The sequence below is a fragment of the Rhodococcus sp. 05-2255-1e genome, assembly GCF_002259025.1.
Classification (GTDB): Bacteria; Actinomycetota; Actinomycetes; order Mycobacteriales; family Mycobacteriaceae; genus Rhodococcoides; species Rhodococcoides fascians.
The window spans coordinates 346,030-403,700 of sequence record NZ_NOZE01000023.1 but is presented as its reverse complement, the minus strand read 5'-3'; the positions used below and the strand labels follow the sequence as shown (position 1 = coordinate 403,700).

Sequence of the window (57,671 nt, the reverse complement as noted above, 5' to 3'; positions counted from 1 at the left end):
TCCCGGCAAGGCTCCGGCCAAGTTGCTCGAGGCGCGAGTCGGCCGTGGTGCAGTACTCGAGCAGGTCGTCAACGACGCTCTTCCCTCTCGCTACTCCGAGGCCGTGACCAACGAGAAGGTCAAGGTCATCGGCCAGCCCGAGATCGAGATCACCAAGATCGAAGACGGCACCGAGCTCACGTTCACCGCCGAGGTCGACGTGCGTCCCGAGATCGAGCTGCCGGATTACTCGACCATCAGCGTCGTTGTCGATCCGCTCGAGATCAAGGACGAAGCCGTCGACGAGCAGCTGCAGTCGCTCCGTCAGCGTTTCGGAACCCTCACCGGTGTCGATCGCCCGGTTCAGTCCGGCGACTTCGTGTCCATCGATCTCTCGGCCACGGTCGACGGCGAGAACGTCGAAGAGGCCACCGCGAGCGGACTGTCCCACGAGGTCGGCTCCGGTCAGCTCATCGAGGGCCTCGACGACGCGATCATCGGCGTCTCGGCCGGCGAGTCGAAGGAGTTCACCTCCACGCTCGTTGCCGGTGAGTACGCGGGCAAGGAAGCCGTCGTCACGGTCAAGGTCGTCTCCGTCAAGGAGCGCGAGCTGCCCGAGGCCGACGACGAGTTCGCCCAGCTCGCCAGCGAGTTCGACACGTTCGACGAGCTGCTCGCCGATCTGAAGACGCGCGTCGAGCGAGTCGCGAAGGTCGAGCAGGCCGGTCAGATTCGCGACAAGGTGCTCGAGACGCTACTCGAGACGCTCGAGATTCCGGCTCCCGAGGCCGTCGTCAAGGCCGAGGTCGATTCCCAGGTGCACGAGGCCATCCACGGCCTCGATCACAACGAGGAAGCGCTCGCCGAGTTGCTCGAGTCGCAGGGTTCGAGCCGCGAGGAGTTCGACAAGGACGTCAAGGAGGGTGCCGAGAAGTCGGTGCGCACCCAGCTCCTGCTCGACGCCATCGCCGAGGCAGAGAACACTCAGGTCGGCCAGGACGAGCTGACCGAGCGGATCATCTTCCAGGCCCAGCGCTACGGCATGCCGCCCGAGCAGTTCATCCAGCAGGTGCAGCAGGCCAACCAGCTCGGTGCCGTGTTCGCCGATGTCAAGCGCGGCAAGGCGCTTGCCTCGGTCGTCGAGCGCGTCACCGTGACCGACACCAACGGAGCCAGCGTCGACACCGCCGAGCTGTTCGGCAGCCCTGCCGATGCTCCCGACGAGGTCGAAGCAGCTGATTCTTCCGAGGGCGAACAAGAGAAGTAACGCTCACAGCGAACGACGGCGGTTCCGGGACTCCGGAGCCGCCGTCTTTCGTTAGTGTCTGTGTCAGGAACCAACGATTTGTTATGGAAAAGGCAGGTACCGTGACTGTTCAGAATCCGGCGGCTTCGCACGAGCAGAGTCCCGTCATGACTTCGGCCGCAGCAGGGCTGAATCTCAGCGACTCCGTGTACGAGCGTCTGCTTCAAAACCGCATCATTTTCCTCGGTACCCAGGTCGACGACGACATCGCCAACAAGTTGTGCGCGCAGATCCTGCTCCTGTCGGCCGAGGACCCCACCCGCGACATCTCGCTGTACATCAACTCGCCCGGTGGCTCGGTCACCGCAGGTATGGCGATCTTCGACACCATGGAATTCGCCGAGTGCGATATCGCCACCTACGGGATGGGCTTGGCTGCCTCGATGGGCCAGTTCCTGCTCTCGGCCGGTGCGAAGGGCAAGCGGTACGCCCTTCCGCACGCGCGCATCATGATGCATCAGCCTTCGGCCGGTATCGGCGGCAGCGCTTCGGACATCGCGATCATGGCCGAGCAGTTCGCGCACACCAAGCGTGAGATGGCCGAGCTCATCGCTCAGCACACCGGCCAGACCGTCGAGCAGATCACCGAGGATTCCGACCGTGACCGGTGGTTCACGGCACAGGCGGCCAAGGAATACGGGTTCGTGGATCACGTCGTCAGCCGCGCGCGGCAGGCCGGCGGAGTCGGCGAGTAATTCGGCCGCTACCGGCGACCCTCGATCACTCACATCTTGGAGAAACGATGACAAACCTGTTCGATCCCAACCAGTTGCCGTCCTCGCGGTACATCCTTCCGTCCTTCGTCGAGCACTCGAGCTACGGCGTCAAGGAGTCGAACCCGTACAACAAGCTGTTCGAGGAGCGCATCATCTTCCTCGGCGTCCAGGTCGACGATGCGTCTGCCAACGACGTCATGGCACAGCTGCTGGTCCTCGAGGGCCTCGACCCCGACCGTGACATCACGATGTACATCAACTCACCCGGTGGCTCGTTCACCTCGTTGATGGCCATCTACGACACGATGCAGTACGTCCGCGCCGACGTGGCGACAGTGTGCCTCGGCCAGGCGGCTTCGGCTGCCGCGGTACTGCTCGCCGCCGGCACCCCCGGCAAGCGCGCGGCTCTGCCGAACGCACGAGTGCTGATCCACCAGCCCTCGAGCGGCGGCATTCAGGGCCAGGTCTCGGACCTCGAGATCCAGGCCGCCGAGATCGAACGTATGCGTCGACTCATGGAGACCACCCTCGGCCGCCACACCGGCAAGGATCCCGACGTGATCCGCAAGGACACCGATCGCGACAAGATCCTCACCGCCGAGCAGGCCAAGGACTACGGCATCATCGACACCGTGTTCGAGTACCGCAAGCTCTCGGCTCAGAAGTAGCACGCAAGTACCACCGGTCGGATCGCCTCGCGGTCCGGCAGACGATCGGACGCCGGGCACGAGTGGACAACTCGGCCCGGCTGTCTCGATTCACGCCCCGAATGCCGTGATTGGTGAAAACGGGCGGCGAATCACCGGAAACAACCCGCCCATGTTCGGCGAACACGGGTAGCGTCGCATCCAAGAACTCGGTCGGAGCATCTCGAACTCGGCATGCCATCGATCGAGAAGTAGCCCGTCCTTCCGCGTATGCGGTCGGCCGGGTCGTACGCGGACAAGGAAGTAGGAACCTCCGAATGGCACGCATCGGTGACGGTGGCGATCTGCTGAAGTGCTCGTTCTGCGGCAAGAGCCAAAAGCAGGTCAAGAAGCTCATTGCAGGACCAGGGGTGTACATCTGCGACGAGTGCATCGACCTGTGCAACGAGATCATCGAGGAGGAGTTGGCCGAATCGAGCGAAGTCAAGCTCGACGACCTGCCCAAGCCTTCCGAGATCAAGGACTTTCTCGAGAACTACGTGATCGGCCAGGACGCTGCGAAGCGCACGTTGGCCGTCGCTGTCTACAACCACTACAAGCGCATTCAGGCCGGCGACAAGGCGCGCGATGTGCGCGGCGAATCCGTCGAGCTGGCCAAATCGAACATCTTGATGCTTGGTCCCACCGGGTGCGGCAAGACGTATCTGGCCCAGACCCTCGCCAAGATGCTCAACGTGCCGTTCGCGATCGCCGACGCCACCGCACTGACCGAAGCCGGGTACGTGGGTGAGGATGTCGAGAACATCCTGCTCAAGCTCATCCAGGCCGCGGACTACGACGTCAAGCGGGCCGAGACCGGCATCATCTACATCGACGAGGTCGACAAGATCGCTCGTAAGAGCGAGAACCCGTCGATCACCCGCGATGTCTCCGGTGAAGGCGTACAGCAGGCACTGCTGAAGATCCTGGAAGGTACCCAGGCCAGCGTCCCGCCGCAGGGCGGACGTAAGCATCCGCACCAGGAGTTCATCCAGATCGACACCACCAACGTGCTCTTCATCGTCGCCGGTGCTTTCGCCGGTCTGGAGAAGATCGTGTCCGATCGCGTCGGTAAGCGCGGTCTCGGCTTCGGAGCCGAGGTGCGTTCCAAGGCCGAGATCGACACGCAGGATCACTTCGCCGAGGTGATGCCCGAGGATCTGATCAAGTTCGGTTTGATCCCCGAGTTCATCGGTCGTCTCCCGATGATCGCGTCGGTGACCAACCTGGACAAGGAATCACTGGTCACCATCCTGTCCGAACCGAAGAACGCGTTGGTCAAGCAGTACCGTCGACTCTTCGACATGGACGGCGTCGAGCTCGAGTTCACGTCCGAGGCACTCGAGGCAATTGCCGATCAGGCGATCCTGCGTGGCACCGGTGCTCGTGGGTTGCGCGCGATCATGGAAGAAGTGCTGCTTCCGGTGATGTACGACATCCCGAGCCGGGACGACGTGGAGAAGGTCGTGGTCACGGCAGAGACGGTCAACGACAACGTCCTGCCGACCATCGTTCCGCGCAAGCCCGAACGCCCGGAGCGTCGCGACAAGTCGGCCTGACCAGCTCCGGCACGACACAGAACGAGCCCCGATCATCGAACGCGATGATCGGGGCTCGTTCTGTGTTGTGGAGGTTCTCGATCGAGGTTGTCAGCCGAGGACCGAGATGTGCGGGTGCAGGTCCGGGTCGACCGCGGCACACCGCTGCGCCACCAACGGGTCGTGGCCCGGCACGACATGCTCGGGGCTGTCGGCGAGTTCCTTGATCCGGTCGAACGCGCCGAACATGTCCGGCAGGCAGTGCAGAATCGCGAAGGGACTGTCGGATTCGATGTTCTCGTAGAAGTGACTCGCATCCGACGCCAGCACCAGGGTCCCGCGCTCGGTGTGCACGCTGACTACCTGCATGCCCGCGGTATGTCCGCCCACCGCATGCACCGAGAGTCCCGGTGCCAGTTCGCGGTCGCCGTCGACGATGTCGAGACGCGGACTTCCCGTGACGTGGTCGATGTCGGACCGCGAGTGCAACCAGCGTTCCTGCCCGACGCGGGTCGCCCACGGACCGTTCCAGTAGTCGAGCTCTTTCTGCTGGACGACGTAGCGGGCCGACGGCAGATCTGCGACGACTCCGGTGTGGTCGTAGTGCAGATGGGTCAGCACACATACGTCGATGTCACCGGGGGAGATTCCCAGCTCTCCGATGAGGTCCACGGGGGAGCCGACGTAGTTCAGTCCCTTCATCCGTGACGCCGTCGCCGGTGCGAGACCGGCGTCGACGAGGACGGTCTCGGTGTCCGACAGCGCGAGCCACACGTAGTACGCGGTGGGGTGCGGCTCGTGACCGCGCTCGTCCGCATAGTGGAAGTGCGTGCTGCGCAGAGATGTTCGGCTCGCATAGCGCACGGCGTACACACGCCATTCACCGCTGCGGTCCGGTCGCAGACCGTCGATCATCGCGGGTCAGTTCGACGTCGTACGAGCGACCGACTCGCGCCGAGTCGTTCGAGTGGATCGTCCGAGCTCGTCGGTGGGCGTGCGATAGGTCTCTTTGGACGTGGACACGATCGCAACGTTGACGGCGCAGAACACGGCGGTGACGATGGCGACCGGCAACCACGCACCGATCTCGGCCCCGGCGATGGCACCGGCAATGGTGGGCGCGAATCCTGCTATGGCGAAACCGATCTGGGTTCCCAGCGCAGTTCCGGTCAGACGTACCCGAGCCGGGAACATCTCGCCGTAGAACGAGGGCCAGACACCGCCAGTCGCGCTGTGGACGAAACCGAACATGACGATGCCGAAGACGAAGATGAGCGCGTAGTTTCCGACCGAGATGGACCAGAGGTATCCGAACATGAGGATTGCGCAACCGATCGATCCGAACAGGAACACCGGCTTGCGACCGACGCGATCGGACAGCGACCCGAAGAACGGGAGTGCGAACAGCGCGACGACGTTGGCGAGTACGCCGACCCACAGCATCGGAGTTCGTTCCAGGCCGACTGTGTTGACCGCGTACGACAGCGCATAGACGGTGAAAATCGTACTGACCGAGGCGATCACGGCGGCAAACATGACTCGAAGAACGGCGGGCCAGTGCTCGGACAGCAGTTCGGTCAGCGGGAGACGCTGCGGCTCGGCGGACGCCACCTCTTCCTCGAAGACGGGGGTCTCGTCGAGCGAGCGCCGGATCAGGAATGCGGCGACAACGACGAATGCGCTGAGGAAGAACGGGATTCGCCAGCCCCAGCTGAGCAACTGGTCCTCGGGGAGCATGGCGACCGGGAGAAAGACAGCGGTGGCAAGGATCTGACCGCCCTGGGTGCCGCTGAGGGTGAAGCTGGTGAAGAACGCCCGTCGGTGGTCGGGTGCGTGCTCGAGGGTCATGGAGTTGGCACCCGCCTGCTCACCGCCCGCAGAGAAGCCCTGGGCCAGGCGCAGCAGGACCAGGACTATCGGGGCCGCGAGGCCGATGGATTCGTACGAGGGAAGGACGCCGACTCCGAGAGTGGCGACTCCCATCAGCAGGACGGTGGCAACCATGACCTTCTTGCGGCCGTAACGGTCACCGATGTGACCGAGCACCAATGCGCCCAGTGGGCGGGCCAGGTAGCCGACCCCGAAAGTCGCCAGGGCCAACAACGTTCCGGTGGCGGGGTTGGAGCCGGGAAAGAACACGCGGCCGAAGACCAGCGCAGCGGCGGTGCCGTAGATGAAGAAGTCGTAGTACTCGAGGGCGCTGCCCACCCAGGCCGCGGTTGCGGCTTTACGCGGGTTGGCTCCGGGGCGCAGGGGCGGGTGACCGGACGTGAGGGGATCCATCGGTGTCGTCTCTTTTCGTGTGACGGGAAGCCGGGCGCACAGTTCGACATCCACGACCCGATCGGCCGCTAATGTACGAAATAGTTAACTCCGGGCGCTCCTAGATATTGAACGTGATCCATGCCACGTGTCAACCCCCGATGCGATGCGGGTCGCTCGATCTCGGTGTCAGGCGTCGGTGGAGGTGAGGAACGCGATGATCATGTCGCCGAGCATGGCCCGCAGTCGTGTGCGGTGCGCCGGGTCGGTGAGGTCGCGCCCGAACAGTGCCTCGAACGTGTATCGGTTGGACAGCCGGAACACGCAGAAGCTGCTGATCGCCATATGAATGTCCAACGCGTCGACATCGGTTCGAAAGAGCCCGTCGGCCTGCCCGCGCGCAAGAATGTCGGCCAACAGCTCGGCGGCCGGATTGCCGAGATTGCTCAGCGCCTCGGAGGTGCCGATATGTTCGCCGCGCAGAATGTTCTCGGTCGATACCAGCCGGATGAAGTCCGGGTTCTGCTCGTGATGGTCGAACGTGACCGATGCGATGGCGCGGATCGCCTCGACCGGACCGAGTCCTTCGACGTCCACGGCTCGTTCGCGCTCGCGGATGCGGAGGTAGGACCGCTCCAGAACGGCCTTGTACAGGCCTTCCTTGTCGGTGAAGTAGTAGTACAGCATCCGCTTGGTCGTGTGTGTTCGCTCGGCGATCTCGTCGATGCGTGCGCCGGCGAAGCCCTTGTCCGCAAACTCCTCCGTGGCTACCTCGAGGATGTTGTGTCGGGTCAGATCGCTGTTGCGCCGACGTTTGACGGCCGGTCCGCTGTCGTCGGAGGTGTCGGTTGTACGCGGAGCCATGGGTCGACTCTATCGCCGCGAATTGCGGAGAAAGGGTGTGTGCGTGCCGTCACCGTAGTACCGTCGAGCTAACTCACCAATTAGTACATTAAAGCTCGAGGAGATCGACATGCCGGAATCCCTGCTCTGCGGGCTGATCGGGACGGGTATCGGCAAATCGCTCACGCCCGCGATGCATGAGCGAGAGGGTGCCGAGCACGGTCTGACCTACCTCTATCGGATCATCGATCTCGATCGGCGCGGGCTGACCGTGGACGACCTACCGCGGCTGGTGGCCACGGCAGCCGACCTCGGATTTCGCGGCCTCAACATCACCCACCCGTGCAAGCAACGGGTTCTTCACTGCCTCGACGATCTCTCGGAGGATGCCGCGCGTCTGGGTGCCGTCAACACCGTTGTGTTCTCCGACGGGCGCGCGATCGGTCACAACACCGACTGGTCCGGGTTCGACCGAAATTTCGGACGTGGCTTACCGGGAGCCGATCTGAGTGATGTGGTGCAACTCGGAGCCGGGGGAGCAGGTGCGGCCGTGGCGTACTCAATGGCACGCCGGGGAGCCGCCAAGCTGACACTCGTCGATGCCGATCGTTCTCGGGCGCAGCAACTTCGAGACTCGCTGGCCTCGATGTTCCCCGAGCCCGAGATCTGCTCGACCGGCCTCGATCGGCTCGGCGACGTGCTGAGCACAGCGTCGGGGTTGGTGCACGCAACGCCGGTCGGAATGCTCGAGCACCCGGGATCTGCTGTGCCGCAGGAATTTCTGCGTCCGCAGATGTGGGTTTCGGAAGTCGTGTACAGGCCGGCCGAGACCGAATTGCTCATGCAGGCAGCGCGAGCGGGGTGCCGAACCCTGAGCGGCACCGGCATGGCCGTGTTCCAGGCAGCGGACGCCTTCGAGATATTCACCGGCCGAATTGCGAACGCAGATCGGATGATCGCGCACATGGGCACCCTCATCGACAGCGAAGAGCGCGTCGCTGCTGCTGGGGCCTCCGCATGACGGCCATTGCCACGTCGGTGGCCACTGTCTCGCTCAGTGGGTCTCTCGACGAGAAGATGCGCGCCATCGCCGAAGCCGGGTTCGACGGGTTCGAGGTGTTCGAGCCGGATCTGATCAGCTCACCGGACCTGCCTGCAGACATTGCGAAGAAGGCTGCAGATCTGGGACTGACCGTCGATCTCTACCAACCCTTCCGTGACGCCGACTCCGACGACCCGGACCAGTTCGCGCGCAACCTCGTTCGCGCCGAACGCAAATTCGACGTGATGGAACAGCTGGGATGCGACCTGCTGCTGGTCTGCTCGTCACCGTTGGCCGGCGCAGTGCGCGAGGACGACATGTTGATCGAACAGATGGCAACTCTCGCCGAGCGTGCACATCGCCGCGGACTGCGGCTGGCCTACGAAGCGCTCGCCTGGGGTAGCCACGTCGACACCTACCGTCATGCCTGGGACATCGTCCGGCAGGTCGACCACCCAGCGCTCGGGACCTGTCTCGACAGCTTTCACATCCTCTCCCGCGGCGACGACCCATCGGGCATCCGCGAGATACCCGGCGAGAAGATCTTCTTCGTGCAACTGGCCGACGCCCCGCACCTGGTGATGGACGTCCTGCAGTGGAGTCGCCATCACCGATGCTTCCCCGGTCAGGGGAACTTCGATCTGGCAACCTTCGGAGCCCACGTCGTGGCCTCGGGCTATACGGGCCCGTGGTCTCTCGAAATCTTCAACGACGTCTTCCGGCATTCCGACACCGGCCGAACGGCGTCGGACGCACACCGTTCGCTGCTCCACCTGCAGGAGCAGGTCCGCAGCGTCGACACCGTCGTGCCGAATCCCGATCTGTTCTCCCCGCCTCCGCCCGGCCCGATCGAGAACATCGTGTCCCTACGTATCGCCGCGGGCCCTGCCAAGGCCGCCCAGTTGGGCACCACCTTGCGTCACCTCGGCTTCGACCTCACCGCCGCGCACAGCGAACACGGACTGTCGCTGTTCACCCAGGGCCCACTCGCCGTCGCGGTCGACACGACCGTCGACACCCTGTGGACGGCACCGGGCGTCCCCGCCCACCTGCCCGCACTGGCCCAGATCGGGGTCCGCAGCGAGCGGCCCGACCTGTGGTTGACCAGAGCCCGCGCCCTGGGGGTCCCCGCCGCGACGGTCACCATGCCGGGCGTTGCCGACGCGACCGACGCGGTGGTGCGGCTCGCCGTAACCGGTGCAACCTCGCTCGACCTACGCACCCGAGACAGCGCCGGTGCCTGGCAGTCAGCATTCGACCTCGCTCCCAGAGTGCCTGTGCCGCAGGACAAGCCCCTGGTCTCGCACGTGGACCACATCGCCCTCGCGGTCCCGGCGGAAAGCTGGGACGGCGTGATGCTGTTGCTCCGCTCGGTGTTCGGCATGGTGCCCCGGGACGGTCAGGACGTCGTGGACGCGATCGGACTGGTGCGAAGCCAGGCCCTCACCCTGACGACCACCAACGGCACCATTCGCCTGTCGCTCAACATGGTTCCCGGTCGCCCATCCGATGCCGACCCCCTGCCCGCCGCCCGCCGCGGAGGCGTCGGACATGTGGCGTTCGGATGCGAGGACATCTACGCCGCGGCCGAGGCAATGACCGAACGCGGTCTCACGCCGTTGCGCATCTCGCCCAACTACTATCGCGACCTGAACGCACGGTTCGGCCTCGGTCCGGACACCCTCGACGCGATGCAGCGGCTCGGCATCCTGTACGACGCCGACTCCGCAGGCGGCGAGTTCTTCCACTTCTTCACCGGCACCGTGGGCGACGACCTCTTCTTCGAGGTGGTGCAGCGGGTAGGCGGGTACGAAGGCTACGGGGAGACCAACTCGGCTGTGCGCCTGGCTGCGCAACTACAGCAGTGAGTAGCGATCAGGACAGTCGCTCGAACACCGCGGCCAGGCCCTGTCCGCCGCCGATGCACATCGTTTCGAGTCCGTAGCGGACCTCTCGACGATCCATTTCACGGAGCAGGGTGGCAAGGATTCGGGCGCCGGTGGCCCCGACCGGGTGGCCGAGCGAAATGCCGGAACCGTGCGGGTTCAGCCGCGGGTCGTCCGACTCGATACCCCAGGACCGAGTCACGGCCAGCGCCTGGGCGGCGAAGGCTTCGTTGAGTTCGATGACGCCCATGTCGTCGAGAGTGAGCCCCAGGCGTCCGAGCGCTTTCTCACTGGCGGGCACCGGACCGATTCCCATGGTGCGCGGAGCGACTCCGGCAACGCCCCAGCTCGCGAGCCGCGCCAGTGGTCGAAGTCCCAGCGCCGCAGCCGTTTCGGGTGTCGTGACGATGGCGATCGCGGCACCGTCGTTCTGCCCGCTGGCATTGCCCGCGGTGACCGTCGACTCGGGATCGATCGATGCACGGATTGCCTTCAGCTTCGCCAACGACTCCACGGTCGTGTCGGCCCGTGGATGCTCGTCGGTCGAGACCAGAACCGGTTCCGACTTACGCTGGGGGACAGACACACCCACGATCTCCTCGGCGAACACGCCGCTGTTCTGCGCGGCGACCGCACGCCGATGCGACTGCACGGCCAGCGCGTCCTGATCGGCGCGGCTGATAGAGAACTCCTGGCGAAGATTCTCGGCGGTCTCGATCATGCCGCCGGGCACCGGAAAGTTCTTGCCACCCGCCGTCACTCGGGCCCGCGCAAGTCGGTCGGAGAGGGCGACCGCCTCGGCCTTGACGCCCCACCGCATGCCGGTCGCGTAGAACTCGGTCTGGCTCATACTTTCGACGCCGCCTGCCAGAACCAGGTCGTTGCCGCCGGACTGCACCTGCATGCACGCCTGCAGTACCGCTTGTAGGCCGGAGCCGCAGCGTCGGTCGACCTGCATGCCTGGCACATCGATGCCGAGATCGGCGTCGAGGGCCGCGATTCGACCGATGGCCGGTGCATCACCGTTCGGTGACGCCTGGCCCAGGATCACGTCGTCGATGTCCGCTCCGGAGATGCCCGTTCGCGCAACCAGTTCGGTGATGACCGTGGCCGCGAGGGCCTGGGCGGAAATGTCGCGGAACTGGCCACCGAAACGGCCGACGGGGGTACGCAGGGGCTCGCAGATCACGGCTTCAGGCATGGGTGTTTCCTCGCTTGTCGTTGGCTCCGGTACTCACCCGGAGCAGATCGGTCTCGATGGCGCGGGTGGCGTCGAGCAAGGCCGGGAGTAGTTCGGCGCGCACGGCGTCCGCAGAATGACGTGCAGCTTGAGTCGAGACGTTGGCTGCCGCGACAACCACGCCGGTGTTGTCGCGGATGGGTGCGGCGATCGAACGCAGTCCCTCTTCGAGTTCTTGGTCCACCAGGCAGAAGCCGTCGACCCGCACTCGTTCGAGTTCCCGCGCGAGCGAGGCCGCGGTCGTGATGGTCTTGCCCGTCAACGGCGTCAACCGCACTCGCTCCAGGTACGCATCCAGCTCGTCCTCGGGAAGACCGGCCAACAGCACCCGGCCCATCGAGGTCGCGAACGCCGGAAATCTGGTGCCGATGTTGATGCCGACGGTCATGATGCGGCTGACCGGAACCCGGGCGACGTACACCACATCGTCACCGTCGAGTATCGACACCGAGGACGATTCACGCACTCGTTCGGCGAGCGCCTCGAGATGGGGGCCCGAGACCTCGGGGAGCGAGAGACTCGACAGATAGCTGTACCCCAATTCGAGTACGCGCGGGGTGAGCCAGAACATCGAGCCGTCGGTACGCACGTATCCGAGTTCGACGAGCGTGAGCAGAAACCGTCGGGCGGTGGCGCGGGTCAGGTCGGTCGCTCGGGCCACGTCGGCCAGCGTTCGACGCGGATGCTCACCGTCGAAGGCTCTGATCACTGCCAAGCCGCGTCCGAGAGACTGGACGTAATCCGAGGACGGCGGTGTGTCCGCGGCACTCACGAGGTTTCGCTCTCGGTGATGGCGGCCTGAGCCAATGCGAAAGCGTTGTTGCTGTTCGGTACTCCCGCGTAGACCGCGGTGTGCAAGAACACCTCGGCGAGTTCGTCGGGTGCGATACCGGCACGCAACGCCGCTCGGATGTGCATGTCGAGTTCGTGGTGGTTACCCAGGGCCGTCAGAACGGCCAGAGTCAGCAGTCGGCGGGTGTGGTGGTCGAGTCCGGGACGAGCCCAGACGTCGCCCCATGCGGTTCGGGTGATGAAATCCTGGAACGGGGCCGTGAATTCGGTTCTCGATGCGATGCTGCGGTCGACGTGGGCGTCACCGAGCACACTGCGCCGTACTGCCATTCCGGTGTCGTGCGCCGCGGACCGTCCGGCGGAGTACGCATTCGCTCCGACGTGAGCGGCAATGGCCGCCGTGACGCGGCCTGCCTGTTCGACGTTCGCCAGATGTGCGGCCGGGTCGAGTGTCAGGAGCGTCGATCCTGCAACGCCGTCGGCGATGAAGCGCAGATCGTCCGGAGTGGTCGACGGATCCTGTCGGCCCGCGATCACGAGGGTGGGAGCGGCGATCCTGGCGAGGTCCGCGCGAGAATCCCACTCGGACAACGCCTCACAGCATGCCGCGTACCCCTCGTCGGAGGTCTCGGCGATCATGCGTCGACACCGTGCGACGAGATCGGTGTCGCGGGCGGCGAGTTCGGGCGTGAACCACCGTGCGAGTACAGCGTCCGCGAGTGCTGCTGTCCCCGAGGCGCGTACGGTCGCGGCACGGTCGATCCACTGAGCGGCTTCACCGAACTTGGCGGACGTGCACAGCAGAGACAGAGTGCGCACCCGCTCGGGGCGATGAATCGCAATCCATTGAGCGACGGCACCGCCGAGGGAGAGTCCGACCACGTGGACGCGTTCCAGAGCGAGTGAATCCAGCAGTGCAAGAACGTCACCGGCGAGATCGGCCACGGAATAGGGGCCGGGCGGTACCGGTGATCGACCATGTCCCCGTAGATCGACCGTCAACACGTGGACAGAAGCCGACAGTGCGCCCACCTGCGGGTCCCACATCGATCGGTCCGAGCCGAGCGAGCCGATCAGCACGACGGTATCCGCATCGGGGTGCGGCCCCTCGGTGCGGTGGTGAGCCAGAGTGACTGTCATCAGATGTCCTTCGAGTCCGTGGGGCGTTCGGTGTCCGGTGCACACGCAGCGAGGATGACGTCGACCAAGTCGGGTGCGTGACCCACATAGCCTGCTGGATTCAACATCTCGCGCACCGCCGCCGGCGTCAGGAAGGCGGTGATGGCGGGATCCGTGTCCAGTGGCGCACCTGCTGCGCATCGGTCGGTGACGATGTCGCGGGCGCGCTCGGTGTGCGGTGCCAGCGCGGCCGTGACCCGTTCGGCGAGTAGTGCACCACCCGTCGCTTCGAGGTTGCGCGCCATGGCATCTGGATGCACATGCAGACCCGTGAGGCTCGTCGCAATACGATGCGCACCGCCGCCGGTGAGTCGTAGCAGATCGGTGACGGTCTCCCATTCGGCGTGCCACGGGCCAGCGGCGCGCTGCTGCTCGTGGTCCATATTCGCCAGCACTGTCGCAACGGCTCCCGGCACCCGGCGGGCCGCAGCCCGCGCGGTGATGGCGGCGATCGGGTTGCGCTTGTGTGGCATCGCCGACGAACCCCCCGGCGCGTTCTCGGACACCTCGGCCAGTTCGGTGGCGGACATCGACACGATGTCCCCGGCGATCTTCGCAATGGAGCCCGCGGCAATACCCAACGCGCACGCCAGATCTGCGACGGTGACGCGGTCGGTGTGCCAGGGCGCAGTCTGTGGTGCCAGACCGAGGGCGTCCGCGAGCGCGGCGGCAATGGCCGGACCGTGCGGATGTACGGCGGCCATCGTTCCGGCGGCACCTCCGTATTGCACACAGCACGACCGCCGAACCGCAGCGAGACGGTGACTCGAACGATGCAGCGCCCCAGCCCAATTGGCGGCCACCAGCCCGAAAGTAGTGGGTAACGCCTGCTGGCCGAGGGTGCGCGCGACCATAGGAGTGGTTCGGTGCGCCAGCGCCAGGCCTCGCGCCGCGGTATGTGCATCACCGAGCGACGCCTCGACGACCGTGAGTGCGTCACGTGCGACGAGCATGGACGCGGTGTCCATGATGTCCTGGCTGGTCGCCCCGGGGTGCACTGCAGCAGCAGGAACTCCGCGCTCGGACACCGCGTTTCGCAGTACTTTCACCAGTGGTATCACCGGATTCCCACCGGCCGCTGCAGCCGCTCCGAGTGCCGTGATGTCCAGAGATTCACCCAGCTCTGCCGCGACCGCGGTGATGATGTCCGCATGCTTCGCGTCGACCACGCCGACAGAGGCAGCGGCCCGGGAGAGGGCTGCCTCGACGTCGAACATCGCCCGAACCCAGCCTCGGTCGCCGACGATCGGTGCGATGATCTCGCTGCCGAATGTCGGATCGAACAGTGCCCCTCTATCGGAAGCCATGGTCCTCTTTCACCGCATCGTCGATCAGTTCGGGAGCGTGCATCACAGCGCGAAGAACGGGGTCTCGTCTCCGTCCGGATCGGTGTTCTGTAACACGATATCGAGGTGGTAGCCGCCGTCCACTGTGGTGGCGACGAGTCGGGCTCGCTTGTCGGCGGGCAAGTCGGACAGCACCGGATCGATTTCGTTGGCCTCGGCCTCGTCCGGGAAGTACATCCGCGTGACGACCCGCTCGAGCATTCCGCGGGCAAAGATTCCGACGTCGATGTGGGGTGCTTCGACGAGGTCGTTCTCGGCGGGCAACGGCCCCGGTTTGATGGTCGTGATCGTCATCGTTCCCCGTGCATCGGCAAATGCTCGACCGAAGCCGCGGAAACCTGCGACACGTGGTGCCACGGCACCCCGTGGATCGTCCGGATGGTCGAAGCGACCGTCGGAGTCGGCCTGCCAGGTCTCGATCATGGCGTCGGACACCGGTTGACGAGCCCCGTCCACGAGGGTGAACGTCAGGGTGATCGCCTCGGCGGTGCCGGGAGGTACCACGTCCTGTCCGTCCGGCCACAGCAGACCGATGTGGACGTAGGGCCCGACCGTCTGAGAGGGCGTCTGACCGAACGGTGCGGTGGTGAAATCGGCACCGGTCACCACCGGGTACCGGGGAGCGAACTCGGGGTCAGTCATCGTGGTCGTCCTCCTCGAACGGGGTGGCGTTGCGTCCGCGCAGAACGATGTCGAACTTGAACCCGAGAGCCCAGTTCGGTTGTGTTGCTTCGTAATCGAAGGTGCTGATCATGCGAGCACGCGCGTCCTCGGGGGCTGCGTTGTAGATGGGATCCTGGAAGAACATGGGGTCGTCGGGGAAGTACATCTGCGTCACCAACCGCTGGGTGAATGCGTGACCGAACAGGGAGAAGTGAATGTGGGCAGGCCGCCATGCGTTGTGGTGGTTGCCCCAGGGGTACGCGCCCGGTTTGATCGTGGTGAACCGGTATCGGCCGTCGGCATCGGTGAGTACTCGGCCCACGCCGTCGAAATGCGGGTCGAGAGGTGCAGGCCAGCGATCACCCGAGTGTCGGTAACGCCCGCCCGCGTTGGCCTGCCATACCTCTACGAGGGTGTTCGGGATCGCTCTGCCGTCGCTGTCGAGCACTCGACCGTGCACGATGATGCGTTGACCCTGAGCTTCGCCACCTCGCGCGAGCGTCAGGTCGGCGTCGGAGTCGGTGACCCGTCCCTCGCCCAGAACCGGACCGGTGATCTCGGTCAATCGTTGGGGGAGAAGCGTCAACGGCTGCGCCGGATGCCGCAGGGCAGTGGTCCGGTACTCGGCGAAGTCGCGTGGTGCATGGACACCCGTCTGGTCCCGGTACTCGGGCGGGAGATGAAGCATCGACAGCTCCTGACGATCGTGGTGATCAAGCGCACTCGCCACCGTATACAGGTGTTCGCATGGTGGCAACCTGTTCACATAACGCACATTGTCGGGTACCGTCGCTGCCATGTTGGACAAAGTCGTGGCCAGTGCCACAGAAGCGGTAGCGGACATCCCCGACGGGTCGTCGATCGCCGTGGGCGGGTTCGGGTTGGTGGGAGTGCCGGAGATCCTGATCGCCGCGGTGCTCGAGCAGGGAGCTACCGACCTCGAAACCATCAGCAACAACTGCGGGACCGACGGCTTCGGTCTGGGAGTGCTGCTGGCGCAGCACCGCATTCGGCGCACGATCAGCTCGTACGTGGGATCCAACAAGGAATTCGCACGGCAGTACCTCGGCGGCGAACTGGAGGTGGAGCTGACCCCGCAGGGCACCCTCGCCGAGCGGCTGCGAGCCGGTGGTGCCGGTATTCCGGCGTTCTTCACCCCCGCGGGTGTCGGGACGCAGGTGGCCGACGGCGGTTTGCCGCTGCGCTACGACGGCAGCGGCGGCATCGCCGTGGCGAGTCCGCCGAAGGAGACCCGGGAGTTCGACGGGGTCACCTATGTGATGGAGCGCGGCATCGTCGCGGACTACGCCTTGGTCCACGCCTGGAAGGGCGACCGGCACGGAAACCTGGTGTTCCATGCCAGCGCACGGAACTTCAATCCACCCGCCGCCGCGTCGGGTCGGATCACCGTGGCGCAGGTCGAGCACCTGGTCGAGCCGGGGGAGATCGGTCCGGACGAGGTGCACACCCCGGGCATTCATGTGCAGCGGGTCGTGCATGTCGGCCCGGTCGAGGTCGGCATCGAGCAGAGGACGGTACGAGCATGAGCGAGAAGATGTCCCGCGAACAGATGGCCGCCCGGGTGGCGCAGGAGCTCGGCGACGGGCAGTACGTCAACCTCGGAATCGGCATGCCGACCCTGGTGCCCAACTACATTCCGACCGACGTCTCGGTGATTCTGCATTCCGAGAACGGCGTGCTCGGCGTCGGCCCCTATCCCACCGAGGACGAACTCGATCCCGAGATCATCAACGCGGGCAAGGAAACCATCACGGTGCTTCCCGGCTCGTCCTACTTCGACTCGTCGCAGTCGTTCGGAATGATCCGCGGCGGCCAGGTCGACGTCGCCGTGCTGGGTGCGATGCAGGTCAGCGCCACCGGCGACCTCGCGAACTGGATGATCCCCGGGCACATGGTCAAGGGGATGGGTGGTGCCATGGATCTGGTGCACGGTGCCCGTCGCGTGATCGTCATGATGGAGCACGTCTCCCGGAAGGGTGAACCGAAGATTCTGCAGTCCTGCACTCTGCCGCTGACCGGGAAGGGCTGCGTGCACAGGATCATCTCGGACATGGCGGTTCTGGACGTCACCGACGACGGACTGCGCCTCGTCGAGACCGCGCCGGGAATCTCGGTGGACGACGTCAGGAACGCCACCGCAGCCGAGCTACTCGTCGATGTTGCTAGGGAGTGGAGCCTGCGGAACGACTCAGGAGATACCGTCTGACACAAGGACGCGGTCGGCGCGGGAGTAGATGTTCATCGACCGGCCGCGGAGAAAGCCGATCACCGTCAGTCCTGATTCGGTCGCGAGATCGACCGCGAGAGACGACGGTGCGGACACCGCAGCAAGTATGGGGATCCCGGCCATCACGGCTTTCTGCGCCAGCTCGAACGAGGCGCGGCCACTGACCATCAATATCGTGCCGCGCAGCGGAACTCGATCGTGCTCGGTGGCCCAGCCGACGACCTTGTCCACCGCGTTGTGGCGTCCGACGTCCTCGCGGAGGACGAGCATGTCGCCGTCCGCAGTGAACAGCGCCGCAGCGTGCAAGCCGCCCGTGGTGTCGAAGACCTTCTGCGCTGCGCGCAGGGTGTCCGGTAGCCCGGCGAGGGTATCGGACGTCACCACGACGTCGTCGTCAGCAGGAGAATGCTTGGTGCGCAACCGAATTGCGTCGAGTGATCCCTTGCCGCAGACCCCGCACGACGAGGTCGTGTAGAAATTGCGTTCCACCCCGGTCTCGGGGGCTGCCACGCCCGGTGCCAGCGTGACGTCCAGGACGTTGTAGGTGTTCGCGCCCTCGTCGTCGACGCCGTCGCAGTACCGCGCCGCAGCGATATCGGCACGCGATGCAATGACGCCCTCGGTCAGCAGGAAACCGTGGGCCAGTTCGACGTCGTGGCCCGGCGTACGCATCGTGACGGCAAGGGCTCTGCCGTCGACGCGCAGTTCCATCGGTTCCTCCACCACCAAGGTGTCGGGACGGTCGACTCGGTGTTCGCCGCGTATTCGGACGACGGGTCTGCGAGCGGTGATCCGGCCCATCAGTGCCGACTCGATACGCGGCGACGTCGAAAGCTCATACCTCGATTGTGGACCCTCGTGTCATCGGTCCGACGACTCGGTTGCCATTGCCCGCACGAGCGACACCAATCGCGGGTGTTCGGCGAGGTCGTCGACCAGCACTGCCGAGCCGTCGGAGTCGGCGAGCGGGACCTTCCAGTTGCCGTACTGGGTCTCGTCCGTACCCGGTTGGTTCTGAATGCGATGCTCACCGACCGCGTCGACGAGAGCGACGCCGATCAGCAGTGACGGGCTGCGCTGGACCAGCCGGTGCAGCGCCTCGACGGTCTCGTGGTTGTCGGCATCGGCGGCGAGCAATCCGCGGGTGCGGGCCAGGTCCAGGACCGCCTCTCGCGCACGGGAATCCACTTCCTTTTCCGCATCGATGTCGCGCTCGAGCAGGCCGAGTCGGGACCGCAGTTCGATGTGCTCGCCTTCGAGGTATCCAGCGGTGGGAGGCAGGTCGTGCGTCGTCACCGACGTCAGGCACAGAGTCCGGTAGTCCTCGGGCGGGATGGGTCCGGAATCATCGGCCTCGAACCAGAGGATGGAGGTGCCGAAGATTCCGCGCTCGGTGAGGTATTCCTGCACCATCGGCTCGAACACCCCGAGGTCCTCGCCGACCACTACCGCACCCGCGCGCTCGGCTTCGAGGGCGAGGATGCCGATCAGCGCCTCGTGGTCGTATTCGACATACGTTCCCCCGCCGGCGTTCTCGGCCTCCTGTGGAATCCACCACAACCGGAACAGGCCCAGGATGTGGTCGACGCGGATGCCCCCGGCGTGACGCAGAATCGTGCGCAGCATGTCTCGGTACGGGACGTAGGCCATCTCGCGCAGTCGATCCGGATCCCAGGGCGGTTGATTCCAGTTCTGGCCCTGCTGGTTGAAGTTGTCCGGCGGCGCTCCCACGGTGACTCCGGACACCAGCACGTCGCCGAGCGTCCACGCATCGGCCCCGCCGCGGGCGACTCCCACCGCGAGGTCGTGCATGACGCCGATCTCCATCCCGGCGTCGAGCGCGGCCCGCTGGGCAGCGGCCAGTTGCTCGTCACAGATCCACTGCAGCCACATGTGAAAGTCGATGCGCCCGGCCAGCTTTGCGCGTTGTTCGAGGACGAAATCGGTGCGTGGGTGCGCTGCGCGATCGGTCCATGCGGGATCGTTCGGGCCGAACTTCTCCGCCAGCGCGCTCCACACCGCAAAATCCCGGAGCCCGGTGCCCTCGCGTTCGACGAACGCCCGGAACGCGGACTCGCGGGCCGGACTGCGCTCGACCTTGTGGACGCGTTCGAGGGCGCGGAGCTTGGCCTTGAACGTCGCGTCCCGGTTCAGCTTCTTGGTGCGAACGTTCGCCTTGTCGAATCGAGCCGCGGCATCCTGGATCTTGCCGAACTGCTTGGGCGAGAGCAGCGCCGTCTCTCGAATGTTCTCGACACGGATGTACAGCGGATTGAAGAAGCGTCGCGTGGTCGGTAGATACGGAGAGGCCTCCACGGGCGTCGTCGGCCGGTCGGCGTGCAGCGGATTGACCAGCAGATAGTCGAATCCATGCACGCGGCCGGCGATGTCGACCATGTCCTCGAGGTCGGCGAGATCACCGATGCCCCACGAACGCGTCGAGCGCACCGAGTACAGCTGTGCCAGGAGACCGGTGCGTTGCCTGTCGGCAAGTTCGGCATTGGGCGACAACGACTTCGGTGTGACCACGACGACCGTGTCCGAGGTTCGGACGGTGTTGTCCTCACCGATCGTCGTTGCAGTGAGGCTGTGCCATCCCAGCGGGGCATCGCCGGGCACCACGAACGTGGCACGTCCGATCAGCCGTCCGTCCACCTCGCGCGGATCGACCCAGACGTCGGCCTGCGGTACCTCGATGGCGTCGCCGTCCTCGGACACCATCGACACTTCCACCGGATTGCCGTGTGGCACATGCACCCACACCGTCGCCTCGGTGCCCTGGGTCGTGACGACCACAGGAGGAAGCAGGCGACGCCACGGTGCGTTCTCGATGTCCTCCAGTGCCCGATCGACATCCTCGGTGGTTTCGGTCGCGTAACCGCGTGCAGCCAATACCTGCCGCAGGGTCGCGTCGCTCACGTCGTGCTCGGTGTCGTCCCAGCCTCGGTACGACGTCGACGTACCGAGCCGCTGGGCGAGAGTTCGTAGGGCCTGCGAGTAATCCTCATCCGAATGTGCCACGGTGTCGATCGTGCCAGTTCGACGGGCGCACGTCACCCGCACCGGTCGGCCGTTCACCGCAGGTTCGTTCCGCGGTGTGTTCGGGGGCGACACCCGTGTACTGCGAGGGTTGAAAGCTTCCCCGCTGGGTAGTCTTGCTCGGCACACGAGAAACGAACTGCTTGGCGACGATGGGAAGTGCGGATGGCTGGGGTCAGCAAGATCGAAGAACTGGAGCGAGATTCCGGTGCACCGGTCGAGCTGAGGGTGCGCGCCGAAGCCGACCAATTGCCGGTGGTGCGGGCCGTCGCGGAGACTCTCGTGGTGCTCAGTGACTTCACTCTCGACGACATCGCCGACGTGAAACTCGTCGTAGACGAGGTGTGCTCCCAGCTCATCAAAGGTTCGGTCGCCGACGCGGAACTCTCGTGCAGGTTCTCCGTCAACGATGCCGGGATCCGAATCGTCGTGACGTCCACGCTGACTCCGACGTCGGTCCCGAAGCAGGACAGCTTCGGTTGGCACGTATTGCAAACTCTCGCAGACTCCATCGAACTCCGCGCCGACGACGCGATCGACGACGTTGCCGGCCGCACCGTCGCGATCGACGTGGTCAAGCGGAGGAGCAAGGTCTAGTGCCGGTGCCGCAGGAACGAAGCACACGGCGAGAGTCCGACGATTACAGCGACGTGGTCGCACTGATCCAGCAGATGCAGGCGCTGGACGAGAATTCACCGCAGCGTTCCGTGCTGCGTGACCGCATCATCACGCGCTGCCTTCCTCTCGCCGAACACATCGCGCGCCGATTCGGTGGGCGCGGTGAAGCGCACGAGGACCTCTTGCAGGTGTCCAGGCTGGGTCTGGTCAATGCAGTCGACCGGTTCGACATCGAGCGTGGGTCGGATTTCGTCTCGTTCGCCGTCCCCACCATCATGGGCGAAGCACGTCGCTACTTCCGCGACGCCGGCTGGTCGGTACGGGTACCGCGACGCATGAAAGAGCTGAACTCGATGATCTCGCAGGCGGTGGGATCGTTGTCGCAGAAGCTCGGTCGCGCCCCGACCGCGAGCGAAATCGCCGCCGAACTCGGGATCGACGTCAAGGAAGCATCACAGGCACTGCTTGCCCGCAGCGCGTATCAGACCGTGTCGGTCGATTCGGTGGTGAGCGAGGATCGCCTCCCGCTGATGGACACGCTCGGTGCCGACGACCCGGAACTCGAGAAGATGGAAAGCTACCTCGCTGTGCGGCCCGCACTGGAGAAGCTGCCCGAGCGCGAGCGTCGCATCGTGGTGCTCCGGTTCTTCGGGTCCATGACTCAGACGCAGATCGCCGAAAAGGTCGGAATTTCGCAGATGCACGTGTCGCGCATTCTGGCGCGCACGCTCGCTCAGTTGCGTGAGGATCTCGGCGAGGACTGAACCGGACACAGCCGACGCGGAACGATCTGTTGCCACTACTGTCGTTCGCATGAGTGTCTACGACAACATCGACGAGTACATCGCGGCCCGACGTGTCACGGGGTTGGCGGTGGATCGCAGTGGTTCTCGTGCGGTCGTTGTCGTTGCTGCTCTGAGTGATTCGCGCACCGAGTACCGAACGTCGCTGTGGGAGATCGACGTGGACGGACGTTCTCCGGCGCGGCGAATCACCCACGGCGAGCTGGGCGAAAGCGCGCCGGTGTTCACCGCGTCCGGGGATCTGATGTTCTCGCGCCGCTCCAGCGAGGAGGATCCGGCACAGTTGTGGATACTGCCCGCCGCCGGCGGGGAGGCCCACGTGGTCGAGACCCGGTCGGCGGGAATCGGTGACGTGCGAGCGGCTCGGTCCGTCGATCGGTTCGCCGGCTTCTCGCCGGTGTTCGGCTCGTCCACGACAGACGAGGACGACGACGGCCTGCGTACCGAGCGCAAGACGAACAAGGTGAATGCAATTCTGCACACCGGTGTGCCGGTGCGTTTCTGGGATCACGATCTCGGTCCCGCAACCCCGCATCTGTTCGCAGGCGAGACGGAAACCGACCTCGAGTCGGCACCACTGCGTGATCTGACGCGTGACGCGGCAGGCGCTCTGCAGGAAGCGGCCTTCGACATCAGCGCCGACGGCACTTTCGTCGTCTCCACGTGGTCGGTGCCCGGCCCGCTGGCAACCGTCCGCACGATACTGGTGCGCATCGACACCGGGACCGGAGAACGGACCACGATCGTCGACGACGCGGATGCCGATCTGGGTGCACCGGCCATCTCGCCCGACGGCCGTGCCGTCGCGTTCGTCCGTGAATCGATCTCGACTCCCGAACATGCGCCACGAATGACGTTGCAGCAGTACGATTTCGGTACGGACTCCGTCACCGATCTCGCTCCGGGCTGGGATCGATGGCCGATCGGTCCGGTCTGGCTGCCGGACGGGTCCGGCGTGTTGGTCACCGCGGACGACGACGGCCGGTCGCCGATCTTCGTGATCGAGGCGGGTGCGGAGCCGCGTCGTCTGACGCATACCGACGACGCGTACACCCACATCCATGTGTCGTCGGACGGCAATCGCGTAGTCGCTGTGGCCGCCTCGTATCTGGCCGCCCCGCACCCGGTCTCGATCGACCTGTCCGACGGCACCGTGGTCGACCTCGACGCCGGAATCGACAACGGCCCGCTGCCCGGCACGTTGACCGAGATCGAGACCGTCGTGGAGGACGGCAGTCGAGTCCGAGGATGGCTGGCGTTGCCGCACGGTGTGTCGGACGATTCGCCCGCGCCGCTGCTGCTGTGGGTGCACGGCGGCCCACTGGGTTCGTGGAACACGTGGTCCTGGCGGTGGAACCCATGGCTGATGGTGGCGCGAGGGTACGCGGTGCTGCTCCCGGATCCGGCGTTGTCCACCGGCTACGGCCAGAACTTCGTGCAGCGTGGTTGGGGCGCGTGGGGCAGTGCCCCGTTCACCGATCTGATGGCGTTGACCGATGTGGCGGTTGCCCGAACCGATATCGACGACACGCGCACCGCCGCAATGGGTGGCTCGTTCGGCGGGTACATGGCCAACTGGATCGCCGGGCACACCGACCGATTCGACGCCATCGTCACCCACGCCAGTCTGTGGGCACTCGATCAGTTCGGACCGACGACCGACGCACCGTGGTACTGGGCGCGGGAGATGTCCCCCGAGATGGCGGTGGAGAACTCTCCGCACCTGTTCGTCGCGGACATCTCGACGCCGATGCTGGTCATCCACGGTGACAAGGACTATCGCGTGCCGATCGGCGAGGGCCTACGGTTGTGGTACGAACTGCTCAGCGAATCGGGACTGCCCGCCGACGACGACGGTCAGACCGAGCACCGATTCCTGTACTTCCCCGGCGAGAACCACTGGATTCTGACGCCTCAACACGCCAAGGTCTGGTACGAGGTGGTACTGGCATTTCTGGCGGGGCATGTCCTGGGCGAGAGCGCGTCGATGCCACGAATACTGGGCCACTAGAATCGACCGGTGACCAGTTCAGCGCCAGAGACCCCAGACAACCCAGCCGACCGTTTGCCCAAGAGCTGGGACCCCAGCGAGGTAGAGGCCGAGCTGTACCGGGGTTGGGTGGATGCCGGTTATTTCGAGGCCGATGCCACCAGCGACAAGCCGCCGTACTCCATCGTGCTGCCGCCGCCCAACGTCACGGGCAGCCTGCACATGGGCCACGCCCTCGACCACACGTTGATGGACGCGCTGAGTCGGCGCAAGCGCATGCTCGGGTACGAGGTGCTGTGGCTCCCGGGAATGGACCACGCGGGCATCGCCACGCAGTCGGTGGTGGAGAAGCAGCTCGCCGCCGACGGAAAGACAAAGGAAGAGTTCGGTCGCGAACTGTTCATCGACAAGGTGTGGGATTGGAAGCGAGAGTCGGGCGGGACCATCGGCGGCCAGATGCGACGTATCGGCGACGGTGTCGACTGGAGCCGTGAGCGATTCACCATGGACGACGGCCTGTCCGAGGCCGTGCAGACCATGTTCAAGCGCATGTTCGACGACGGTCTGATCTACCGCGCCGAGCGGCTGGTCAACTGGTCGCCGGTGTTGCAGACGGCAATCTCCGACATCGAGGTGAAGTTCGAGGACGTCGAGGGTGAACTCGTCTCGCTGCGATACGGGTCGCTGGACGACTCCGAACCGCACGTCATCGTGGCCACCACTCGCGTGGAGACGATGCTCGGCGACACTGCTGTGGCGGTGCACCCCGACGACGAGCGCTACCGGGCTCTGGTGGGCACCACCCTCGAACATCCGTTCACCGGACGACGAATACCGATCATCGCCGACGACTACGTCGATCCCGAATTCGGTACCGGCGCAGTGAAAATCACTCCGGCGCACGACCCCAACGACTTCGAGATGGGCGTTCGGCACTCACTGCCGATGCCGTCGATCATGGACAAGGCCGGCCGCATCGCCGATACCGGAACGCAGTTCGACGGTATGGACCGATTCGAGGCGCGTGTCAAGGTCCGTGAGGCCCTGGCCGAGCAAGGCCGAGTGGTCGCCGAGAAGCGCCCGTACCTGCACAGCGTCGGACACTCCGAGCGCAGCGGTGAGCCGATCGAGCCGCGTCTGTCGCTGCAGTGGTGGGTCAAGGTCGACACCCTGGCCAAGGCGGCCGGTGACGCAGTTCGCAACGGCGACACCGTCATTCATCCCAAGAGTCAAGAGCCACGCTGGTTCGCCTGGGTCGACAACATGCACGATTGGTGCATCTCGCGTCAGCTGTGGTGGGGCCACCGAATTCCGATCTGGTACGGCCCCGACGGCGAGACGGTGTGCCTGGGACCGGGGGAGACCCCACCCGAGGGGTGGGAGCAGGACCCCGACGTCCTCGACACCTGGTTCTCTTCCGGCCTGTGGCCCTTCTCGACGATGGGCTGGCCGGAGGCCACTCCCGAACTGGAGAAGTTCTATCCGACCGGCGTACTCGTCACCGGCTACGACATTCTGTTCTTCTGGGTCGCCCGGATGATGATGTTCGGCACCTACGTCGGAGCCGACGACGCCATCACCGCAGGAAAGCAGGGCCCACAGGTTCCGTTCCGAGATGTCTTCCTGCACGGACTGATTCGCGATCAGTTCGGTAAGAAGATGTCCAAGTCTCGGGGCAACGGCATCGATCCGCTCGACTGGGTCGACCGCTTCGGCGCGGATGCACTGCGGTTCACGCTGGCCCGCGGTGCCAACCCGGGTGCCGACATGTCCGTCGGCGAGGATCATGCGCAATCCTCGCGCAACTTCGCCAACAAACTGTTCAACGCCACCAAGTTCGCCCTGATGAACGGCGCAGCGCCGGCCGAGCTGCCGTCGCGCGCCGCACTCACCGACGCCGACCGTTGGATCCTCGACCGGCTCGATCAGGTTCGAGCAGAGGTGGATTCGGCGTTCGATCGCTACGAGTTCAGCAAGGCGTGCGAGGCGCTCTACCACTTCACGTGGGACGAGGTCTGCGACTGGTACCTCGAAATTGCGAAGGTGCAGTTCGCCGACGAGAGCATCGCCGAATCCACCCGTGGAGTCCTGGGCAACGTTCTCGAAGCGGTGCTGCGCCTGCTGCACCCGGTCGTCCCGTTCGTGACCGAGACCCTGTGGAAGGTGCTGACCGGGGGCGAGTCCCTGGTGGTCGCCACGTGGCCGACCCCTGCCGCCGATCCGGTCGATCCTGTTGCTGCGCAACGCATCGAGGACATGCAGCGCCTCATCACCGAAATTCGTCGGTTCCGCAGCGATCAGGGGCTCAAGCCCTCGCAGAAGGTCGCCGCTCGCATCGTGGGAGTGGGCGACGCCGACCTGGAGGGCCAGATCTCGGCAGTGACCTCGCTGGCCCGGTTGACCGAGCCGGGTGCGGACTTCGCGGCGACGGCATCGGTGGAGGTGCGCACGAGCAAGGCCACCGTCGTCGTCGAGCTCGACACCTCGGGCACAGTCGATCTGGTCGCCGAACGCGCGCGACTGGTGAAGGATCTCGCTGCTGCGGAGAAGGAGTTGGCCCAGACGACCGGCAAACTGGGCAACGAGGCATTTCTGGCCAAGGCCCCGGATGCGGTGGTGGACAAGATCAGAACTCGTCAGACGATCGCTCGCGAAGAGATCGCGCGCATCGGCGCGCGCCTCGAATCGATGGGAAGCTAAGTGACCGAGCCGGACGACGCCCTGCCGTCACCACCACCGACCCCGGTCGACCTGGCCGAGCTCGCACTCGTCGAGGCCGAGCTCGACAAGCGTTGGCCAGAAACGAAGATCGAGCCGTCTACCGCCCGAATCTCGGCCCTGATGGACCTGCTCGGTTCCCCGCAGAAGGCGTATCCGTCGATCCACGTGGCCGGAACCAACGGCAAGACGTCCGTCACCCGCATGATCGATGCGTTGCTGACAGCTTTCCATCGGCGTACCGGCCGGACAACCAGCCCGCATCTGCAGATGGCCACCGAGCGGATCAGTATCGACGGCCGTCCGGTGTCCCCGCGCACCTACGTGGACACCTACAACGAGATCGCACCGTTCGTCGAGATGATCGATGCACAGTCCGAGGCCGCCGGTGGACCGCGGATGAGCAAGTTCGAGGTCGTCACCGCCATGGCGTTCGCGGCCTTCGCCGAGGCACCGGTCGAGGTCGCCGTCATCGAAACCGGGCTGGGCGGCCGCTGGGATGCCACCAACGTGGTCGACGGTGAGATCGCCGTCATCACCCCGATCGGTCTCGACCACGTCGAATTCCTCGGGGACGATCTGTCCACGATCGCGGGGGAGAAGGCCGGCATCATCAAGAAGGCACCGGAACTACTCGTGCCACGGGACACGGTGGCCATCCTAGCCAAGCAGGAACCCGAGGTGTCCGAGGTCCTGCTTCGTGCGGCGGTGCAGGCAGACGCTGCCGTGGCACGTGCCGGATCGGAGTTCACCGTTCTCGGTCGGCAGATAGCCGTGGGCGGACAACAGCTGGAGTTGCAGGGGCTGGGCGGTGTCTACACCGACATCTTCCTGCCGTTGCACGGAGAGCACCAGGCGCACAACGCCTCTCTCGCTCTCGCAGCAGTCGAGGCATTCTTCGGGGCGGGCCCGGACCGTCAACTCGACCAGGACACCGTGCGCGAAGCCTTTGCGACCGTGGTCAATCCCGGTCGTCTCGAGCGAGTGCGTAACGCGCCCACGGTGTTTCTCGATGCCGCGCACAACCCGCACGGGGCCGCTGCACTGGCGGCCGCCCTGACCGACGAATTCGACTTCCGCAAACTCGTCGGGGTCGTCAGTGTCATGGCGGACAAGGACGTCGGCGCGATCCTCGAAGCATTGGAACCGGTGTTCGACGACATCGTCGTCACCCACAACGGGTCCGGTCGAGCGATGGATGTCGACGCGTTGGCCGACATAGCCGTGGCCAAGTTCGGCGACGAGCGGGTCGTGGTGGCGTCGACGCTGCCCGATGCGCTCGAAACGGCAATCGGGTTGGCCGAAGAAGTGGCCGAGCCCGGCGAAGCCGTGTCCGGTGCCGGGGTCGTCGTCACCGGCTCGGTGGTGACCGTGGGCGCAGCGCGCACGTTGTTCGGAAAGGATCCCGCGTGAGCGAAGCAGAGTTTCGACCACCGACAACCGACCCGTGGAAGGGATTTCGCGGTGTGTCGGCGGGCACACTGGTACTGGAAGCGATCGTGACTCTGCTCGCTCTTCCGGTCGTGGCGACTCTCGGCGGCGGCGCAACGTGGTTCTCGACCACCTATATCGTGGCGCTCGCCGTGGTGATGATTCTGGCCGCGGGGAAACAGGGCGAACCCTGGGCGATGAAGCTCAACCTCGCGTTGCAGTTCTTCGTGATGGCCGGGGCGGTGTTCCATCTGTCCATCGGCGCCGTGGGTCTGATCTTCCTTGCCGTGTGGCTGTATCTGCTCTATCTGCGCCGGGACATCACCGAACGCATTCGACGCGGCATGCTGCCCGGGCAACGCGACTGACACCGGACCGGTCGGTTGGGGCCATGCGCCGCGCGACCGGGTGCCGGTGTCCATTACTGTCGTCGACGTGACCGATCGCACCCTAGTACTGATCAAGCCAGACGGAGTTGCCCGGCGTTACGTAGGAGAGATCCTCGGCCGCGTGGAGAAGAAGGGTCTGAGCATCGTCGCCCTCGAGCTCAAGACCGTCTCTCGCGACGTGGCCTCGGCTCACTACGCGGAGCACGAGAGCAAGCCGTTCTTCCCCGACCTTCTCGAGTTCATCACCTCCGGGCCCGTGGTGGCCGCGGTTCTCGAAGGCCCCCGTGCCATCGAAGCCTTCCGTCAGATCGCCGGCGGCACGGATCCGGTTGCCAAAGCAGTTCCCGGCACCATCCGAGGTGACCTGGCCCTCGACGGTCAGCAGAACCTGGTACACGGATCCGATTCGGTGGAATCCGCAGAGCGCGAGATCGCCCTGTGGTTCCCCGACTTGACCGCCTCCTAGAAGCCCGTCGCAGAGCCTTTCCGCAGTCACGCCGCACCCGCTCGAAGTCCGATCGGTGCGGCGTGGCTCGTACGGATCATCGCGTGTGGGATACTCGACGGAGATCGACCCCACAGCACTTGTACGTTCACACGCTCCACCTCTGTTCAGCTCCACCGAAGTTCGCTAGAGAAAAAGTGCTCGTGGGATCGATCGGATGACTGTCGTCGACCCGCTGCCCGTCATCGCAGAGTCGCGAACGAGAGACAGGCTCGTTCGCGTTCATGCTTGATGATCAGGCGCTCGGATCGCCGAGACACCACCATCCAGCCAGGCACTGCACACGCCGTCGTCGGCCACCGAGATTCACGAGGTGGCTCACACGATTTGTGGAGAGCGAGACCGAACAGCTGACGTCCAACCCGACGTGAGTACACAAGGATTGCCCTCGCGTGGCCGCGTCACACCCGATTTCGGATGAACGCGCCCGGGGGCCCGAGGAGACTACGTGGCCGATCAAAGCCCGCCCGAAGATGTACAGAGCACGAACGCAGGAAATCCGGAGGACACCGACGCGGTGTCGTCCGCGAAATCCGACGCGGTTTCCGTGCAACCCGACACCATCGAATTGCCGACCAGGCTGCGCGTGCATGCACTGGCGAAGATTCTGGGTGTGACCAGCAAGCAGTTGCTCGTCACTCTCGGTGAGCTCGGCATCGAAGCCCGCAGCGCGCAGTCGAGTCTGAGCCGAGACGTTGCCGAGTCGGTGCGCGATTCGGTGAACGGGCCGACCGCACCCGCCCCCGATGCCTCCGCAGCGGAGTCGCCGGCACCGGATGCGTCGACAGACCAGCAGCCCGAGCCCGCATCGGTAGAGGTGCCGGCCGAGACGGCTCCCTCGGTAGAGGTCCCCGCTGCCGAGGCAACGCTGTTCACCAGCGCGCCCACGGCCGAGCCCGAGGCCGCCCAACCCACGGCCACGACCTTTGCGACGCCGGTGTTCCTGCAGCCGGCAGCGGCAGAGCCCGCAGCAGAATCGGCGGATGCGCCGTCCGAGGCCCCCGCGCGGCGTCGACGTAGCCGCAAGGCCGCACCCAAGGACGAGGCACCGTCCGATAACAACGCTACGTCCGACAAGGCCACGGACGAGCCCGCCACCGGCGAGTCACCCGTCGCCGAGAACGTCTCTACTGTCGCCTCCGACACCGCCACGCAGGACACCGCTGTGTCCGGTGCTCCCGTGTCCGAGTCCGGTGCTTCGGATGCGTCCTCCGACGAGTCCGGGGCTTCCTCGGCAGCGGACGGCTCGGGCGACGACGACGACCAGTCTCAGCCCCGTCGCCGTCGGCGCGGTCGCCGCGGTCGTGGGCGTGGACGCGGAGAGCAGTCGTCCGACGACAACTCGACCGACGACAACTCGACCGACGAGGATTCGGACGACACCGACTCCGAGACGGACAGCAGCACGTCCGCCTCTTCGGCAGACGGCGAGTCCACCGGAGCGGACGAGTCCGACGATTCCGATGCCGACGAGACCTCCGGCGACGACCAGCCCTCGAGTTCGGGACGGCGTTCGCGTCGCTCGCGGTCACGCGGCCGCGGGTCCGATCGGCAGAACGCCACGACCGACGCCACCACCGACGGGTCGGACAAGCAGGGCGAGGACAGTGACGACGAGTCCGAGTCCGGCGCTCAGGACAACTTCGGCGACTCCGACAACGGTGATTCCGACAACGGCGATTCGGACGGAGACGGCTCGAGCCGTCGTCGTCGGCGCCGCCGCCGTCGTAAGACCGGAGCCGAGGCCGCGGCAGAAGCAGCTGCGTCGTCCGAGGACGACCCGCCCAACACCGTCGTGCACGAACGCGAGCCGCGCAACAAGAGCCGCGCAGCGCGCGACGAGGTGCAGGGCATCTCCGGTTCGACTCGGCTCGAGGCCAAGCGGCAGCGTCGCCGTGACGGCCGCGATGCCGGGCGACGTCGTCCGCCGATTCTGACCGAATCGGAATTCCTCGCTCGTCGTGAGTCGGTGGACCGCGTGATGGTCGTTCGCGAGAAGGCCACCCCGGACCATCCGTTGACCACGCAGGTCGCCGTGCTCGAAGACGGCGTTCTGGTGGAGCACTTCGTGACCAGTAGCGCCACCGCCTCGATGGTGGGCAACGTCTATCTCGGCCGCGTGCAGAACGTCCTGCCCAGTATGGAAGCAGCGTTCATCGACATCGGCCGTGGTCGTAACGGTGTGCTGTACGCAGGCGAGGTCAATTGGGACGCTGCCGGTCTCGGCGGAAGCGCGCGCAAGATCGAGCAGGCCCTCAAGCCGGGCGATCAGGTTCTGGTGCAGGTCAGCAAGGACCCGGTGGGACACAAGGGCGCTCGCTTGACGACTCAGCTGTCGTTGGCCGGACGCTTCCTCGTCTACGTTCCCGGTGGCAGTTCCACCGGCATCAGCCGCAAGCTGCCCGACACCGAGCGCAAGCGACTCAAGGAAATTCTGCGCGACATCGTTCCCCCCGAGGCCGGCGTAATCATCAGGACCGCAGCCGAGGGCGTCAGCGAGGAAGAACTCGCGCGTGACGTGACGCGGCTGCAGGCCCAGTGGGCCAGCATCGAAGAGCGGTCCGCGAACGCAGAAACGGGCAAGGGCGTGCAGCCGCAGACGCTGTACGAAGAGCCCGACATGCTGGTGAAGGTCATTCGCGACCTCTTCAACGAGGACTTCTCGAAGCTCGTCATCGAGGGTGACAAGGCGTGGACGACCACGTCGAACTACGTGGAGACCGTGGCTCCGGACATGATGGAGCGCCTGCAGCGCTACGAGGCCAACGGCAGCTCCGTGGACGTGTTCGCAGCTCACCGCATCGACGAACAGCTGGCCAAGGCCCTCGATCGTAAGGTGTGGTTGCCCTCGGGCGGCACGCTGGTGATCGATCGCACCGAGGCGATGACGGTCGTCGACGTCAACACCGGAAAGTTCACCGGCTCCGGCGGCAACCTGGAAGAGACCGTCACCCGCAACAACATCGAGGCGGCCGAGGAAGTCGTCCGCCAGATGCGTCTGCGCGACATCGGCGGCATGATCGTCGTCGACTTCATCGACATGGTGCTGGAATCGAACCGTGATCTGGTGCTCCGCCGCCTGACCGAGGCGTTGGGCCGTGACCGGACCCGTCATCAGGTGTCGGAGGTGACCTCGCTCGGTCTGGTGCAGATGACGCGCAAGAAGCTCGGCACGGGATTGGTCGAGGCCTTCTCCACCACGTGCGAGCACTGCCAGGGTCGCGGAATCATCGTGCATCCGTTCCCCATCGACGCCAAGCCGGACTCCGACGGTGGACGCCCGAGCTCGTCACGTTCGGACTCGAACGGTTCGGGCAACGGCAGCAGGCGTCGACGCGGCAAGGACGCCAAGTCCGACGGAAACGATCGGTCCGACAACACCGAGCGGTCGACGCCGAACGGACAGTCGGGCACGACGGACGGGACCGACCACCCGGTGGTCGACCCGTCGATCAAGCGGGCACACCCCGTGGCTCTGGCGATGGCAGCGCATCATGACGACGTGGTGGCCGATGTCAGCCCCGCGGAGGTCTCGCAGGCATCGTCCGGCTCCGCCGGTGACAGGGACGAGTCGGTCACCGTGGTCTCGGCCGAGGACGTGGCTGTCGCGGCAGCGGCGAACGAGGACGCGGACGCCGCGCAGGCAACCGTGGACAGCGCGCAGGCTCACGAGCCGGTGCCGGCTGCAGAATCCGTCGGCGACGGCGGTTCCGCGGATACCGGGGCGACGCAGTCCTCCGACGACACCCCCGCCCAGCCGGAGCCGGTGGTGGCCACCCCACGACGGGGCCGACGGGTGGCTCGGAAGGCCGCCGCGCCGACCAGTGCTGCGCCGGATGCCGGTGTGCTGATGGTGGTTTCGGCCACGGCAGACGCCGACGATGTTGCCGACGCAGGTTCGGTCGGCGGTGACACGGTGGCCGATTCAGCGCCGCTGACAGCGGCGGCGGAGCAGCCTGTCGAGCAGGTGGACGTGCCGACCGCACGTCCGCGCAGGAGACGGGCAGCGGCACGTCCGGCAGGCCCGCCGGTGGACATCGATGTGTAGGGGTCGAGGCGGTTTGACCCTGGCCGTCTCTCTGCCGTAACCTTGATAAGTCGCTCCCGGTGACACTGTCTTGTTGTGCCTAGCGGTCCTGCAAGTGGAAACAGTTCTCGAGTGGTTCGGATGCAGTTCGGTCCGGATCGGCCGAATGGGAGCAAGCAAACACGTTTTACCAGACCAGTCGCGGTGCCATGCGCAACGCGAGCAAGTTCGAAGAAGCAAGGGGTAGCCCTCCGATGGCAACGTACGCGATCGTCAAGACCGGCGGAAAGCAGTACAAGGTCGCTGTTGGTGACCTCGTCAAGGTCGAGAAGATCGAGGGAGCGCCCGGCACTGCTGTCTCGCTTGCTCCGGTCCTCGTCGTAGACGGATCCGACCTGACCACAGATGCAGACAAGCTGGCAAAGATCTCGGTCGCCAGTGAGATCGTCGAGCACACCAAGGGCCCGAAGATCCGCATCCACAAGTTCAAGAACAAGACCGGATACCACAAGCGTCAGGGACACAGGCAGAAGCTGACTGTCCTCAAGGTCACTGGCATCAAGTAACCAGGTCTCACCGGACCCGAGTTCTTTTCAGCTGATTCACCCCGAGGAGGGTATGCAACATGGCACATAAGAAGGGTGCATCAAGCTCCCGTAACGGTCGCGACTCGAACGCACAGCGCCTCGGCGTCAAGCGTTTCGGCGGCCAGACCGTCGGCGCAGGCGAGATCCTGGTCCGCCAGCGCGGCACGCACTTCCACCCCGGCGTCAACGTCGGCCGTGGCGGCGACGACACCCTGTTCGCACTCGCTCCCGGCGCAGTCGAATTCGGTGCCAAGCGCGGACGCAAGACCGTGAACATCGTTCCGGTCACTGTAGAGGCCTAGTCCTTCTGCAGCTCGCGCTCACGATGACCGGCACGGCAGGCAACTGCCCGGGTCGGACGTCCACCGCGCACGTTCACAGCTCCCGATAGGGGCGGACCAGGGTCACGAGACCGGTCCGCCCCTATCGCTTTTTTCACCCCGTTTTTCTTCCAGAAAGGATCGAAGACAGCTATGTCACGATTCATCGACCGCGTGGTGCTGCACGTCAGCGCCGGCAAAGGTGGCAACGGCTGCTCTTCGGTTCACCGCGAGAAGTTCAAGCCTCTCGGCGGCCCGGACGGCGGCAACGGCGGTCAGGGTGGCGGAGTCATCTTCGTCGTCGACAGCAACGTCCACACATTGCTCGACTTCCACTTCTCCAGTCATGCAAAGGCCGGCAACGGAACTCAGGGCATGGGCGGAAACCGTGAAGGGGCCAACGGAGAGGACCTGATTCTCAAGGTCCCCGACGGCACCGTCGTGCTCGACAAGAAGGGCAACGTCCTCGCCGACATGATCGGTGAAGGAACGCGTTTCGACGCCGCTCCCGGCGGGCGCGGCGGGCTAGGCAACGCAGCACTGGCGTCCAAGGCTCGTCGAGCGCCCGGTTTCGCTCTGCTCGGCGAAGAGGGGATCGAACGCGAGCTCGTCCTCGAACTCAAGTCCGTCGCCGACGTCGGCCTCGTCGGGTTTCCGTCGGCCGGTAAGTCCTCGCTGGTTTCGGTTCTCTCCGCAGCGAAGCCGAAGATCGCCGACTACCCGTTCACCACACTGGTGCCCAACCTCGGTGTCGTCTCCAGTGGAGACACCACGTTCACCGTCGCCGACGTCCCCGGACTGATCCCCGGCGCGAGTCAGGGCCGCGGTCTCGGACTGGACTTCCTGCGTCACCTCGAGCGATGCGCTGTGCTCGCACACGTAGTCGATTGCGCGACACTGGATCCGGGCCGTGACCCGATCTCCGACGTCGACGCTCTCGAAGCCGAGCTGGCGGCCTACAAGCCCGCCCTGTCCGGTGATGCCAGCCTCGGTGATCTCGCCGACCGGCCCCGCATCGTCGTACTGAACAAGGCAGACATTCCCGAGGGTGCCGAGCTCGCCGAGATGGTCACCGCGGAATTCGAGTCTCGCGGCTGGCCGGTGTTCACCATCTCCGCAGTGACGCGCGCCGGTCTCAAGCCTCTGACGTTCGCGTTGGCGAAGCTCGTCGAGGATTACCGCACAGCTCACCCGGCACCGGAGCCGCGGCGTCAGGTGCTGCGTCCCGTCGCACGAAACGACGACAGCTTCAAGGTCGTCAAGGATCCGGACATCCCGGACGGCTTCATCGTGCGCGGTACCCGTCCGGAACGGTGGGTGCGCCAGACGCAGTTCACCAATGACGAGGCCGTCGGCTACCTCGCGGACCGCCTCGCGCGGCTCGGCGTCGAGGATGCACTGATCAAGGCGGGCGCTCAGCCGGGCGCGTCGGTCACCATCGGCGACGTGTCCTTCGATTGGGAACCGCAGACCCCGGCCGGTGTCGAGATCACGATGACCGGTCGCGGCACCGATGCTCGACTCGATCAGGTCGAGCGCATCGGTGCCTCCGAGCGCAAGCACGCCCGTCAGGTTCGCCGCGGGCTCGATACCGAACAGGAGTAGACGAGGTGTCGGTGCGTGAATCCGATTCGCCCGCAGAGGCTCTCACCGATACCCGTCGTACGATCGCCGACGCCAAGCGCATCGTGGTCAAGATCGGATCCTCGGCGCTCACCAGCCTCGATGCCGGTCTCGATCTGGCTCGACTGGACCTGTTGGCCGACGCCATCGAGTCGCGGATGCGTAGCGGCACCGACGTGGTCGTCGTCTCGTCGGGCGCGATCGGTGCAGGCATGGCACCACTCGGCCTCACCAGACGCCCGCGTGACCTCGCAACGAAGCAGGCTGCGGCGAGCGTAGGGCAGCTTGCTCTGGTCAACGCCTGGAGTTCGTCGTTCCACCGGTACGGCCGCACGGTCGGGCAGGTGTTGCTGACCGCCGAGGACATCGCGCGGCGAACCAATCACCGTAATGCCCAGCGCACCTTGGATCGGCTACGGTCGCTCGGCGCAGTAGCGATCGTCAACGAGAACGACACCGTGGCCACCGCCGAGATTCGGTTCGGTGACAACGATCGGTTGGCGGCACTGGTGGCACACCTCGTCGGTGCCGACGCGCTGTTCCTGCTCTCGGATGTGGACGGGCTCTACGACGGTGACCCGCGTAAGGGTTCGGCCACGTTGATCCCCGAGGTGACCAGCCCGGAGGATCTGGACGGCGTCGTCGCCGGGTCCGGGGGAGCGCTCGGTACCGGCGGTATGGCCTCCAAACTCTCTGCTGCGCGCCTGGCGGCCGACGCCGGGGTTCCGGTGCTGCTGGCCGCGGCATCCGATGCTGCTCACGCTCTGACGACGTCCGCAGTGGGCACCGCCTTCGCGGCGCGCCCGACGCGGTTGTCGGCACGAAAGTTCTGGGTGCGGCATGCGGCCGACGCGGCAGGTGAGCTACACCTCGATGCCGGTGCCGTGCGAGCAGTCGTCGAGCGGCGCAGGTCGTTGTTGTCTGCGGGGATCACGGCCGTGTCCGGTTCTTTTCACGGCGGAGACGTCGTCTCTCTCGTCGATACCGACGGTGTACTGGTGGCCCGTGGGGTCGTCGCCTACGACTCCGGGGAGTTGTCCGGAATGCTCGGGCGGTCCACGGGGGAGTTGGCCGCGGAGCTACAGCGTCCGGTGGTTCACGCGGACGATCTCGTCCGCGCCTGATCGGACGCGTCGGCCAGCGCTGTCGCTGTTTCCGAACAGCCGGTATGCAGTGTGAGAGAGGCGAATTCGTCGCCACGGGTAGAACCCCGATTGACGATGACAACGGGCGTGCCGGTCTTGAACGCGTGTCTGACGAATCGCAGGCCCGACATCACGGTCAGCGAGGACCCCAGCACCAGCAGCGCGTCGCTGCGATCGACGAGGTCGAAGGCCTCGGCGACGCGCGGTTTGGGGACACTCTCGCCGAAATAGACGATGTCGGGTTTGAGTATGCCGGAACAGGATTCGCAATCGACCATCCGAAAATGCGCGGTGGACGAGATGATCGCGTCGGCATCGGGTGCGATCTCGACGCCCTCGGCCGGAGCAACGGATTCGACGAAGCCGGGGTTGGCTCGATCCAAGCGTCTGGCCAACTCGAACCTCGACACCAACCGCTCGCAGTTCAGGCAGCGCACGCGGGCGTAGACACCGTGGAGATCGATGACGTTGCGGCTGCCGGCCTTGGTGTGCAGCATATCGACGTTCTGGGTGATGATGCCGGTGACGACTCCTGCGCGTTCGAGACGGGTCAGGGCTCGGTGGCCGTCGTTGGGCACTGCCGCGTCCATGTGTCGCCAACCCACGTGATTACGCGCCCAGTAGTGCCTTCTGAACTCGGCATCACCGATGAACTGCTGAAAAGTCATCGGATTGCGCGGTGGTGACTTCGGACCCCGATAGTCCGGAATTCCGGAGTCGGTCGACATGCCGGCACCGGTGAGCACTGCAACAGTTCTTCCGTCCAGCATCGAGAGCAATTGCCGATACGTTTCCGCGGGCGCGGTCGGAGCATTCACCTCGTCCAGGATAGCGAAGAGTCGTGTCACGCATCGACCGACAACGACGACACCGGGCCCGCACCGACAATGCGTCGGTGCGGGCCCGGTGTTGTGACGAAATGCGTTACGCAGGTACCTCGACGAGGGGGTACACGCCGTTCTCGTCGTGCGTCTCGTTGCCGACGACCGGCGGGTTGAACACACACAACATGCGCATTGTCGTGCGCGGCTCCACGGTGTGACGCTCGTGCCCGTTGAGCAGGTACATCGACCCCGGTCCGAGCTCGTACGTCTGTCCGGTCTCGCGATCGGTCAGCGTTCCTTCACCCTCGATGAGCCACACCGCTTCGACGTGATTCGCGTAGTGGAAGTTGTTCACCGTTCCGGGCTGGATGGTGGTCTCGTGGAACGAGAAGCCGACCTTGTCACCGCCCAGAATGATTCTCTTGCTGCGCCAGTTGCCGTCCTCGCTCGAGATGTCGCGGTCGGTTCCGGTGATTTCTTCGGTGGTGCGAACGATCATGCGATGTCTCCTTCGATGTCGGTGTGTGCTGGGCGCGGCTAGGACAGAACCTTCGCCACTGCACTTTCGATGATGTCCAGGCCGCGGTCGAGCTCGTCGATCGTCGTGGTCAACGGGGGAAGAAGCTTGACGACCTCGTCCTTGGGGCCCGCGGTCTCGACCAGCAGACGCTCGTCGTAGCACAGCTGAGACACCTTGCCGGCCATCTCCGCGTCGTCGAACACGAGAGCCTGGACCATGCCGCGACCGCGAGTCGAGATGCCGTCGAACTTGGCGCACAACTTCATGAACCGATCCTGGATGTGCTCACCCTTGGCGAGAACGTCCTTCTCGAACGTGTCGTCGGACCAGTAGTGATCGATGGCCACCTTCGAGGTGACGAACGACGGGTTGAAGCCGCGGAACGTGCCGTTGTGCTCACCGGGAGCCCAGACGTCGAGTTCGGGCTTGAACAACGTCAGAGCCATCGGCATGCCGTAGCCGCCGACGGACTTCGACAGGGTGACGATGTCCGGAACGATGCCGGCCTCCTCGAAGGAGAAGAACTGACCGGTGCGTCCGCAGCCCATCTGCACGTCGTCGACGATCAGCAGGATCTCGCGCCGCTTGCACAGCTCGGCCAGCGCCCGGAGCCATTCGGGCCGTGCGACATTGATGCCGCCCTCGCCCTGGATGGTTTCGACGATCACTGCCGCCGGACGGTTGAATCCACTGCCGGAGTCGTCGAGCACGCGCTCGAACCACTGGAAGTCTTCCGTGACGCCGCCGAAGTAGTTGTCGTAGGGCATCGGGGTGGTGTGCACCAATGGAATTCCGGCGCCAGCTCGCTTCATCGAGTTGCCGGTGACCGACAACGCGCCGAGTGTCATGCCGTGGAATGCGTTGGTGAAGTTGATGATCGCTTCGCGTCCGGTGACCTTTCGGGCCAGCTTCAACGCCGCCTCGACGGTGTTGGCACCGGTCGGTCCGGGGAACTGAACCTTGTAGTCGAGGCCGCGGGGATCGAGGATGTTCTTCTTGAACGACTCGAGGAACTCACGCTTGGCGACGGTGGACATGTCGAGTCCGTGGGTGATCCCGTCGCTCTGGATGTAGTCCACCAACGCACTCTTGAGAATGTCGTTGTTATGGCCGTAATTCAAAGCGCCTGCGCCACCGAAGAAGTCGAGGTACTCGACGCCGTCCTCGTCGGTCAGTGTCGATCCCTTGGAGGTCGCGAACACTGCGGGCCACTGACGACTGTAACTGCGTACGCCGGACTCGACAGTCTCGAAGACGTCGGGCTTCTCTGTTGTGACGGTGTTCTTTTCGGTCATGTTCTGCTTGTTCCTTTCGTAATTCCGCGATGCATCCGGGCCTACGGTGTAGAGCTCTTCTGCTTCGTGGCTATCAGGGAAATCGTTGGGCGCGAACAAATCCGACTTGACGATGTCGGTACCTCGCTTGCGTGCGAGGCTGGTGAAGGTTGCGATGGACGCTTCGTTGTCCGGGCTGATCGTGGTTTCGAGGTGCGTGATGCCCTGTGGCTCGAGGCGGTCGAGCAGCTCCATGAGCATGCGACCGGCAAGTCCCTTGCCGCGCTGGTCCGCATCCACGGCGACCTGCCACACGAACAAGGTTCGAGGGGCGTCCTGGCGGATGTATCCGGTGACGAAACCGACTGCGCGGCCGTCGATATCGGATACGACGGTGGTGGCCGCAAAATCTCGGCACCACAACACGTACGAGTAGCTGGAGTTCAGATCCAGAACTCGTGAATCTCTTGCGATCTCCCAGAGCCGGACTCCGTCGGAGATCTGTGGCTTACGGAACTTCACTGCGTCCGGCGCAGTGAGCGGGGTACCTCTCAGCAATGCAGGCTTCATAGGAAATACGACCGTAACAAGGAGGCGGGAGTATATCGAGTGCGTCGGAGAATCGACGCCCGAATCGGACATGCTTTGCCTGGTTAACCGCCGATTGTGATGGTGCTCACATATTTCGGGATCGGCTGGCGGTACCCACCTGGCGCGTTTTCAAACCCGTATTCCGAGAAGGCCCTGGTTCGGCGTTGCCGCTGTGCCCTATTTGGGCGTTGCCAATGCGAAGGGGAGGATCGCATCCGCTCCCGCAGCCTGCAGTGCAGCGGTCGCGCACGTGAACGTCCAGCCGGTGTCGGTGAGCAGATCGACGAGCAGAATCGGCCCGTCTACGGACGATACGTCCGGAACCTCCCACGAGTCCACCAGGCCGGCAACTCGGAAGGCCGAATTCGCGGCCGATACCGGGGGATGTCCCGGTCTGACCTGCATCACTCCCAGGTTCTCCAGCTTCCCGACGGTTGCCAGGCGCTCGGCTACCGAGCGCACCAGCAGCGGGTGGGTGGGGGAGTCGAGGGCCAGCACGGCGGTGGGCCGGTCGGCCCAGTCCCAGTTGGCCAGCACCGAGATGCAGGCCTTCTCCAGCGCTTCCGTGACGGGAGCGTCGGGTGCATCCAGCAGGGCTCGCAAGCGTCCACCCCACCCGAGGTCGGTGAGGCGGCCGAGAACGCGACCCGGTCGGTGCGGGTTGCTGATCTTGCCCGAGAGCGATACACCGAGCTTTTTCATCCCACTGGGCCACTGCTTTCGGGGCTGGAGATCGAGTCCGGGGCGATCGAGCCGGGCCCTCGCAGAGTCGACCGACGTGGCATCGACCGCGGACGAGAGATGCTCGCCCGTGCAGTTGTCGCATCGGCCGCAACGGTCGGACTCGGTGCCGGGTGCGCCGAGATCGGGGTCGTCGAGCTGCCGACGAAGAAATTCCATCCGGCACCCATCGGTGCTCTGGTAGTCGAGCATCGCCTGCTGCTCACGGTCCCTGGCTTGCTCGAGGCGTTCGTAGCGGCTCGCGTCGTACGTCCACGACTCACCGGTGGCCATCCAACCGCCACGGACGCGTCTGACGGCCCCGTCGACGTCCAGGACCTTGAGCACCATCTCGAGCCTGCTGCGATTGAGCTCGACCAGTGGCTCGAGAGCTTGGGTCGACTGAGCCTTCTCGGTATCGAGTGCCTCGATGACCTGTCGCACGAGATGTTCCCGCGGGAATGCGACGGAGGCGAAATAGCTCCAGATCTGCCGGTCCTCGTGGCCGGGGAGTAGTACGACGTCGGCGCGTTCGGTGGCGCGGCCGGCGCGACCGACCTGCTGGTAGTAGGAGATCGGCGAGGACGGTGCCCCCATGTGTACGACGAAGCCGAGGTCGGGTTTGTCGAACCCCATGCCGAGTGCGGAGGTCGCGACGAGCGCCTTGACCCGGTTTGCGAGTAGGTCGGCTTCGAGTGATTCGCGTTCGGTGGGGTCGGTCTGACCGGTGTACGACGCCACGACGTGGCCCTGGTCGGTGAGCAGCGCGGCGAGATCCTTGGCGGCCGAGACCGTCAGCGTGTAGATGATTCCGGAGCCCGGCAGGGTCTTCAGGTGATCGCCGAGCCACGCTGCGCGCTCGGTGGCGTTCTCGATCCGCACCACCGACATCCGTAGTGAGTCTCGTGCGAGTCCGCCGCGTAGGACCAGGGTGTCTCCGCCGCCGACCCCGAGTTGGGCGGCGACGTCGTCGACCACCCGGTCGTTCGCGGTCGCGGTGGTGGCCAGCACGGGTATGCCGTCGCGCAGTTCGGCGATGAGGGTTCGGATCCGCCGGTAGTCGGGCCGGAAATCATGTCCCCAATCGGAGACACAGTGGGCTTCGTCGACCACGACCAGGCCGGCGTCACCGGCCAACGACGGCAGCACCTGGTCGCGGAAGTCGGGATTGTTCAGGCGCTCCGGGCTGACCAACAGCACGTCGAGCTCACCCGAGTTCACCTGTTGATGGATCTCGTCCCACTCGGTCATGTTGCCCGAGTTGATGGTCGCCGCCCGCACCCCGGCGCGCTGCGCAGAGGCGACCTGGTTTCGCATCAACGCCAGCAGCGGCGACACGATGACCGTCGGTCCCAGACCCTGGGCGCGCAGTAGTTTCGCGGCGATGAAGTAGACAGCCGACTTACCCCAACCGGTCCGCTGGACCACCAACGCCCGCCGACGGTGCACGACCAGCGCCTCTATTGCCGTCCACTGGTCCTCGCGCAACACCGCATCGGGGCCGGCGAGCTCACGCAGCAGCCTTTCGGCGTCTTCGCGCAAGTTGCCTACGGTCGCGTGCGTCGCTGTCGTCATACTGTTCATCGTGCAGCATCGGTACGACAGAGAGCAGAGCCGGCGGTGAGCGACCCGGCATCGCATCGCAACCTCGCGGCCTTGGCAACGGTATTTGTCGGCGGCGCGGCAGGCACTGCTGCTCGCTATGCGATCGAGGAACGTCTCCCGCACACGACGTCGCAGTGGCCTCTCGCCACCTTCGGAATCAACATCGTCGGTGCGTTCGTGCTGGGGTTGCTGCTCGAGTCGCTGCTGCGCAGTGGTCCCGATACGGGTGGACGGCGTCGGCTCCGGTTGCTCGGCGGTTCGGGGTTCTGTGGCGCGTTCACCACGTACAGCACCTTCGCCCTCGAAACGGTCGAGGGTGTCCGGGGCGGGTTCACCGGACTGGCGTCGGCATATGCCGTCGTCAGTGTGGTGTTGGGAGTTGTGGCGGCCGGAGCCGGAATCATGTTCGCCAACAGAGTGATCCGATGATCGCGGCCCTGGTGATCCTGGCCGGCGCGCTCGGGTCGGTCGCGCGATTCTTCGTCGATGCGGAGGTGAAGTCACGGCTGAGCTCGCGCACGAGCTTCCCGTGGGCAACCGTCGGTATCAACATCTCGGGCTCGTTCTTGCTCGGGTTGCTGGCCGGCTGGGTGATGCTGCGCGCCGGCTCCACCGATGCGCAGGCAGTTCTCGGAACCGGGTTCTGTGGGGGCTACACCACCTTCAGTACCTCGACCGTGGACACCGTGCGGTTACTGCAGCAGGGCCGTCGGGTCGACGCCGCCGTCAACGCGATCGGCACACTGGTGGCGTCCGTACTCGCGTGCGGTGGCGGTCTGGCGCTCGCCTCGGCTCTGTAGTCGAGGCGGGCACCACACTTCAGGCTTGGCTGACGCGCACCATGTTTCCGGCCGGATCACGAAACGCGGCATCGCGGGCACCCCAGGGCTGACTCGTCGGCTCCTGCAGTATCTCGCCCGTACCCGCCGCGCGGATCCGCTCGAACGCGGCGTCGAGGTCGTCGGCGCGGAACAGTAGTCCCGGCAACTCGCCCTTGGCCAGCAGCGCGGCGAGCTGATCGCCCAGTTCCCGAGAACGGCCCGCGTGCGGCTGCGACAACACGACCTCGATCTCGGGTTGTTCGCTGGTGGACAGCGTGATCCAGCGGTAGCCGTCGTTGGCCACCTCGCTCTTGACCTCGAGTCCGAGAGCGTCTCGGTAGAACGCAACCGAGGCGTCGGGGTCGTCGGTGTAGACGTGAACGTGGCTCAGTGAAAGTGTCATGGATGAAGGCTAGGACGCCCCGGCCGCAGATGCTTCTTCGATTCTGCTCGGCTCGGTCACCGCCGCCGTCGAGGATGTGGGCCCTCGCATCGGGCGTCCGAGAACCATCGCGGTGCAGCTGGGTACGGCGTGGCTGCCACGATGATCGCGGGCGCGGTAGGCGCTCGGTGTCTCGCCCACGATCTCGGTGAATCTCGAGCTGAACGACCCGAGGCTGGTACAGCCGACGGCGAAGCATGCCTCGGTGACCGTGACGTCTCCGCGTCGCAGCAGCGCTTTGGCGCGCTCGATCCGTCGTGTCATCAGATGCGCGTACGGCGTCTCGCCGTAGGCCTCCCGAAAACGGCGACTGAAGTGTGCAGTGGACATCAGCGCGGTTCTGGCGAGTGACGGGACGTCGAGCGGTTGCGCGAAATCGCGATCCATTCGATCGCGTGCGCGGCGCAGCAGGCGGAGCTCGGTCGGGTCGTACGCAGTCATCGCGCGTCCGCACCGCGGAGGGATTCGATCTGGGCCCTCGTTCCCGAGGACGCGCTCGCGCCGGCTCCCGTCGCAGCGAAAGCACCTGCGGCGACGGCCCATTCGATGGCAGCGCGGGGTCCGCTCGACCAGGATGCCGCGAGTGCTCCGGCGAATGCGTCACCCGCTCCGGTGGTGTCGACCGCCTCGACCTTCGGCGCGGGTACCTCGAACGATTCCGAGCCGCGATATCTCGCGCCTCGTGCGCCCAGCGTGGTGACCACATGTTCTATGTCGTTCACTCGACTCCCGATGCGCGCTTCCTCGGCCTCGTTGACCACCAGGACGTCGGTGGCCGCAACGAGAGCGTCGGGCAGATCCTGGACGGGGGACGGGTTGAGCATCGTCACGACGGCGCGGGAGTGTGCGTACTCGAACGCGGCGAGTACGGTCTCTAGGGGAATCTCCAACTGACACAGCAGGATATCGGCCTCGTCGATGATTGCCAGGTCGTCGTCGGTGAGCTCGTGTACACCGCCGTTGGCTCCGGCCACGACCACGATGCTGTTCTCGGCTCGGTCGTCGACGGTGATGGCGGCGATACCGGACGCTCCTGCTGCGGTTCGCAGAGCATGGTCGTCGACGCCTGCGCTGGTTAGGGTGTGCCGCAGTGTCGGCCCGAATTCGTCGTCCCCGACCGCCCCGACGAAGCTCACGCGAGCTCCCGACTTCGACGCCGCGATCGCCTGGTTGGCACCTTTGCCGCCGGGTGCGGTGTCGAACGAGGTCCCCAACACGGTTTCGCCCGGTTCGGGCAGGGCGGGGGTCCGAGTGATCAGGTCCATGTTGATGCTGCCCAGTACGACGATGCGCGGGCTGCTCGAGCGGGGGTTCGATGCGGACACGACCGAACCCTATCGCCCTCGGCTCGACCGAACGGGTCGATCCCGCCCCGAATGCATAATTGCAGATTGTTGACAATCCGGAATCGGTGGGTGACGATGGCGTCCATGACAGCGTCGACTCGCACCCACCTCAGCCCCGCACTCAAGCAGGCGACCCCGATTGTCGTCGACCACGGAAAGGGCAGCTGGATCATCGGGACCGACGGGCGTAAGTACCTCGACTTCACGACCGGCATCGGCGTCACCAGCACCGGTCATTGCCACCCCCGCGTGGTCGAGGCAGCTCGCGAACAGGTGGGCAAGATCATCCACGCCCAGTACACGACCGTCATGCATCAACCCCTGCTCGCGCTGACGGACAAGCTCGGAGAGGTGTTGCCTGCCGGGTTGGACAGTGTGTTCTACGCGAACTCGGGATCCGAGGCGGTCGAGGCGTCGATCCGATTGGCGCGCATGGCAACCGGTCGACCGAACATCGTTGCATTCCACGGCGGCTTCCACGGGCGAACGGTGGCGGCTGCATCGCTCACCACGGCGGGAACCAAGTTCCGATCGGGATTCTCGCCGATCATGGGTGGGGTGCACATCGCACCGTTTCCGTATGCATTTCGGTACGGATGGGACATGGACACCGCAGTCGCCTTCGCGCTGAAGGAACTCGACTACCTGTTGATGACGATATCCAGCCCCGCCGACACGGCTGCGTTCATCATCGAGCCGGTGCTGGGCGACGGCGGGTACCTGCCCACGCCCCCTGCATTCCTCGAGGGCTTGCGCGAACGCGCCGACACCCACGGCATCGCCCTGATAGTCGACGAGGTGCAGGCCGGAGTCGGACGCACCGGAACGTTCTGGGGCCATCAGCACTCGTCGATCACTCCCGACATCCTCATCACCGCAAAAGGACTCGCCAGCGGGTTCCCGATCTCGGCGATCGCCGCATCGGCAGAGCTGATGGGCAAGGCATGGCCGGGGTCGCAAGGCGGAACCTACGGCGGCAACGCCGTCGCTGCTGCGGCGGGAGTCGCTACCCTCGACGTCGTGCGCGAGGAAGGTCTGGTCGACAACGCGGCAGCGCAGGGCCGAGTTCTCCTCGACGGCCTTCTCGCGCTGAAGGAACAGCACCCGGCCATCGGTGATGCTCGGGGACTCGGATTGATGCAGGCGCTCGAATTCGTCGACAGCTCGGGCAATCCCGACGCCGCCGCTGCTCTGCGGGTGCAACAGGGTGCCATCGACGAAGGGCTGCTGTTGCTCACCTGCGGTGCGCTCGGCAACGTGGTTCGTATCATCCCCGCACTGATCGTGAACGACGACGAGATGACGTTCGGACTCGACGCGTTGTCGCGGACATTGAAGAACGTCCTGTGACAGCAGCCCCTGTTCGTTCCGAGGTGCCCGCACTCGTACAGCGAGTACGAAGACTGGGCATCGACGTCGACGATTCGTCCCGACGGTTGGCCGAATACTCCTACGACGCGTCGAACTACCGAGTCCCGCCGGCCGCTGTCGTCTTCCCGCGCAGCGCCGACGAAGTGGCTACGGTCGTGTCGCTGTGTGCCGCCGCCGACGTTGTCGTCACCGGGCGTGGCGGCGGTACCTCCATGGCGGGCAACGCAATCGGCCGTGGAATCGTCCTCGACTTCTCGCGCCACATGAACCGGGTGCTCTCGGTCGACACCGAGTCCAGGACGGCCGTCGTCGAGCCCGGAATCGTCATCTCGGAGTTGCAACGTCAGCTGGTGACGCGGACCGACGGTGCATTCACCTTCGCGCCCGATCCGTCCAGCAAGACCCGCGCGACCGTGGGCGGAGCCGTCGGCAACGACGCGTGCGGTAACCACTCCGTGCGGTACGGACGCACCGCCGATCACACGGTGGCCATGGACGTGGTGACCGCCGACGGATACCTGCTGCGAGTCACCCGCACCGGTGTGCAGGCGCTGCGAACTCAGGACTCGGCGGCTGTCGCTGCAGCCGAACGTATCTCGAACGAGCTGCGCTCGCTGGTGTCGGACAACCTGGCGCTCTTGCGGGTCGAGTTGGGTCGCATCCCGCGTCAGGTATCGGGATTCCACCTCTCGCATCTGTTGCCGGAGAACGGTTTCGACGTCGCCCGGGCTCTCGTCGGAAGCGAAGGTGCCTGCGCGGTGATCGTGTCGGTGACCGTCGCCGTCGTGCCCGTACCCCCAGCCGCACTGCTGCTGTGTCTCGGATACGACGACGTGGTGTCCGCTGCGGCGGACGTGACGACCATTCTCGCGTTCTCACCCGCCGCCGTCGAAGGAATCGACGACAACATCGCCGGCACGATGGAGTATCGCCGCGGACCGGACTCGGTACGGGGGCTCCCTGCAGGAAATGCCTGGTTGTACGTCGACCTCGACGGGGTCGATGCGACAGAAGTGCAGGACAAGGCATCTCGGTTGCTCGAGGCGCTCGGTCGGCTCGGGCGCGTCAAAGAGGGTCGTATCGTGACCGATGCGGCCGATCGCGCAGCGTTGTGGCGGGTGCGCGAGGACGGTGCCGGTTTGGCGACGCGCCTGGCGAGTGGAGTCGAGTCCTGGGGCGGTTGGGAAGACGCCGCCGTGGCACCGGAAAACCTGTCGGCGTATCTCGCGGACCTGAATTCGCTACTGGCCGAGCATGACTTGACCGGAGTGATGTACGGCCACTTCGGTGCCGGCTGCATGCACGTACGGATCACCTTCGACCAACGCACCGACGCCGGACGACGAGTGATGTACGACTTCCTGCGCGCTGCCGCACGCGTCGTCGTCAAGCACGGCGGCAGTCTTTCGGGCGAGCACGGTGACGGCCGCGCGCGCTCGGAGTTGTTGCCGGTCATGTATTCCCCTCGCATGCTCGACGCCTTCTCCCGGTTCAAGCGCATCTGGGACCCCGCGGGAATCCTGAACCCCGGATCCATCACCGACCCCGAACCCCTGATGGACAACCTGATGCTTCAAGGCATCCCGGCCCGGGAGTGGAAGACCAGCTTCGATCTGCACCAGATAGGGTCGCGACCCGATCTGGACCCGTTCGTCCATGCGACCCAATCCTGTGTGGGCGTGGGGAAATGTCGAACGACAACCGGTGGCGTCATGTGCCCGAGCTACCGTGCGACGGGTGACGAGAAGGATTCGACGCGGGGCCGGGCGCGGGTGCTGCAGGAGATGGTGCGCAGTTCTCCGACGGTGGCCGACGGATGGGCATCGAAGGACGTTGCGGAGTCGCTCGATCTCTGCCTGTCGTGCAAGGCCTGCTCCTCGGACTGTCCCGTCGGCGTCGACATGGCCACGTACAAATCGGAGTTCCTCGACCATCACTACGCGAGGCGGCTGCGGCCGCTGTCGCACTACTCGCTCGGGTGGTTGCCTCGATGGCTCGCGGTGACGAAGCGAACGGCACCGCTGCTCAATCGTCTGCTGACACCCCGGGTGTCGGCAGTGGCGGCACGTCTGGGTGGGCTGACCACCGAACGCGCATTGCCTCGGTTCGCGTCGTCGAAGGAACTGGCCGATGCCGTCCGAGTCGGCGGTGGCCGCGACGCCGATGTGGTGCTCGTCGTCGACACGTTCACGCAGGGATTTCGCCCCGAGGTCGCGGGTGCGGCACAACGCGTTCTCGAAGACTCCGGACGCACCACCGAATGCCGAACGGATGTGTGCTGCGGCTTGACGTGGATTTCGACGGGTCAGCTGAAGTCCGCTCGCAAGCAGCTGACGAAAGCCGTTGCGGCGCTGGACGACGGTACCGACAGGCCGATCGTCGTGACCGAACCGAGCTGTGCGGCCGCGTTCCGTAAGGACATGCCCGAACTGGTCCCCACGGACGCGGCAAGGAGGGTCGCGGCGCGCGTCCAGAGCTTCGCCGGAGCGGTGATCGATCAAGCAAGCGCGGGCTGGCAGCCCTCGGGCGACATGCCGGCTGCGGTCACGGTGCAGACTCACTGCCACGAGTACGCCGTGTTCGGCGATGCAACGCAGCGCCGGGCCCTCGCCGCCGTGGGCGTCGAGTCGGTACGTGAGGCCACCGGATGTTGCGGTGTAGCAGGTAATTTCGGCTTCGAGAGTCGGCATTACGAGCTCAGCATGGATGTCGCCGAGCAGGCTCTCGCGCCCGCGTTGCGGGCTACCGAACCCGACACTCCTGTTCTGACCGATGGATTCAGCTGTCACATGCAGGTGCGCCAACTGACCGGTGACTCGGGCGACGATGCATCCGTACACCTGGCACAGATACTCGATCCACGTTCGACGAAAGGACCGCGGCCATGACCGCCAGCTCGACCACCAGCCTCACGCGTCCGCGCATCACCTCTCCCACAGACTGTTTCATCGGTGGTGCGTGGTCTCCGTCGGTATCGGACGCCCGATTCGACGTCGTGGACCCGGCCACAGGCGAGGTCATCGCCACGGTTGCGGACGGCGGTATCGCGGACGCAGAGAAAGCGCTTGCTGCAGCCGTCGACTCCGCGGCGGAGTGGGCGGCCACCGCACCGCGAGTGCGAAGCGACATACTGCGGACGGCATACGAGATGATCATGGCCCGCTCGGAGGAGCTCGCTGCGATCATCACCGCCGAGATGGGTAAACCGCTCGCCGACGCGCGCGGCGAGGTGGCGTACGGAGCCGAGTTCTTTCGCTGGTTCTCCGAGGAAGCGGTACGCATCTCGGGTGATCACACCCTGACCGGAGACGGGAAGAACCGCATCGTGGTCACCCGCGCGCCGGTCGGGCCCTGCATTCTCGTCACGCCGTGGAACTTCCCGCTGGCCATGGGAACTCGCAAGATCGGGCCTGCCCTTGCGGCAGGCTGCACCGTCGTGTTCAAGCCCGCCGAGCAGACGCCGCTGACGGCACTTGCGCTGGTGCAGATTCTCCACGAGGCGGGGGTGCCTGCGGGCGTCGTCAACATCGTGCCGACCACCGATGCGTCGGGTGTCGTGGGGTCGTGGATGAGCAGCGGCGCTGCCCGCAAGATCAGCTTCACCGGATCCACGGCGGTGGGCAAGATTCTGCTCGAACAGGCAGCGGCGACGGTGATGCGGACGTCGATGGAGCTGGGCGGGAATGCACCCTTCGTCGTCATGGACGATGCAGACCTCGACCGCGCCGTCGACGGAGCCATTGTTGCCAAGATGCGCAACATGGGCGAAGCATGTACCGCAGCGAATCGGTTCTTCGTTCACCGCAGTGTGGCACAACGCTTTTCGGATGCTTTGGCCGACCGAATGGGCGCGCTGAGGGTGGGCGCGGGCGCTTCTCACGGGACCGAGGTGGGGCCGCTGATCGACGACGCAGGCCGGGGCAAGGTCCAGGCGCTGGTCGACGATGCTCTCGCGCGCGGTGCCCGCGCCGTCGTCGGAGGTGCGGCCCCGGACGGGCCGGGCTACTTCTACCCACCGACCGTCCTGACCGATGTCGATACCGAATCGGATCTGATGTCCCAGGAAATATTCGGACCGGTGGCCGCCATCGTTCCCTTCGACACCGAGGACGAGGTCGTCGCGCTGGCCAACGACACCGAATGGGGACTGGTCGGATACGTGTTCACCCAGGACATCGATCGGGCTCTGCGAATGGGGGAGCGCCTCGAGGTGGGCATGGTGGGGCTCAACACCGGGCTGGTGTCGAATCCGGCAGCCCCGTTCGGTGGTGTCAAACAATCGGGACTCGGCCGCGAGGGCGGGAAAGTCGGAATAGACGAGTTTCTGGAGTACAAATACTTCGCGATTCCCCGCAGCTGAGGAAGGTTCTGATCATGCCCGGTTCGAGACGCCTGACACCGATCGACGCACGCAACACGTCGATGGTGATCGCGGATCAGATTCGCGATCGCATCATCGACGGGTCCTACGCGCCCGGAGAACAGATCAACGAGGCGAATGTCGCGGCGGAGCTGGAGATTTCACGTGGCCCCGTGCGAGAGGCGTTGCAGCGTCTGAATCAGGAGGGACTGCTCGTCAGCTACCGCAACCGCGGTGTGTTCGTCGTCGAGCTCAGCAGCGGCGACGTCGCCGAGATCTACCAGTCGCGTGCAGCGATCGAGGTCGGTGCGGCATGGACTCTGGTACATGGAGATCGTGCCCAGCTGATCAAGACCGCAGACGAACTCTCGGCCATCGTGATGCAGATGCAGCCTTTCATCGATCGGGCGGATTGGCGTGGCCTCGCCGAACGCGACCTTGCCTTCCACACTGCCCTGGTAGCGGCCACGAGAAACAGTCGGATGTCTCGTATGTACGCCACGCTGGCGGCCGAGGCACGCATTTGCATGGCAAATCTCGAAACTGCTTACTACCGTCCCGAAGCCCTGGTCGAGGAACATCAGCTGATCGTCGATCTGCTGCTGGGATCGGATTGGGATGCGCTCGAGAAGGGCGTCCACGAACACATGGACACCGCCGTGCACGATCTGACGCGAGCCATGGTCGACGAGCAGGCCGAGCAATCCGTACTCGCCACACCCGGGTAGAGCCTTCGGGCGCAACACAGCTTTAACACGGCAGCCCTTGCTCCCCACCGACACCTGCGGATAGCCTGATTGTCAACAATCTACTAAAAGACCTCCCGAAGGGGGTGCCCGTGAACGCCTCATCCGACGATGCCTACGTCACCGCAATCGGACCCGCGCAGACTCCAGGACGGGCTGCTCCCGGCCTGGCTCGCTACCCGGACGTACCGAACAGCACGCCCATCACGTTCACCGACGAGGAATACGCCGACCGGCTCGCAGCCGTCCGTCAGCGCATGGCGTCGCAGAACCTGACTGCGCTGATCGTCACCGACCCCGCGAATCTCTACTATCTGCTGGGCTACAACGCACTCTCGTTCTATACCCCGCAAATGCTGTACGTGCCGCTGGACGGCGAGCTGTACTTCTTCGCTCGCGAGATGGATGCCAACGGTGCGTTCCGTACGTCGTGGTTGCCGCAAGACCACACCTTCGGATACCCGGAGACGTTCGTTCAGCGCAGAGACACCCACCCGTTCGTCTGGGTAGCCGCCAAGCTACGAGAGTTGGGGTTGGTCAACAACTTCGAGCACGGTCAAGTGGGACTGGAGATGGACTCGTACTACTTCAGCCCCAAGGCCTTCGAAGCGCTCGTCAAATCGCTACCCGAGTACCGATTCACCGACTCGTACGAGTTGGTCAATTGGATCCGCGTGGTCAAGTCGCCGGCCGAGATCGCGTTGATGCGCGGCGCGGCGACGGTGTGCGAGGCCGCGATGTCTGCTGCGCACCACGCGATTTCGGTAGGGGAACGGCAGTGCGATGCAGCTGCCGCCATCATGAACGCACAGGTACGCGGCACAGCCGACTTCGGCGGCGATCACCCAGCCATCGTGCCGATGCTGCCGACCGGGGCAGGAGCGGACACTCCGCATCTGACGTGGTCGGACCAACGGTTCGTCCGCGGCGAGACCACCGTCGTCGAACTGGCCGGGGTGTTCCGGCGGTACCACATTCCGATGGCCCGCACGATCGTGCTCGGCAAGCCGAGTCCGCGTCTGAAATACCTCGCGGAATCCACCGGTGAAGCGCTGAACGAGGTACTGGCAACGGTCCGCCCCGGGGTCACCGCAACCGAGCTGGCTCAGGTATGGAACACCAGCCTGGCCAAGCACGGCCTCCACAAACCCTCGCGCATCGGCTACTCGATCGGCGTCGCGTACGCCCCGGACTGGGGCGAGCGCACGGTGAGCCTCCGCACCGACGACGAGACGGTTCTGGCCGAGAACATGACCTTTCACATCATCGGCGGAATGTGGATGGACGACTACGGATACGAGGTGTCCGAAGCAGTCCGAGTCACCGACACCGGCGTCGAAACCTTCACCGCATACCCCCGAGAACTACTGACGAAGGAGTGAGACATGACCACCTCCACCGCAGGCTCCACTCCTGACCAAAAGGGTCGTTCCGCAGGCTCCACTCCTGACCAAAAGGGTCGTTCCGCGGGCTCCACTCCTGACCAAAAGGGTCGTTCCGCGGGCTCCACTCCTGACCAAAAGGGTCGTTCCGCAGGCTCCACTCCTGCCATTCCCTGGGCCCTGCGCACCGACCAACTGGTGGGATCAGTGATCGACTCGTCGACATCGCTTCTCGCCGCCCAGAAACACGACATCGTCAGGTTCGCGATGGGATCTCCTGCAGCCGAGACGGTTCCGGCTGCCGCGTTCACCGAGATCGCCGGCAGTGTGCTCACAGCGGACGCCTTCGATTACGGTGCCACCGAGGGTGATCCAGGTCTGCTCGACGCGTTGTTGGCGTATCTCGAGTCCGTCGGCGAACCCACGTCCGAGGATCGGGTCGTCATCACCTCGGGCGGCATGCAGGGTCTCGACATCGCTTGCAAGCTGTTCGTCGATCCCGGTGATCTGGTCATCGTCGAAAGTCCCACGTACACCAACGGAACTGCCACCGTGTTGAGCTACGGCGGCGATATTCTCGAGGCACCGATGGACAGTGACGGTCTCATCGTCGAGGCGTTACCCGAACTCGTCGAGCGAGCCGGGCGTCTACCGAAGATGATCTACGTGATTCCCAACTTTCAGAATCCGTCCGGGGTCACGCTCTCGCTCGAGCGTCGACTGTTGTTGATCGAGTTGGCACACCGATGGGGTTCGGTGATTCTCGACGACGATCCTTATGGCCTGCTGCGTTTCTCGGGGGACCCGATCCCGAGTTTCGGGGCGCTGAGTCCGAACGATCCGCTGATCTTCTCGGTGCGGACCTTCTCGAAGATGATCGCTCCCGGTCTGCGCGTGGGGTGGGTGGACGCGGCCCCCGAAGCGCGTCGGTTGATCGTCAACGCCAAGCAGGCGATGGACACCTGTACGAATCTTCCGGCACAGAGGATGGTGGCCGAGTACATCCGGCGCGGGCTGCTCGAGGAGCACCTGCGGTCGCTGGCTGCGGTGTACCTACCGCGAAAGATGGCGATGCAGAACAGCATTGCGACACACTTCGGTGACGCGATGTCCACCACGGACCCCGACGGGGGCTTCTTTCTGTGGGCGACGTTGCGCGGAAACGACCACGATTTCTCGACGCAGGATCTGTTCGAAACCGCACTGGCCGAGGGAGTTGCCTACATTCCGGGACCGGCGTTGTCGGTGGGCGGCAAGTTTCACGATTCGCTACGGCTGTGCTTCGCCTCGTCGACACCCGAGCGCATCGAGGAAGGCATCAGGCGGTTGGCCGTCGCGGTGGAAAAATCGAAGCATCTGCTCGCCTCCGACCCCACGCGATGACCGTTCCGAGTGCCCAGCAGTCTCTGCTCGACGCCGTCGACGAGAACGAGATCGTTTCTCTCACAGCCGCGTTGATCGAGGCGGGCGGTGAAAATCCGGGCGACACCGAAGAAAAGTGCGCGAAAATCCTCGCGGAGCGATGTCGCGCACTGGGATTCGACGTTCGCACGATCGAGGTCGCTCCCGGCAGACCGAACGTGATCGCATCGATCGGACCCGATGACACCCCCGGGGTCCTGTTCGTCGGCCACTCCGACGTCGTTCCGGCGGGCACGGGCTGGACGACGGATCCGTTCACCGCGGTCGTGCGAGAGGGGCGCATGGTCGGACGGGGAGCATGCGACATGAAGGGGGGAGTGGCCGCAGTGGTGGCCGCTATGGATGCGGTGAACCGTGCCGGTCTTGCAGATCGCTTCCCGATGACGTTGGCGTGTCTGGTGGACGAGGAAGACACGGGCTTGGGTATTCGAGCATTCGTCGCCGACCCGGGGCCCCGTCGTTTCCAGTGTTGCGTGGTGGCCGAGCCGACGGACCTGGTGACCATCGTCGGTTGCCGAGGAGCCGCGAATATCGAGATCGACGTGCGCGGGCGTTCGGCTCATGCAGGTCGGCCGCGTAACGGTGCCAATGCGATATCCGCTGCCGCCCGCATCGTCGCCGTCATCGAGGACTGGCAGATCGAATTGGACGAGGATCCACACGCCGAACTCGGTCCCGCTACCTGGAACGTGGGCACCGTGACGGGAGGCACCGGTACGTCGATGGTTGCCGACCGGTGCGTACTCACGGTCGACCGTCGGCTGCTACCCGGCGAGAGCGCTGCGGAGGTGGTGGACGACCTGCGTTCGCGCATCGACGCGGCAGGTATCACCGGTTCGGGAATCGAGGTACATCTCGAGGTGTCGATGGAAATGCCGGGCTTTCTGACCGCTGCGGACGATGGATTGGTCACCACTGCAATGCAATCGGTTCGCGACATCGGATCTGCCGGTTTCACTGACATCTGGACTGCTTCGTGCGATGGTGGTTTCGTGGCACAGCAGATGGGTATCCGCACCGTCGTGCTCGGTCCCGGGGAGATCGAAAACCAGGCGCACCGGCCGGACGAGTCCGTCGCCGTGCAGCAATTGACCGACAGCGCAAAGGCGTACGCGTTGATCGCCACCAGAATCGCTGCGCCACCTGGTCTTTAGTTTTCCAAGAGGGGGTTGTTCGAGACGTGCGCCCGGCGTCGACGTAAAGTCGGACGCTGCGAAGTACCAAACCGACGCTCCACGTTGTCATAAAGCGAGAGGTATTGGACCGTGACCGAAACTTCAGGGTCGGCAGCTTCGCCGACCGGATATCCGCCGAGTACCGACACACTCAGCGCGAACGAAACGAAAATTCTGCATCGCGCGATCGGCGGGTCCGCACTGGGCAACGCCGTGGAGTGGTTCGACTACGCGGTGTACGGCTACCTCGCCGTCTACATCGCCGCCAACTTCTTTCCGTCGGACGACGGGGGAGCGAGCCTGCTCTCCACATTCGCCGTGCTGGCCGCGTCGTTCATCATTCGCCCCATCGGCGGCATCGTGCTCGGCCCGCTCGGCGACCGCATCGGTCGTCAGAAGGTCCTCGTCCTGACCGTCTCGATGATGACGTTGGCCACGGCGGCGATCGGTGTGCTGCCGACGTTCGACACCATTGGTATCGCAGCACCGTTGCTGTTGCTCGTCTGCCGACTGGTGCAGGGCTTCTCCACCGGCGGTGAGTACGGCGGCGCAGCAGTGTTCATGGCCGAGTACGCGCCCGACAAGCGCCGCGGATTCTTCGGGTCGTTCCTCGAATTCGGCACCCTCGCAGGCACGGTGGGCGGGGCCACCCTGTGCACCCTGCTCAACGTCGGGCTCGGAGACGAGACCATGGAGGCCTGGGGCTGGCGAATCCCGTTCCTGGTGACGCTCCCGCTGGGCATCGTCGCGTTGTGGCTGCGGACCCGGCTCGAGGACTCTCCGGTGTTCGCCGAGGCCAAGGAAGACGGCGGCACGGTCGAAGAAGGTGCAGGTGGAGCAGTCACCTCCCTCAAGGCCACCCTGACGTATTGGCAGCGGATCCTGATTCTGATGGGATTCGTGCTGCTGCTCAACATCGCGTACTACACGGTGCTCACGTTCTTGCCCTCGTACCTCAGCGACACGTTGGGGCACAGCACGACTCAGTCCAACTTCACTCTCGTGGCCATCATGATCATCATGATGTTGATCATCAACCCCATCGGCGCTCTGTCCGACCGGGTGGGCCGAAAGCCGTTGCTGCTGGTCGCCTGCGTGGGGTACTTCGTGTTCAGCGTCCCGCTGTTTCTGCTGATCATCAACACCGGACTGATCGGCCAGAGCATCGGCCTGCTCGGTCTCGGCGTGCTGCTGGTCATCATGTGCTCCTGCGTGTCGTCGACGCTGCCCGCACTGTTTCCCACCCAGGTGCGCTACGGAGCGTTCGCCATCGGATACAACGTCTCCACGGCGCTCTTCGGCGGCACGGCACCGCTGATTCTGACGTTCCTGATCGACCGCACGGGTTCCAACCTGATCCCGGGTTGGTACATGATGATCGCAGCTGCCATCGCGTTCGTTCCGATCCTGTTGATGCCCGAAACCGCCGGCCGGTCGTTGCGCGGCACCCAGTGCCCCGGTGACAACGACGACGAGGTCGCTGCGTCCGGCGTCGAGCTCGTCGGATACAAGTCGAAGTAGTGCGTCCGGTTCTGGCCGTTCTGCATGCCGGCGACCTTCCTGACGGACTCGATTCCGTCGCGAAGGTCGCCGACATCAGATATGCCACCGCCGACACGCTCGCCGAGGCCGTCGACGGCGCCGATGCCCTGCTGCTGTGGGATTTCTTCTCGCCTGCAGTCCGATCCGCCTGGCCGCAGTGCGGTTCGCTGAAGTGGATCCATATCGCCGCTGCCGGAGTGGACTCGTTGTTGTTCGACGAACTGGTGGAATCCGATGTGGTCGTGACCAATTCGCGTGGAGTGTTCGACCGACCTATCGCGGAGTTCGTGCTGGCCCAGATCCTCGCGTTCGCCAAGGACTCCGAACGTTCGCGCACACTGCAGCATTCGAAGATCTGGCAACACCGCGAGACCGAACGCATCGACGGTGCACACGTGATGATCGTGGGCACCGGAGCAATCGGACGAGCCATTGCCACTTTGTTGACGGCAGTGGGCATGTCGGTCTCCGGAGTCGGCCGAACAGCTCGCGAGGGCGACCCGGATTTCGGGACGGTACATGCGAGCGACGAGTTGTCGACAGTGGTCGGTGCGGCCGAGTACCTGGTGCTCGTCGCACCGTTGACCGAGCAGACCAGGGGCCTGGTCG

At 65.1% G+C, this 57,671-nt stretch carries 49 protein-coding genes and 1 pseudogene (2 of these 50 only partly in view); 31 read left to right on the top strand and 19 right to left on the bottom strand.

Translation table 11 applies throughout. From position 1 onward, the window contains the following. From tig to clpX, 4 genes are all read left to right on the top strand, one after another. Positions 1-1,246: the 3' portion of a trigger factor gene (tig, locus tag CH262_RS16540; protein ID WP_032368208.1), read on the top strand. It extends 134 nt beyond the left edge of the window; only the last 1,246 of its 1,380 coding nucleotides appear in the window; the start codon falls outside the window, past its left edge; it ends in the stop codon at positions 1,244-1,246. 83 nt (positions 1,247-1,329) lie between these two features. After that, positions 1,330-1,980, top strand: coding sequence for an ATP-dependent Clp protease proteolytic subunit (locus CH262_RS16535; RefSeq protein WP_072692168.1), 651 nt, complete (start codon positions 1,330-1,332; stop codon positions 1,978-1,980). 47 nt (positions 1,981-2,027) lie between these two features. Continuing rightward, entirely contained in the window at positions 2,028-2,669 is a 642-nt protein-coding gene (locus tag CH262_RS16530) for an ATP-dependent Clp protease proteolytic subunit (RefSeq protein WP_008715342.1), read from the top strand. A gap of 296 nt (positions 2,670-2,965) precedes the next feature. Next, positions 2,966-4,246 carry an ATP-dependent Clp protease ATP-binding subunit ClpX gene (clpX, locus tag CH262_RS16525; RefSeq protein ID WP_027497577.1) on the top strand — a complete coding sequence of 427 codons (1,281 nt, stop codon included), beginning with the start codon at positions 2,966-2,968 and terminating at the stop codon, positions 4,244-4,246. A 90-nt stretch (positions 4,247-4,336) separates the two neighbouring features. On the opposite strand, the gene CH262_RS16520 is transcribed toward clpX, so the two are convergent. From CH262_RS16520 to CH262_RS16510, 3 genes are all read right to left on the bottom strand, one after another. After that, positions 4,337-5,140, bottom strand: coding sequence for an N-acyl homoserine lactonase family protein (locus CH262_RS16520; RefSeq protein WP_094717953.1), 804 nt, complete (start codon positions 5,138-5,140; stop codon positions 4,337-4,339). Between the two features lie 6 nt (positions 5,141-5,146). After that, positions 5,147-6,508, bottom strand: a complete 1,362-nt coding sequence (locus tag CH262_RS16515; protein WP_032384580.1) for an MFS transporter — start codon at positions 6,506-6,508, stop codon at positions 5,147-5,149. A gap of 168 nt (positions 6,509-6,676) precedes the next feature. Continuing rightward, positions 6,677-7,351, bottom strand: a complete 675-nt coding sequence (locus CH262_RS16510) for a TetR/AcrR family transcriptional regulator (RefSeq protein ID WP_027497575.1) — start codon at positions 7,349-7,351, stop codon at positions 6,677-6,679. A gap of 109 nt (positions 7,352-7,460) precedes the next feature. Between CH262_RS16510 and CH262_RS16505 the strand changes: the two genes are divergently transcribed. After that, a complete protein-coding gene (locus tag CH262_RS16505; RefSeq protein ID WP_094717952.1) occupies positions 7,461-8,351 on the top strand; it encodes a shikimate dehydrogenase in 891 nt (296 codons plus the stop codon). Next, complete coding sequence (locus tag CH262_RS16500; RefSeq protein WP_094717951.1) at positions 8,348-10,240, top strand: sugar phosphate isomerase/epimerase and 4-hydroxyphenylpyruvate domain-containing protein; 1,893 nt, start codon at positions 8,348-8,350, stop codon at positions 10,238-10,240. Before CH262_RS16505 ends, CH262_RS16500 begins: the two co-directional genes overlap by 4 nt. 7 nt (positions 10,241-10,247) lie before the next feature. On the opposite strand, the gene CH262_RS16495 is transcribed toward CH262_RS16500, so the two are convergent. Genes CH262_RS16495 through pcaH form a run of 6 tightly spaced genes read right to left on the bottom strand, consistent with a single transcriptional unit; the run spans position 10,248 to position 16,166 of the window. Beyond that, positions 10,248-11,459: an acetyl-CoA C-acetyltransferase gene (locus CH262_RS16495; RefSeq protein ID WP_094717950.1), complete on the bottom strand. Its 1,212-nt coding sequence runs from the start codon at positions 11,457-11,459 to the stop codon at positions 10,248-10,250. After that, a complete protein-coding gene (locus CH262_RS16490; protein ID WP_032370215.1) occupies positions 11,452-12,270 on the bottom strand; it encodes an IclR family transcriptional regulator in 819 nt (272 codons plus the stop codon). The genes CH262_RS16495 and CH262_RS16490 overlap by 8 nt, the downstream gene beginning before the upstream one ends. Beyond that, a complete protein-coding gene (gene pcaDC / locus CH262_RS16485; RefSeq protein WP_032370216.1) occupies positions 12,267-13,430 on the bottom strand; it encodes a bifunctional 3-oxoadipate enol-lactonase/4-carboxymuconolactone decarboxylase PcaDC in 1,164 nt (387 codons plus the stop codon). Before pcaDC ends, CH262_RS16490 begins: the two co-directional genes overlap by 4 nt. After that, the gene (pcaB, locus tag CH262_RS16480; RefSeq protein WP_094717949.1) at positions 13,430-14,776 is read right to left on the bottom strand and encodes a 3-carboxy-cis,cis-muconate cycloisomerase; all 1,347 of its coding nucleotides are present in this window, start codon (positions 14,774-14,776) and stop codon (positions 13,430-13,432) included. The genes pcaDC and pcaB overlap by 1 nt, the downstream gene beginning before the upstream one ends. A 42-nt stretch (positions 14,777-14,818) precedes the next feature. Then, positions 14,819-15,457 carry a protocatechuate 3,4-dioxygenase subunit alpha gene (gene pcaG, locus CH262_RS16475; protein ID WP_094717948.1) on the bottom strand — a complete coding sequence of 213 codons (639 nt, stop codon included), beginning with the start codon at positions 15,455-15,457 and terminating at the stop codon, positions 14,819-14,821. Further along, complete coding sequence (gene pcaH / locus CH262_RS16470) at positions 15,450-16,166, bottom strand: protocatechuate 3,4-dioxygenase subunit beta (protein WP_032368462.1); 717 nt, start codon at positions 16,164-16,166, stop codon at positions 15,450-15,452. Before pcaH ends, pcaG begins: the two co-directional genes overlap by 8 nt. Before the next feature lie 109 nt (positions 16,167-16,275). On the opposite strand from pcaH, the gene CH262_RS16465 reads away from it, so the two are divergent. Next, complete coding sequence (locus CH262_RS16465; protein WP_179271310.1) at positions 16,276-17,025, top strand: CoA transferase subunit A; 750 nt, start codon at positions 16,276-16,278, stop codon at positions 17,023-17,025. Beyond that, positions 17,022-17,705, top strand: a complete 684-nt coding sequence (locus CH262_RS16460; protein WP_052053191.1) for a CoA transferase subunit B — start codon at positions 17,022-17,024, stop codon at positions 17,703-17,705. Before CH262_RS16465 ends, CH262_RS16460 begins: the two co-directional genes overlap by 4 nt. Here the strand turns inward: CH262_RS16460 and fdhD are convergent. Next, entirely contained in the window at positions 17,688-18,527 is an 840-nt protein-coding gene (fdhD, locus tag CH262_RS16455; RefSeq protein WP_032370218.1) for a formate dehydrogenase accessory sulfurtransferase FdhD, read from the bottom strand. The two genes, CH262_RS16460 and fdhD, sit on opposite strands and share 18 nt — an antisense overlap. Before the next feature lie 60 nt (positions 18,528-18,587). Beyond that, entirely contained in the window at positions 18,588-20,747 is a 2,160-nt protein-coding gene (gene malQ, locus CH262_RS16450; protein WP_032374575.1) for a 4-alpha-glucanotransferase, read from the bottom strand. Positions 20,748-20,930: 183 nt separating this feature from the next. Between malQ and CH262_RS16445 the strand changes: the two genes are divergently transcribed. The 12 genes from CH262_RS16445 (at position 20,931) to proB (ending at position 36,900) form a co-directional block, all read left to right on the top strand. Continuing rightward, the gene (locus CH262_RS16445; RefSeq protein ID WP_027497563.1) at positions 20,931-21,362 is read left to right on the top strand and encodes an ATP-binding protein; all 432 of its coding nucleotides are present in this window, start codon (positions 20,931-20,933) and stop codon (positions 21,360-21,362) included. After that, entirely contained in the window at positions 21,362-22,147 is a 786-nt protein-coding gene (locus CH262_RS16440; RefSeq protein ID WP_032368200.1) for a SigB/SigF/SigG family RNA polymerase sigma factor, read from the top strand. Before CH262_RS16445 ends, CH262_RS16440 begins: the two co-directional genes overlap by 1 nt. 49 nt (positions 22,148-22,196) lie before the next feature. Beyond that, a complete protein-coding gene (locus CH262_RS16435; RefSeq protein ID WP_094717947.1) occupies positions 22,197-24,197 on the top strand; it encodes a S9 family peptidase in 2,001 nt (666 codons plus the stop codon). A gap of 9 nt (positions 24,198-24,206) precedes the next feature. Next, the gene (locus tag CH262_RS16430) at positions 24,207-26,876 is read left to right on the top strand and encodes a valine--tRNA ligase (protein ID WP_094717946.1); all 2,670 of its coding nucleotides are present in this window, start codon (positions 24,207-24,209) and stop codon (positions 26,874-26,876) included. Next, positions 26,877-28,307 carry a bifunctional tetrahydrofolate synthase/dihydrofolate synthase gene (gene folC, locus CH262_RS16425; RefSeq protein WP_052053192.1) on the top strand — a complete coding sequence of 477 codons (1,431 nt, stop codon included), beginning with the start codon at positions 26,877-26,879 and terminating at the stop codon, positions 28,305-28,307. Next, positions 28,304-28,693 (top strand): DUF4233 domain-containing protein, encoded by a 390-nt coding sequence (locus tag CH262_RS16420; protein WP_027497558.1) that lies wholly within the window; start codon positions 28,304-28,306, stop codon positions 28,691-28,693. Before folC ends, CH262_RS16420 begins: the two co-directional genes overlap by 4 nt. A 67-nt stretch (positions 28,694-28,760) precedes the next feature. Further along, entirely contained in the window at positions 28,761-29,180 is a 420-nt protein-coding gene (gene ndk / locus CH262_RS16415) for a nucleoside-diphosphate kinase (RefSeq protein WP_027497557.1), read from the top strand. A 487-nt stretch (positions 29,181-29,667) separates the two neighbouring features. Then, positions 29,668-33,267 carry a translation initiation factor IF-2 N-terminal domain-containing protein gene (locus tag CH262_RS16410; RefSeq protein WP_094717945.1) on the top strand — a complete coding sequence of 1,200 codons (3,600 nt, stop codon included), beginning with the start codon at positions 29,668-29,670 and terminating at the stop codon, positions 33,265-33,267. 233 nt (positions 33,268-33,500) lie between these two features. Next, entirely contained in the window at positions 33,501-33,812 is a 312-nt protein-coding gene (gene rplU / locus CH262_RS16405) for a 50S ribosomal protein L21 (protein WP_027497555.1), read from the top strand. 59 nt (positions 33,813-33,871) lie between these two features. After that, positions 33,872-34,135: a 50S ribosomal protein L27 gene (rpmA, locus tag CH262_RS16400; RefSeq protein WP_027497554.1), complete on the top strand. Its 264-nt coding sequence runs from the start codon at positions 33,872-33,874 to the stop codon at positions 34,133-34,135. Between the two features lie 171 nt (positions 34,136-34,306). Then, positions 34,307-35,758, top strand: coding sequence for a GTPase ObgE (obgE, locus tag CH262_RS16395; RefSeq protein WP_032368196.1), 1,452 nt, complete (start codon positions 34,307-34,309; stop codon positions 35,756-35,758). A 62-nt stretch (positions 35,759-35,820) separates the two neighbouring features. Further along, entirely contained in the window at positions 35,821-36,900 is a 1,080-nt protein-coding gene (proB, locus tag CH262_RS16390) for a glutamate 5-kinase (RefSeq protein ID WP_370878787.1), read from the top strand. Here proB and CH262_RS16385 read toward each other — a convergent pair. From CH262_RS16385 to CH262_RS16370, 5 genes and pseudogenes are all read right to left on the bottom strand, one after another. Next, positions 36,873-37,691 carry a Sir2 family NAD-dependent protein deacetylase gene (locus CH262_RS16385; RefSeq protein ID WP_032368456.1) on the bottom strand — a complete coding sequence of 273 codons (819 nt, stop codon included), beginning with the start codon at positions 37,689-37,691 and terminating at the stop codon, positions 36,873-36,875. The genes proB and CH262_RS16385 overlap by 28 nt on opposite strands. A gap of 154 nt (positions 37,692-37,845) precedes the next feature. Then, on the bottom strand, positions 37,846-38,244 hold the full coding sequence (locus CH262_RS16380) for an ectoine synthase (RefSeq protein WP_027497550.1): 399 nt from the start codon (positions 38,242-38,244) through the stop codon (positions 37,846-37,848). A gap of 38 nt (positions 38,245-38,282) precedes the next feature. Then, entirely contained in the window at positions 38,283-39,560 is a 1,278-nt protein-coding gene (gene ectB / locus CH262_RS16375; RefSeq protein ID WP_256988852.1) for a diaminobutyrate--2-oxoglutarate transaminase, read from the bottom strand. Between the two features lie 48 nt (positions 39,561-39,608). Continuing rightward, a pseudogene (gene ectA, locus CH262_RS28165) lies at positions 39,609-40,109 on the bottom strand (diaminobutyrate acetyltransferase); the annotation flags it as partial. 198 nt (positions 40,110-40,307) lie between these two features. After that, a complete protein-coding gene (locus CH262_RS16370; RefSeq protein ID WP_094717944.1) occupies positions 40,308-42,425 on the bottom strand; it encodes a RecQ family ATP-dependent DNA helicase in 2,118 nt (705 codons plus the stop codon). Positions 42,426-42,470: 45 nt separating this feature from the next. Between CH262_RS16370 and CH262_RS16365 the strand changes: the two genes are divergently transcribed. After that, positions 42,471-42,884, top strand: coding sequence for a CrcB family protein (locus tag CH262_RS16365; RefSeq protein ID WP_080729950.1), 414 nt, complete (start codon positions 42,471-42,473; stop codon positions 42,882-42,884). Next, positions 42,881-43,255, top strand: a complete 375-nt coding sequence (gene crcB / locus CH262_RS16360) for a fluoride efflux transporter CrcB (protein ID WP_027497547.1) — start codon at positions 42,881-42,883, stop codon at positions 43,253-43,255. The genes CH262_RS16365 and crcB overlap by 4 nt, the downstream gene beginning before the upstream one ends. A gap of 19 nt (positions 43,256-43,274) precedes the next feature. On the opposite strand, the gene CH262_RS16355 is transcribed toward crcB, so the two are convergent. Genes CH262_RS16355 through CH262_RS16345 form a run of 3 tightly spaced genes read right to left on the bottom strand, consistent with a single transcriptional unit; the run spans position 43,275 to position 44,983 of the window. Next, positions 43,275-43,679: a VOC family protein gene (locus CH262_RS16355; RefSeq protein WP_027497546.1), complete on the bottom strand. Its 405-nt coding sequence runs from the start codon at positions 43,677-43,679 to the stop codon at positions 43,275-43,277. A gap of 9 nt (positions 43,680-43,688) precedes the next feature. Then, entirely contained in the window at positions 43,689-44,159 is a 471-nt protein-coding gene (locus CH262_RS16350) for a helix-turn-helix transcriptional regulator (RefSeq protein ID WP_094717943.1), read from the bottom strand. Further along, on the bottom strand, positions 44,156-44,983 hold the full coding sequence (locus CH262_RS16345; protein WP_373453787.1) for a ribokinase: 828 nt from the start codon (positions 44,981-44,983) through the stop codon (positions 44,156-44,158). The genes CH262_RS16350 and CH262_RS16345 overlap by 4 nt, the downstream gene beginning before the upstream one ends. Positions 44,984-45,148: 165 nt before the next feature. On the opposite strand from CH262_RS16345, the gene CH262_RS16340 reads away from it, so the two are divergent. The 9 genes from CH262_RS16340 to CH262_RS16300 form a co-directional block, all read left to right on the top strand. Next, the gene (locus CH262_RS16340; protein WP_094718021.1) at positions 45,149-46,414 is read left to right on the top strand and encodes an aspartate aminotransferase family protein; all 1,266 of its coding nucleotides are present in this window, start codon (positions 45,149-45,151) and stop codon (positions 46,412-46,414) included. Further along, positions 46,411-49,323: an FAD-binding and (Fe-S)-binding domain-containing protein gene (locus tag CH262_RS16335; protein WP_094717941.1), complete on the top strand. Its 2,913-nt coding sequence runs from the start codon at positions 46,411-46,413 to the stop codon at positions 49,321-49,323. The genes CH262_RS16340 and CH262_RS16335 overlap by 4 nt, the downstream gene beginning before the upstream one ends. Further along, positions 49,320-50,795, top strand: a complete 1,476-nt coding sequence (locus tag CH262_RS16330; protein WP_094717940.1) for an NAD-dependent succinate-semialdehyde dehydrogenase — start codon at positions 49,320-49,322, stop codon at positions 50,793-50,795. The genes CH262_RS16335 and CH262_RS16330 overlap by 4 nt, the downstream gene beginning before the upstream one ends. A 14-nt stretch (positions 50,796-50,809) precedes the next feature. Further along, the gene (locus tag CH262_RS16325; RefSeq protein WP_027497540.1) at positions 50,810-51,523 is read left to right on the top strand and encodes a GntR family transcriptional regulator; all 714 of its coding nucleotides are present in this window, start codon (positions 50,810-50,812) and stop codon (positions 51,521-51,523) included. Positions 51,524-51,744: 221 nt separating this feature from the next. Next, complete coding sequence (locus CH262_RS16320; protein WP_179275027.1) at positions 51,745-52,923, top strand: M24 family metallopeptidase; 1,179 nt, start codon at positions 51,745-51,747, stop codon at positions 52,921-52,923. A 3-nt stretch (positions 52,924-52,926) separates the two neighbouring features. Further along, a complete protein-coding gene (locus CH262_RS16315; protein WP_256988824.1) occupies positions 52,927-54,306 on the top strand; it encodes an aminotransferase-like domain-containing protein in 1,380 nt (459 codons plus the stop codon). Then, positions 54,303-55,499, top strand: coding sequence for a M20 family metallopeptidase (locus CH262_RS16310; RefSeq protein WP_032399930.1), 1,197 nt, complete (start codon positions 54,303-54,305; stop codon positions 55,497-55,499). The genes CH262_RS16315 and CH262_RS16310 overlap by 4 nt, the downstream gene beginning before the upstream one ends. Before the next feature lie 111 nt (positions 55,500-55,610). Further along, positions 55,611-57,041, top strand: a complete 1,431-nt coding sequence (locus tag CH262_RS16305) for an MFS transporter (protein WP_051365181.1) — start codon at positions 55,611-55,613, stop codon at positions 57,039-57,041. Further along, positions 57,041-57,671, top strand: the 5' portion of a protein-coding gene (locus CH262_RS16300; protein ID WP_094717939.1) for a D-2-hydroxyacid dehydrogenase. Its footprint extends 326 nt past the window's final position; the window shows 631 of its 957 coding nt (coding positions 1-631); its start codon is at positions 57,041-57,043; its stop codon lies off the right edge, out of view. The genes CH262_RS16305 and CH262_RS16300 overlap by 1 nt, the downstream gene beginning before the upstream one ends.

What these genes read in the sequence shown, in the direction of transcription:
- clpX (WP_027497577.1), top strand. Translation starts at nt 2,966, where the DNA reads ATGGCACGCATCGGTGACGGTGGCGATCTGCTGAAGTGCTCGTTCTGC.
- pcaG (WP_094717948.1), bottom strand. Translation starts at nt 15,457, where the DNA reads ATGACTGACCCCGAGTTCGCTCCCCGGTACCCGGTGGTGACCGGTGCC.
- CH262_RS16325 (WP_027497540.1), top strand. Translation starts at nt 50,810, where the DNA reads ATGCCCGGTTCGAGACGCCTGACACCGATCGACGCACGCAACACGTCG.
- CH262_RS16355 (WP_027497546.1), bottom strand. Translation starts at nt 43,679, where the DNA reads ATGACACTTTCACTGAGCCACGTTCACGTCTACACCGACGACCCCGAC.
- CH262_RS16385 (WP_032368456.1), bottom strand. Translation starts at nt 37,691, where the DNA reads ATGCTGGACGGAAGAACTGTTGCAGTGCTCACCGGTGCCGGCATGTCG.
- CH262_RS16435 (WP_094717947.1), top strand. Translation starts at nt 22,197, where the DNA reads ATGAGTGTCTACGACAACATCGACGAGTACATCGCGGCCCGACGTGTC.
- CH262_RS16340 (WP_094718021.1), top strand. Translation starts at nt 45,149, where the DNA reads ATGACAGCGTCGACTCGCACCCACCTCAGCCCCGCACTCAAGCAGGCG.
- CH262_RS16345 (WP_373453787.1), bottom strand. Translation starts at nt 44,983, where the DNA reads ATGGACCTGATCACTCGGACCCCCGCCCTGCCCGAACCGGGCGAAACC.
- fdhD (WP_032370218.1), bottom strand. Translation starts at nt 18,527, where the DNA reads ATGGGCCGGATCACCGCTCGCAGACCCGTCGTCCGAATACGCGGCGAA.
- CH262_RS16445 (WP_027497563.1), top strand. Translation starts at nt 20,931, where the DNA reads ATGGCTGGGGTCAGCAAGATCGAAGAACTGGAGCGAGATTCCGGTGCA.
- CH262_RS16535 (WP_072692168.1), top strand. Translation starts at nt 1,330, where the DNA reads ATGGAAAAGGCAGGTACCGTGACTGTTCAGAATCCGGCGGCTTCGCAC.
- rplU (WP_027497555.1), top strand. Translation starts at nt 33,501, where the DNA reads ATGGCAACGTACGCGATCGTCAAGACCGGCGGAAAGCAGTACAAGGTC.
- CH262_RS16370 (WP_094717944.1), bottom strand. Translation starts at nt 42,425, where the DNA reads ATGACGACAGCGACGCACGCGACCGTAGGCAACTTGCGCGAAGACGCC.
- CH262_RS16330 (WP_094717940.1), top strand. Translation starts at nt 49,320, where the DNA reads ATGACCGCCAGCTCGACCACCAGCCTCACGCGTCCGCGCATCACCTCT.
- rpmA (WP_027497554.1), top strand. Translation starts at nt 33,872, where the DNA reads ATGGCACATAAGAAGGGTGCATCAAGCTCCCGTAACGGTCGCGACTCG.
- pcaH (WP_032368462.1), bottom strand. Translation starts at nt 16,166, where the DNA reads ATGCTTCATCTCCCGCCCGAGTACCGGGACCAGACGGGTGTCCATGCA.
- CH262_RS16310 (WP_032399930.1), top strand. Translation starts at nt 54,303, where the DNA reads ATGACCGTTCCGAGTGCCCAGCAGTCTCTGCTCGACGCCGTCGACGAG.
- CH262_RS16500 (WP_094717951.1), top strand. Translation starts at nt 8,348, where the DNA reads ATGACGGCCATTGCCACGTCGGTGGCCACTGTCTCGCTCAGTGGGTCT.
- CH262_RS16460 (WP_052053191.1), top strand. Translation starts at nt 17,022, where the DNA reads ATGAGCGAGAAGATGTCCCGCGAACAGATGGCCGCCCGGGTGGCGCAG.
- CH262_RS16530 (WP_008715342.1), top strand. Translation starts at nt 2,028, where the DNA reads ATGACAAACCTGTTCGATCCCAACCAGTTGCCGTCCTCGCGGTACATC.
- CH262_RS16315 (WP_256988824.1), top strand. Translation starts at nt 52,927, where the DNA reads ATGACCACCTCCACCGCAGGCTCCACTCCTGACCAAAAGGGTCGTTCC.
- crcB (WP_027497547.1), top strand. Translation starts at nt 42,881, where the DNA reads ATGATCGCGGCCCTGGTGATCCTGGCCGGCGCGCTCGGGTCGGTCGCG.
- pcaDC (WP_032370216.1), bottom strand. Translation starts at nt 13,430, where the DNA reads ATGACAGTCACTCTGGCTCACCACCGCACCGAGGGGCCGCACCCCGAT.
- ectB (WP_256988852.1), bottom strand. Translation starts at nt 39,560, where the DNA reads ATGACCGAAAAGAACACCGTCACAACAGAGAAGCCCGACGTCTTCGAG.
- CH262_RS16495 (WP_094717950.1), bottom strand. Translation starts at nt 11,459, where the DNA reads ATGCCTGAAGCCGTGATCTGCGAGCCCCTGCGTACCCCCGTCGGCCGT.
- obgE (WP_032368196.1), top strand. Translation starts at nt 34,307, where the DNA reads ATGTCACGATTCATCGACCGCGTGGTGCTGCACGTCAGCGCCGGCAAA.
- CH262_RS16380 (WP_027497550.1), bottom strand. Translation starts at nt 38,244, where the DNA reads ATGATCGTTCGCACCACCGAAGAAATCACCGGAACCGACCGCGACATC.
- CH262_RS16515 (WP_032384580.1), bottom strand. Translation starts at nt 6,508, where the DNA reads ATGGATCCCCTCACGTCCGGTCACCCGCCCCTGCGCCCCGGAGCCAAC.
- CH262_RS16510 (WP_027497575.1), bottom strand. Translation starts at nt 7,351, where the DNA reads ATGGCTCCGCGTACAACCGACACCTCCGACGACAGCGGACCGGCCGTC.
- CH262_RS16520 (WP_094717953.1), bottom strand. Translation starts at nt 5,140, where the DNA reads ATGATCGACGGTCTGCGACCGGACCGCAGCGGTGAATGGCGTGTGTAC.
- pcaB (WP_094717949.1), bottom strand. Translation starts at nt 14,776, where the DNA reads ATGGCTTCCGATAGAGGGGCACTGTTCGATCCGACATTCGGCAGCGAG.
- CH262_RS16505 (WP_094717952.1), top strand. Translation starts at nt 7,461, where the DNA reads ATGCCGGAATCCCTGCTCTGCGGGCTGATCGGGACGGGTATCGGCAAA.
- CH262_RS16350 (WP_094717943.1), bottom strand. Translation starts at nt 44,159, where the DNA reads ATGACTGCGTACGACCCGACCGAGCTCCGCCTGCTGCGCCGCGCACGC.
- CH262_RS16465 (WP_179271310.1), top strand. Translation starts at nt 16,276, where the DNA reads ATGTTGGACAAAGTCGTGGCCAGTGCCACAGAAGCGGTAGCGGACATC.